This window comes from Streptomyces sp. NPDC045470, assembly GCF_040646595.1.
In the GTDB taxonomy this organism is placed as follows: Bacteria; Actinomycetota; Actinomycetes; order Streptomycetales; family Streptomycetaceae; genus Streptomyces.
The window spans coordinates 1-56048 of sequence record NZ_JBEZAN010000019.1 but is presented as its reverse complement, the minus strand read 5'-3'; the positions used below and the strand labels follow the sequence as shown (position 1 = coordinate 56048).

The following is a 56048-nucleotide window of genomic DNA, read 5'->3' as shown; positions in this document are numbered from 1 at the left end:
ACGGGCCGCGCGCCGCGCGCCGCACCGTGGCCGCGGCCCAGGCCGTTCCCGGCCAGGTCACCGACGCCGCCGCGCAGCTCAAGGGCCGCCTGGAGCAGGCGTACCGCACCTACGAGGGCCCGGTGCGCGACTTCTTCGACGAATTCGAGCGCGGCACCGGCGTCCGCTGGCTCAGCAACCGCCACCGAGCCCGCACCGGACGTCCGCCGATCCCACCGCGTACCCCCAGCCGGCTGCAGAACCTCTTCACCACCCCCACGCCTGCTGCCGCACCGCCGGCCCGTCGTACGGCGCGGCCGACCCCGCCCCCGGCCCCAACGCCGCGCCCCAGCCGACGGGCACAGCACCTCCCGCAGCGCCCCGCGACGCCACCGGCCTCCAGCCGGCAGGCGAGCCTGCAGCAGCGACTGCACCGCATCCGCACGCGCACCCGCGCGGCCAGCCAGCCGGCGACACCACCCGCCCCGCCGCGCCGACAGCCTCCGCCGCCGCGCTCCCCGCGGCCCAGGAGGCGACCGTGAAGGCCGCGCGGCGTACGGCTGTGGCCACCGGCCTCGGCCTGGTCCCGGCCGCGCTGCTCGCCGTGCTGGTGCTGTTCATCGCCGCGGTGGCCAACGGCGCCGCCGGACAGCAGGAGGCAACCGGCACGCCCGGCACCGCGCAAAGCGGCCAAGTCGGCGATATCCCCCCGCAGATGCTGGCTCTCTACCAGCGGGCGGCGCCGACCTGCCCCGGTCTCGACTGGTCGGTGCTCGCCGCGATCGGCAAGGTCGAGACCGACCACGGACGCCACCCCACCATGCGCAGCTCGGCCGGTGCCGTCGGGCCGATGCAGTTCCTGCCCTCCACCTTCCAGCAGTACGCCCGCCCCGTACCGCCCGGCGGGAAGAACCCGCCCACCCCGTGGGATCCCACCGACGCGGTCTACGCCGCGGCCCGGATGCTGTGCGCCAACGGCGCCAAGGCCCGCACCAGCGACGGCCTGTACCGGGCCGTCTACTCCTACAACCACGCCGACTGGTATGTGCGAAAAGTCCTGGCCCAGGCCAAGGCTTACGCCGCGATGCCCTCCAGGGGTCCGGGCACCGGGGCGAGCGGGGCGGACGGCGGCTCCAGCCCGATCGTGCGCGCCGCGATGACCCAGCTCGGAGTGCCCTACGTCTGGGGCGGCGGCGGCATCCACGGACCCTCCGGCGGCGGCCTCGACTGCTCGGGCCTGACCTCCTACGCCGTCTACCAGGGCACCGGCGGACGCGTCACCCTGCCGCGCACCTCCCAGCAACAGCGCTTCGCCGGTGTCGCCGTGCCCCGCGACCAGATGCGCCCCGGCGACCTGATCATTTTCGACAAGGACGGCTGGGGCCACGTCGGCATCTACACCGGCGGATACAAGATGATCAACGCGCCAAGGCCAGGGAAAAGCGTGGAGTACACGTCCCTGGCCGGGTATTGGGAGGGCTACGCGTGGTCCGTGCGACGCATCGGATGAGAAGCTGCGGGACCTGTCCAAGACATCGTCGTCTCGGCAACCCAATACCGAGGCGACGCACCCCGAGAACCGACACGGGGCAAGCGTCGCACCGGCCACCGACCCGCTCCCCGGTACCGTGAATCTTGCCGGCGAGCCCCGGTCATTCTCGGGTAACCCCGTACCCATTGCGCTGAAGCGCGGCTGTCCATTGCGCACGGTCGAGCCACTTGAGAACGTCCGGCTGCATCTGCAGGAGAGCCTTCATGCGGGCATCCCAGTCGTGACCGGACGTGCTGCGGCGGCCCTCGCACCCCGAGCAGCCGTCCTCGCCGTGCAGATGACCGGCCATCCAGGCGTTCACGCACGCGTTGAGAACGGCGGCGTACAAGTCTCCGCCCGTGCTGGCCAAGTTGTCGGGGAAACTGCCGAGAATCAGGGCCAGCTCCGGGTTCTCCAGCGGCGGCATAGGTGCCTTGCCCACACCGTCCTCGGCGCTGCTCGTTTCGAAGTCCCGCGCACTTTGGGCCAGGCCGTCGGCGAGGCGGCCCGCGTCGAAGTACCTCCAGGCGGAGCGCTCTTGAATGCCCAGGTGGGAAGCCACCATCCGGATCTTCTGCTCGATGGTGTCCTCCACCGTGGCCGGCGCGATCGTCACACCCCTGCGGGCCAGCTCGGCAAGGGTCTGCCCGACTGCCTCTTTGAACGCCTTGGATCGCCTCACGCCCGCAGCGTAGTGCCGACGGCTGGTCACCAGACCCTGCATTCAAGAATAAAACCGAAGCAAAGCCTCCTGGTTGATGTCTGGAACGGCCCCGTACCGCGACTTGGTCCGGATGAAGGGCCTTCCCCGCACCGACCGGGAGGTCACCGTGCATGACACCGCACGTCCCGGAGCGCCGCCCGGGGCGTCTCCGGTCACCCGCCGGGGCGCTGGGCATCCGGCCTGGCCCCGTACGCGGCGGTCGTCTGCCCGGTGTCGTGGGACGGACCTCTTCGGGGTGCTGCGGCGCCCTCCTGCTTCCGCGCCACCGCGGCCGGCCACTTCTCACGCGACATCAGGGACCGGCACCGCGACCGCCGCGAAGATCACCCGTCCCCTCCCCGGCCATGCCGACTTGCCGAAAAAGGGTCCTTCTTTCCCGCCACGTGCAATTGTGATGGTTTCGCTCCCGTCCCGTGGTGCTGAACAGGCGAAACACCCTGGGCGATTGGAGCATCCTTGCGTAACGTACGGGAATGGGCCGGTCACTGGTGCGGGTGAGGCATCGGCGGGGTCCTCGCCGCTGGCTGGTAACTGCCAGGTGACAGCACCGTTGATCAGCGCACGGGGAGGCGCAGTGACAATCTCGGCACGAACAGCTCCAGCCGCACACCGCCGCGCGCGGCCGGCCGCGGTGGCCGCGGTGGCCTGCGCCTTGGCGGCCGTCTCCGCCTGCAGCAGCGGCGGGGTGACCAGCCCGGCTCCCAAGCCCGCCGCCTCCACGCAGCCTCCGACGAAGCCGGCCGACCCGGCGGAGACCGCGAAGCAGCAGGCCATCTCCACCTACCGGTCGTACTGGAAGGCGATGGAGCGGGTCTACGCCACCGCCAAGCTCGACGGCACCGACATCACGAAGTACGCCGCCAGCGCGGCGCTGAGCCGGCCGCGCAACGACATCCAGAACATGCAGAGGGACGGCAGCAGCTTCTCCGGGAACGTCACCGTCAACAACCCGACGGTCACCCGCGCGGACCTCGACCGGAAGACCCCCAACGTTGCCATCTCCAGCTGTTTGGACGTCTCGGGGTGGAAGGTCCTCGACAAGGACAAGAAGCCGGTCGCGCTGCCGTCGAAGCGGTTGACGAAGTACGTCTCCTTGGCCGTCGTCGAGCGCTGGCCGGAGGGGTGGAGGGTGATCCGGGACGAGCCGCAGGCAGGTCAGCCATGCTGATGCGCCGGCTCGGCCTGGCCGTCTGCGGCGTGCTGACCGTTCTGGCGCTGCCCGGCCCCGCCCGCGCCGACGGCCCCACCGGCAGCGCCGGCGGCTGCAAGAACGTCTTCGTGTGCGTGGAAGCCGACGCGCCAGGCAGCCCCGGCGGCGCCTCGTCCGGCACGCCCGCCCAGGACAGCAAGGGCGGCGGCAAGAGCGGCAACGGGGGCAAGAGCGGGGGCAGCGCCAGCCGCTGGAGCTGCACCTACAAGCTCGCCGATCCGCCGCCGCCGGCGGACAGTTTGGACTGGGCCGGGCACAAGCCCGGTGACGGCGTGGTCTACGAGCAGCGGTGCATCTTCGACGGCAACGATGCCTTCGGGGTCAACCGGATGGTGTGGGCGGCTGACCCGCCGGAGGGCGGCGGCGCTCCGGCCGTCGACCCGGCGGTCCTGGCGCAGCAGGCCGTCGACAAGATGCTGCTGCGCGGCGCGCAGATCGGCATCACGCCGAAGCCGGGCGGCAAGGGCGTGGTGGGGATGCCGGTCTACCTGTGGACCGCCACGGGGCCGGAGACGTACGGGCCGAACACCGCCAGTGCCTCCGCCGGCGGGATCACGGTGACGGCGACCGCGAAGGTCAGCAAGATCGTGTGGCAGATGGGGGACGGCACCACCGTCACCTGCACCACCCCGGGCACCCCGTACCGGCCGGAGTTCGGCAAGCGGCCCTCCCCGGACTGCGGCCACCGCTACCGCGTGCCGTCGGTGACCACGCCCTCCGGGCGCTTCCATGTGACCGCGACATCGACGTGGGCCATCGACTGGCAGGTCACCGGCGGCGGCCAGTCCGGTCAGCTCACCGAGGTCCGCGACAGCGCCGTGGACATCACCGTCGCCGAGGTCCAGGTCCTCAACTAGCTCTTCGTTCAGCACGTCGAGAGGCACACCCGTATGGAAACCCCTGCCGCTCCGCCGGTGCCACGCCCGGCCCCGGCTGCCCGTTCCGAGGTGCCCATCACCACCGCCGCCCCGGTCAAGCGGGAGCGGCGCTGGTCGGTCGCGGCGCTGTGCACCGTCCTGGCTGTGGTCGCCGGCCTGGGGGCGGCCGCGGCCGTCAGTTCCGCCAGCAACCGCACGAAGGTCCTCGCCGTGGCCCGGGACGTCCCGGCCGGCCAGGCCCTGACCGGCAGCGATCTGACGGTGGCGGAGGTCTCCGCCGACGCCGCCCTGACCCCGGTGCCCGCCTCCGACAAGGCATCCCTGGTCGGACGGCGGCCAGCGGTCGACCTGCGCAAAGGCGGGCTTTTGACCGCCTCCCAGCTGGCTGCGGGCACCGGCCTGGGCGACGACCGCCAGCAGGTCGGCGTCCAGGTCAAGCGCGGCCAGGCGCCGGCCGGCACCCTCGCCCCGGGCGACAAGGTCCTCGCGGTCACCACCCCCGCCCAGGGGGAGCAGACCGGCGGCAAGGCGGAGGCCCCGCCCACCACGCTCAGCGCGACGGTGGTCTCCCTCTCGCGTCCGGACGCCACCGGCACCGTCGTGGTGAACCTGGCGGTGGCCACCACCGACGGGCCGCTGCTGGCCACCCGCGCCGCCCAGGGCCGTATCGCCCTGGTGCGCGAACCGCGGAGCCGCTGATGCCGGTCACCGCCCTCGTCTCCGCGAAGTCCTGCGGCGTCACCACCACCGCGCTGGCGCTGACCCTGGCCTCCCGGCAGCTGAGCCTGCTGGCCGAGTGCGACCCGGCCGGCGGCACCATCCGCGCGGGCCTGCTGCAGGGCGAAGCCGGCGCCGGCTACGGCCTGTACCACCTGGCTGCCGCCGACCGCACCGGCCCCGAAGCCCTCGCGCAGGCCTTCGCCAGCCACCTGTGGCCGCTGGATCCCGGCGGGCACCGCAAGCTGCTGCCCGGCCTGACCGACCCCGCCCAGGCCGGCGCGCTCGGGCGAACCTGGCCGGCCCTGGCGGAAGTTCTGCACGTGCTGGCCGAGGACGCCGGGTACGACGTGGTCGTCGACGCCGGCCGCCTGGCCCTGGAAGCCGGCCGGCCGCACCCGACGCTGACCCCGGCCGCCCTGCTGCACCAGGCGGACCTGGTCCTGCTCGTGGTACGCGGCACCGAGCAGTCCCTGGCCCTGGCCCGGCACGTGATCGACTCGCTGCGCGCCGACCTGGCCGAGCACGAGCGCTCACCCGAGGCCCTGGGGCTGCTGCTCATCGAGGACGGCCCCTACCGCGCCCATCAGGTGGCCGACTCGCTGAAGACGCCGGTCGTGGCGGCCCTGCCGTACGACCGGGCCACCGCCGGCTACCTGTCCGGCGGCGGCCGCCCGGTACGCGGGCTGGGCCGCAGCCCGCTGCTGCGACACGCCCGCACCGCCACCGAGCAGCTGCGGGCCGCCGCCAGCCGCCAGCAGCTCCAGCGGCACTACCCCACGCGGCCCGCCCACGCCCAGCTCGCCGGCGTACTGCAGCGCCTGAACGAACAGGGAGGCGGCCATGGCTGACACCCAGCCCCGCCCCGGCCCCCACGCACAACCCCACGCCAACGGGCAGCCTCCGGCCGGGCCGGCGGACCGCGACTTCATCGCCGGCCTGCTCACCGGGCGGATCGGCCAGCGCCCGGCGGCCGCGCAGCCGCCGCCCGCACCGCCCGGCCCGGCCGGGGGCGACGCCCGGCCGCCCGCGGCAGCGCACACCGCCGCGGACGTGCCGCGCCTGGCCGGGCTGCCCGGCACCCTGCCGGTCGGCTGGGAGGTGATCGAGGAGCTGCAGGCCCTGGTCTCGCAGCGGCTCAGCGCCGCCGACCCGGACAAACTGCTCGAAGAGGCCGACCGGCGGGCCCTGGCCACCTCCCTGGTACGCAACGCGGTGGCCGACTGGGCCGCCAAGTACGCCCAGGGCAACACGGCGCTGAGCGCCGAGCAGGAGGCGGCCATCGGCACGGCCGTCTTCGACTCCATGTACCGCGGCGGACGCCTGCAGGCCCTGCTGGACCAAGACGGCGTGGAAGACGTGATGGTCGACGGGCTGCGCGCCCACGTCGAATTCCACGACCGGCCCCGCCAGACGATCGAGCGGGTCGCCGACAGCCACGAAGAACTGATCGCGTGGGTGAACCGGATGGCGCGCCTGTCCGGCCACGGCGAGCGCGCGCTGACCCAGTCCAGCCCCATGATCGGCTTCCGGATGCCCGACGGCTCCCGGGTCACCGCCTCCCTGCTGACCACCCGGCCGTCCGTGGTCATCCGACGCCACCGCATCCGCCAGCACGGCATGGCCGAACTGGTGGCCTGGGGCACCCTCAACCCCATGCTGGAGCGGTTCTTGACCGCCTGCGTGCACGCCAAGCGCAACATTCTGGTCGTCGGCTCCATGGGCGCGGGCAAGACCTCGCTGCTGCGGGCGCTGGGCCGCGAAATCCCCGCGGGCGAGCGGCTGGCAACCCTGGAGACCGACCGCGAGCTCTACCTGGACGAGCCCGGCCCCAAGCCCGGCCCGGTCACCTTCGCCTTCGAGGCCCGCGAGTCCAACGGCGAGGTCCGCGCCGGCGAGCGGGCCGGCGAGGTCACCATCAGCGACCTGTTCCCCACCACACTGCGCTACAACGTCAGCCGGGTCATCGTCGGCGAAGTCCGCTCGGTGGAGATCCTGCCGATGCTGCGCACGATGACCGCCGCCGGCTCCGGCAGCATGTGCACCCTGCACGTCCGCCAGCCGCACGCCATCATCAGCCGCCTGGTGCAGCTGTGCACCGAGGCCGGGCTGCAGACCGACGCCGCCCACCACCTGATCGCCTCCGCCATCGACGTCGTGGTCTACCTGACCTACCTGGACGAGACCGCCCTGGGCGGCAAGAAGCACCGCTTCGTCTCCCACATCCACGAAGTCCACGACGTGGTGGGGGAGGGCGGCCGGCCCGTGATCACCGAGCTGTTCGTCCCCCAGGGCGGCGAGCAGCGCGCGGTGTTCAAGAACATGCCGTCCTTCGTCGACGACCTGGAGCGCACCGGCCTGCTGCGCCGCGCCTACTTCACCGACCGGCCCTTCGGCGCCTGGCAGGCTCCGCTGCAGACGGCGGGGCGCCCGTGAACACCTCCCAGCTCGCCCTGGCCGCGGCCTGCTGCGCCGTCCTGGCCGTCGTCGCGGCCGCCGCGGCCGTACGCGAGGCGCGCGGCCGCATCCCTGACCCGGCCAGGCCAACGTCCCGCCTGAGCGGCCGCCTGGAGCGCGCCCGCACCGAGCTGCCGGCCAAGTGGCAGCAGCGCTGGCGCCAGCTGCTGACCACCGCCGGCCTGGCGGCGCTGGCGGTGTGGGCCTGGACCGGCTGGCCCGTCCACGGCCTGCTCGCCGGCGCCGCCGTCCTCGCGCTGCCCTACGTCCTCAACCCCGACGCCGGCGCCCGCCAGCGCATCGACCGCCTCGAAGCCCTCGGACAGTGGCTCAACCACCTCGCCGGGGTCCACCAGGCCGGCATCTCCCTGCCCCAGACCATCCGCGCCTCCGCCAAGGCCGCCCCCGCCCCCATCGCACCGCAGGTACGCGACCTGGCCGACCGGCTGGGCTCCGGCATGGAGGCCCAGACGGCCTTCGCCCACTTCGCCGACGCCCTCGCCGACGGCACCTCCGACCACGTGGTGCTGCTCTTTCAGTCCCACGCCGTCTACAAGGGCCCCGGCCTGGCCGATGCGCTGGAGGCGCTGGCCACCACCCTCCACCAGCAGGCCGCCGACGCCCGCGACATCGAAGCCGACCGCGCCAAGGTCCGCAAAAGCGCCCGCATGGTCAGCATCATCATCTGCCTGGTGGTCATCGGCTGCATGCTCAACGACGCCTGGTCCGCCTGGTACAAGACCCCGCCCGGCCAGCTGGTCCTGGCCGGCCTCGGCGCGGCCTTCGCCTGGACACTGACCTGGCTGCGCCGGATCGCCCGCACCACGCCTGACCCCCGGCTGATCGACCCGCTGCAGGCCCGTGCCCAGCCCACCGCCCCACCGGGAGGACCGCGATGATCCCCATGGAAGCGGTGCTGCCCGCGGCCGCCGCCGGCGCCCTGATCGGCCTGGCCGTCCGCGCCGCCCTGCCGGCCCGCCGCGACCTGACCGCCGTACTGGACCGCCTGGACGCCGCCAAGGCCGCGGCCGGGCCCCTCCTGCCGGCCGCCGCCCCCGCCTCCTCCGGCGCCGTGCACGAACGCCTCGGCGCCCGGCTGCTGGGCGAACTCGGCGGCCGCCTGCCGCTGCCGGCCAAGGACCTCAACTTGCTGGGCATCAGCCCCGCCGCGCACCTGGGCAAACGCCTGCTGTTCGCCCTGTACGGCCTGGTACTGCCGCAGCTGCTCCAGGCCCTGCTGGCCCTGGCCGGCGCCGCGCTGCCCTTCGCCCTGCCGGCGCTGGTCTCCCTCGCGCTGGCCGCCCTGTTTTGGCTGTGGCCCCGCAAGGAGGTCGCCCGGCAGGCGGCCGCCGTACGCCGCATCGTGCGGCACGCCGTGGCCTCCTACCTCGAACGCGTCGCCCTGGCCCGCATCGCCAACTCCGGCGCCGCCCAGGCCCTGACCCAGACCGCCGAGGTCGGCGACACGTTCATCTTCGTGCGCATGCGGCAGATCTTCCACCAGGCCGACCTGGCCGGCGTCACCGTCTGGGACGCCCTCAAACAGCTCGGCGACGAACTCGACATCCCCGAACTGACCCGCCCCGCCGACACCCTGGCCCTGGCCGGTGAGGGCGCCGCCGTCTACACCACCTTGCAGGCCCAGGCCCGGCAACTGCGGATCGCCCTGCTGTCGGACGCCAAGGCCGAGGCCAACGCCGCCAGCGCCGCGATGGTCCTGCCGGTGACGGCCGGCGTCATCCTCATGCTCGTCTTCGTGATGATCCCCATCACCATCACCATCCTCGCCAGCTGACCGAAGGAACCCGCCATGGACATCAAGGTGCTGACCGTATGGATCCGCAGCCGCTACGAACTCCTCAAGCAAAACCGGGACGACGGGCAGAGCTCCACCGAAATGGCCGTGATCGTCGGCGCGCTGCTGGTCGCCGCGGGCCTGCTCGTCGTGGCGATCAAAACCAAGCTCATGGAGAAGATCGGCATCATCAACGGCGGCTGAGCGCCCGCCCCGGCAGAAAGAGAAAGGTACGAACACGGTGAGGACATCACGCCTGCGGCGCGCCCTGAGACGCCGCAGGCTGCGCGGCGACCGCGGGTCGGGCAGCGTGGAGTTCGCGGTCCTGGCCACCGTCGTCCTCGCGCTGATCCTCACCGCCCTCCAGGCCGGCCTGTACTTCCACGCCCGCAAGGTCGCCCAGTCCGCCGCCCGCCAGGGCGTCGAAGCCGGCCGGCGCTTCGGCTCCGGCAGCGAGGACGCCGTCGCGCAGGCGCAGGCCTTCCTCACCCGCTACGGCGGCAGCGTCCGTACGCCGAGCGTCTCCGCGGCCGGCAGCACCGACCAGCAGATCCGCATCACCGTGCGCGGCAGCGTCGCCACCCTGGTCCCCGGCCTGTCCCTGGACGTCGTCCAGCACGCCGACGCCCCCGTCGAACGCTGGACCACCCCATGAGCGCACCCCGCCCCCTCGGCCCCCGCCTGCGCCGCATCCTGGCGGCCCTGCGCCAGGACCGCGGCTCCTACTCCCTGGAGACCGCCGTCCTCGCACCGGTGGTCATCGCCCTGCTCCTGCTGATGGTCGCCTTCGGACGGATCACCGACGCCGATGGCGCCGTGGACAGCGCCGCCCGCGCCGCCGCCCGCGCGGCCTCCCTGGAACGTGACGCCGGCAGTGCCCAGAGCGCGGCCCAGGCCGCGGCCGAACGCAGCCTCAGCGGCGAGGGCATCACCTGCCAGGCCACCAGCGTGAGCATCGACACGTCCGGCTACCAGTCGGACATCGGCGTGGACGCCGACGTCACCGCGGCCATCGCCTGCACCGCCCGCCTCTCCGACATCGGACTGCCGGGTCTGCCCGGCGCCAAGACCCTCACCGCGTCGTGGACCAGCCCCCTCGACACCTACCGGGGAAGAAGCCAGTGAAGAGCGCCGCGCACCGATTCCTTCTGCGGCGGCGTGCCGCGCTCACCGGCCACCGCGACCGGGGCTCCATGTCGGTGTTCTTCGCCCTGGCCACCGTGGCGATCTTGATGGTGATGGGGCTGCTCGTCGACGGCGGCGGCGCCCTGAACGCCGCCAACCGGGCCACCTCCCTGGCTCAGGAAGCCGCGCGCACCGCCGGCCAGCAGCTCGATCCGGCCCAGGCCGTCCAGGGCACGGCCATCACCATCGACCCGGACGCTGCGGCCGGCGCCGCCCGCGACTACCTGGCCGCCCAGGGCGTCCAGGGCGGCGCCGCGGTCACCGACGGCGGCAAGAACCTCACCGTCACCGTGACCGACACCTACCACACCTACTTCGCCCAGTTCGTCGGCAAGAGCACCATCACCGTGACCGGCACCGCGACCGCGCACCTGCAGACCCAAGCCGCTGGAGGCTGAGCATGGCCCACCGCATCCCCGCACCCCTGCGCGCCCTGCTGGCCGTGCTGCGGGCCCTGCTCGGCCTGATCATCCTGGCCGCCCTGGTCGGCGGCGTGCCGTACGTGCTGCTGGCACTCGGACACCAGCCCACGGACCTGGCCGACGGGATCGACCTGCTGGCCCAGGACGACGGCTCACTGTTCCTGACCGTGCTCACCTGCATCGGCTGGACCGGCTGGGCCGCCTTCACCTTCTCGGTCCTGCTCGAAGTCGCAGCCCTGCTACGGCGCCGCTCAGCGCCCCGCATCAAGGGCCTGGGCAGCCTGCAGTCCCTGGCCTCCTTCCTCATCGGCGGCATCGTGCTGCTCGCCCCCACCGCCGCGTCCGCGGCCACCCCCGCACCCGTCGCCGCGGCCGCCGCCACCCACACCGCAGGACACGACCCGGCGACACCGGCCGCGGCGCCCGCCGTCTCCCGCACCGCCGGCCCCACGCACACCGTGACCTCGGCCACCGAGCTGCCCTGGGACCTGGCGCAGACCTACCTCGGCGACGGCACACGGTGGAAGGACCTCGCCGCCCTCAACCCCAACATCGCGCAACTGGCCTCCGGGGACCAGTACCTGCCCAAAGGCACCGTTCTCCAGCTGCCCGCCGATGCCCGCCCCCCGGCCCCCGCCGCGCCCTCCCGGCCCCAGACTGCAGCTGCCGCTGCGCCCACCACCACGGCGCAGCAGCCGGACAGCGTCACGGTCCGCGAGGGCGACACCCTCTGGTCGATCGCCGACGACCAAGGCGACCCGCAGCAGTGGAAGGCGATCTACGACACCAACAAGGGCCAGCCGCTGCCCGGCGGCGGCACCTTCGACGACCCCGACCTCATCTACCCCGGCCAGGTCCTGGACCTGCCGCACACCGCTCCGCCCGGCGAACCGCACCGCAAGCCAGGCACACCGGAAACGGCCCGCCCGAAACCGCCCTCCGCCCACCACGACCAGCAGACCCCGGCACCGCCGACGGCCGCGCCGTCCCCGAAGGCCGAAGCCAGCACGCCGGCCGCCCCCTCCCGTACGCCAGCGCCTGCCCCCAGCACCCCCGACGGCCGGTCCGCCCCACCGCAGGCCGCACCCGACGACCAGAGCCACGACACCGCGCTCGCACCGGCCGCCGTGTGGGCCGGCGCCGGCGCCCTGGCAGCCGCCCTCATCGGCACCCTGGCCACCCGCCGCCTGCTGCAACAGCGCCGCCGCCGGCCCGGCCGGCGCATCCCGATGCCCGCCGGCCGCGCGGCCGCCACCGAACAGGGCCTGCGCGCCGCCCAGCACCCCACCGGCCTCGACCTGCTCGGCACCGCACTGCGCTCCCTGGCCCTGCACCTGAGCGCCGCGCACCGCGACCTGCCCGCCCTCCAGGCGGTGGTGCTGCACGAGACCAAGGTCGAACTCCACCTCGCCGAGGACACCCCGCCCGCCAAACCGTTCACCGCAGCCCCCGGCCGGCAGGACCTGTGGGTGTGCCCGGCCTCCAGCCCAGACCTGGCCGACAGCGAGCAACTGGCCGCCGCCGACGCCCCCTACCCGGCGCTGGCCTCCCTCGGCTGGGACGACGACGGCCACCTGGTCCTGATCGACCTGGAACACGCGGGCATCGTGCACCTGGCCGGCGACGCCACCTGCGCCCGCCAGGTACTGCAGGCCATCGCCGTCGAACTCGCCAGCACCCCCCTCTCGGACCACCTGGAAATCACCGCCCTGTCCGACACCGTCCCCGGTCTGGAACACGCCGTACCCGAACGCGTCGCCCGGACCCGCGCCCTCCCCGATGCCACCGCCGAACTGATCGCGCACACCGCCGACCAGCGCCGCACCCTGGCCGCCGTCGGCGCCGACAGCCTGCGCGCCGCCCGCCTCACCGACGACGCCGCCGGCGCCTGGACCCCGCACATCCTGCTCGCGGCCGACCTCCCGGACGGCCCCGACCGCACCGCGCTCATCGAGGCCCTCACCGAAGAGCCCCGCACGGCAGGCGCCGTCATCACCGCCGAGACCACCAGCGACCTGCCGGACACCGCTTGGACCCTCGACTGCCAGGGCCCGGAGCACCCCGTCACACTGCCCGGCTCCCACCTGACCATCCGCCTGCAAGGCCTGAGCGACGACCACTTCACCGACGCCGTCGACCTGCTCACCCTCGCCGCCAGCCACACCGACGTCCCGGCCCCCGCAGACACCACCGGCCCCTACGACCTGGACGACGAGTGGGAGGGCATGGACGAATTCGACGATGCCGTCGACGCGTACGCAGGCAACGTCACCCCGGGCCCCCACCCCCACGAGCATGCCGACGTGCCCGCCGCGGCCGCACCGCCAAGTGCCGCAGGCAGCGCCGAGAACAATCCTCACGAGGACGCCTCGTCTCACGCCCCCACCGCCGGCCTCCCACCCACCATCCAGCCCACCGACCGGGCACACACCACCGGCGTGGCACCGACAGGCGAGGCCCCCCTGCCCACCACCCCGGACAGCGGCACGCCCGGTGCGACCAGCCCCTGCGCCACGCCGGCCCCGCCAGCCGTACACGTCACCATCCCCAGCCCGGCCACCAGCACGATCAGCGAACCGGCGGCGGAGGTACGCCCCGCCGAAGCGGCCACCGACACCGCCACCGGGCCCGCCGTCCTGCTGCTCGGCCCCGTCACCATCGACGGCGCAGGCGGCCGCATCGACTCCAGCCGCCGCAACGCCGGCACCGAACTGACCGCTTTCCTCGCGCTGAACCCCGGAGCCGACCACCACGCCATCGACGACGCCCTGTGGCCCGGCCGCCTGGTCGGCAAGCAGATGCGCAACGCCGTCATCTCCCGCACCCGCTCCTGGCTAGGCAAGGACACCGTCGGCCAGGCCCACCTGCCGCGCGTGCAGGACACCGGCGACAGCCGCTACCGCCTCGGCCCCCACGTCACCTGCGACTGGACCCAGTTCCAGGAACTGGCCCGCACCGGCCTCACCCGCCACGACGAAGACGGCGACCTCGCCCTGCGCCGCGCACTCGCGCTGGTCCGTGGCCGGCCGTTCAGCGGCATCGACCCCCAGCGCTACGCCTGGGCCGAACCCGCCATCCAGGAGATGGTCTCCGCGATCGTGGACGTCGCCTACGAGCTGGCCACCCGCTGCCGCGAGAACGACGACGTCGCCGGAGCCCTGTGGGCAGCGCGCCGCGGCCTGCTCGCAGCCGAGGAGAGCGAATTGCTGCACCGGCAGCTCTTTCTCGCCCATCATGCCGTCGGCGACATCGACGCCCTACGCGAAGCCGCCGCCCGCCTCGCCCGCATCAACGAACAGCTTCTCGGCGGCGCCGACCTCGAGGTCGAAACCGCCGAACTGCTGCGCAACCTGCTCCCGCGCCCCGCGACCCGCGCCCGCTGATCTAGGTTCCGCGATTCCGTGGACACTTCCGCGTGATCATGGGCACCGTTTGGACACTTCCGCATGATCATGGACAGCGGTAACGTCCAGTAGTTGTCAGTTGTCGACTGTTAACGATCTTCCGATTTGGGCGGCCCGTTCCTTCAGCACCGTTCCAGCATGGCCGCACAGCATCCGAGGAAGAGCCGTAGCAAGCACAACACCCCTACAGCGTCGATTCGGTACACCGACGTCGACTCGCGAAGCCTCCTTCAACCGACTGCGCTTGGGGGCTTCGACGAGTCGGGCCCGTGGCGCCGGGTCCGTTCGGTACACGGGTTCGCCCGCCCCGGCGGTGAAACTTTCACTGGCCATGCGGCGCATCAGCGTCCGCCACAACAGCCTGGCCGCCCTGCGCAGCGCGGTGCTGGTGCCGGGATAGCCCACGCGCCGCTCGGCCGCTCTCGACCTCGGCATCCCCGCACGTCGCTCACCGGGCATCTGCGCCTGGTGGTAGACGCCGCCGGGTCCGCCGTATTCAGCCACCGTCAGCGGCCGGTCAGGTTGACGCCCCGCGACCACCCCCTCATCAGGGAGGCGCAGCACCTGATCACCCTCTTGGATGAGGCACACGAACCATGCCAGGAGGCGTGACGACGAGAGACTGCCAGCAGCCGGGGGTGTCATCGGGTCATCGTGCGATGGGGCTGCAATCCAGCGTGCACCTTCGCTATCGTAGGGGAACGGCGCTTGCTCGCGCCTCGCTGCGGTAGGCGTGGCCGTGGCGGCCCGCAGGGTCAGAACTGGAAGCTCTCCCAGTCCGTGAGCGGGCTCGGGCCGTTGTCGAGCCTGTCGGTGTGGTCGCGATCGGCGATGTTGATGCGGATGTATTGGTCTCCGGAGAAGAACCAGTAGTTGTTGTAGGAGTCGGGGGTCTGCATGACCGCATTGATCTTCGTGAGGAACGGTGCCGCTGCGGCCTTCAGCGAGTTCCATTTCTCCAGGGCGGCGGGCTCGTACTCCAACTTGTCTTCCCAGTTCGGTGAGTGTCCCACCGTCATGGTGAGGAATGCGGTGCCGGAGAAGGCCCAGTACCAGTTGTCTTCGTCCGGGGCCCAGGTGACGGTGTCGACCTTCTGTGAGAAGGGGGCGCGGTCTTTGAAGGTGTTAGCCCAAGCGTCCAGGCTGCTGGGGCCGGCCAACCGCCGGTCGATGTAGTCCGGGTCGTCGCCCACCTCCATGCGGATGTACTGGTTGCCGGAGAAGACCCAGTACTGGCCCAGGCTGTCGGGGACGGGCATGACGGCATCGACTTTGGTGGAAAATCCCTGAAGATCTTTCAGGCTGTTCCATTCGGTCAGATTCCGCGGCCCGACCACCCGTTCGTCCTGGTGATCGCCGTCGGCCACTCTGATCCGGATGTACTGGTCCCCTGAGAACACCCAGTACTCATTCCTCACTCGGGGGCTCTGCATCACCGCATCGACCGATGTGAAAGACATTCTCTGCTCCTATCCCTTGAGTTCTTCGAGGCGCATTCCTTCGACACCCTTGCCTTCGGTGTTGAGGCATTGGTATTCCACCCGCGAGGGGGTGCCCTGCGCCTTGCCGTAGAGCAGGTTCAGGCATCTACCCAGGGCTTTTTGGCCCCACGCGTTCGGGTGGAGAGACTCCTCCTCCTGGCCCTGCTGTACACCCTTGACCCCTCTGGTGAGAAAGCGCATCCATTCCGCTTCCTTGCTGGGAACCATCTTGTGCGGCAGTTTGTCGCCCTTGTTTGCCTTACGGGTTTTACTGTGGCACACCTCGTGACCGTCGAAAGCTTTCGCTAGGTCGAGGAAATCAGCATTCTCCTGGCGGGCCAGCTCCCGGAGCTTGGTCGAGATCTGGGTGACTGCCTTTCCGTGAGCCCAGTCGGCATCCTTGTTCCAGAACGAACACCCGCCGATCCTGTGCCGGGCAGACCGAGCTCCCCAGATGTTTTCGGGGTATTTCTCTTTGTCGAAGTCTTCGGCGAGGGGGATCGGTGCGGGATATGATTGGATGGCGAGCCGATAGGGTCTGTTGCCCATAACCGCGCGGATCTGCCGGATCGTTTTTCTTACCTTGGCCGTGAAGCCATCCAAATTGGGGTCGTCCAGCTTGGCCTTGAGCTTAGGGGCCTGCTTCTCCTCGCAGTATCCGCCGGTGAAACCTTTCAGGTATTCGATGACACACGCCTTGATGATGTTGCTGAATTCGAGGTCGTTGCCGCCGATGGACAGCTGAATCCACTTCACGTTCTTCTTTTCGTCCAACAGTGTTTGCAGCTGGTCGGCCTGTGCGGGGAATCCTTTGTACCGTTCCCCGCCGTCCTTCTTCTGCCAGATATGTTTGGACTCGGCGCCGGAGCAGGCCAGGTTGTAGGCGTCAAGTGTGGTGAGGTCAGCGCTGTGTACCTCGGCGACGTCCGAGCGATGGCACCCGGCGTTAGGGTTTTTCCCATCATCCGGGTTTTTGTAGGTGCCGTCTCGGTAGATCTTCTGCGGGGCCTTGTTCCAGCAGTTGCCTTCGCCGTCGGCCTGCATGCAGGCCCGGTCCGTGCCGTACAGGTCGCTCTTGTCGCTCTCGGTCATGGCGATGTTGCTCCACCACCGGCCGGCTTCGCCGGAGATGTAGCTGTCCCCCATCGAGACGATCGCCTCCTTCTCCTGGGCGGCGCCAAAGCTGGGGGTGGCCCTGCCGGATGGGCGCGGGGACTCGGCCCCGGCCGGGGTGGTGACCGCGATGGCGGACGGGGCTATGGCGCTCACCAGCACGATGGCCAGCAGGGCGCGTCGGGGCAGGGGCCGCCCCCAGCGGGGGAACGGGCGGTTGTTCTGTGGCATTTTCTTTCTCCTTGTGTGTCGAGTAGCGCGTCTCAGCCCTGGGTGCGGGTCAGGAGAGCGGCTTCTGGTCGGTGTGCAGGATGCCGACCATGGTGGTGGCGCGGGCAGCGCCGTAGGTGGTGGTGAGCAGGGCCTTCAGGTAGGTCCACTGCCGGGTCGTGTCGGCGGTCGCGACGTTCAGGCTGTTGGCGAAGTTGCTGCCTTCTTCCTCGGCGTCGTCGCGCTTGGCGGGGAGTTCGCCGGTCTTGAACTTGGCGGCGGCCCGGTCCGTGGTCCAGGTCAGCGTGTCCTTGGCCAGCCCTCCGAAGCCCCCGCTCAGCGCCCAGTCGTGCAGGTGCCATTTGTTGTTCTTCCAGAACCACCTGGCGTTGCTGGTGTGCGGGTAGTGGCCGAGTTGCTTGTCCTCGTAGCAGATGCGGTTGCCGATGAGGGTCTGCTCGGTGTAGCAGCCGCTTTGCAGGTCGCGGTACCGCTTCTCGTCCAGGGGAAGGGTGTTGCGGTGCGCGCGCAGGTATTGCCGGGAGAACTGCTCGAAGCGGGCAACGTGGAAGGGCTCGCTCTGGCCCGGGTTGAACAGGGCACTCTTCTCTTTGTGTTCCAGCTTGGGAGGGAAGTACCGCCAGGGTGCGATCCGCTTGGCCGCCCGGGCGCGGGGCGTGGCCCTCTCCTCCAGCTCGGCGTAGTCCACTGGTCGCACGCCGAGGCGGGCGAAGTCGAACAGTGGGAATGGCGTGGTGTGCTTCATTCCCTTCGGGTTGAGCGGTGTGCCGATGTTCTCTTTGTACTTGGCGTCCTGGAGGTTGGTGGTGATCTCGCTGTCCGCCCAGTTACTGTGGGCGTAGAAGTCCTGGATCGCGTGCAGGCTCCGGCCGAACTGCTCGATGACGTTGCACTTCGGGTTCTTCTTGAGCGTGTCTATAAAGTTCGGGTTCCCGGCAGCCGAATTCTGCGGTCGGCCGTCCGGCCGCGGCCGACTGCGCGGGGACCGTCCCCCGCGCAGTTCCACACGGCCGGCTCGGCTCGTGCCGCTCTCCTGGCAGGCGACATCCTGGTAGATCTCTTTCCTGGGCTTGCCCTCACCATCGAGCAGGTCCCGGGCAAGGTAGACAGCCAGATTCACGCGGTCGAAGGCGTACTGCAGGCAGCCGAACAGGTTCCGGTCCGAGGCCGTACGCGCGTTCAGCCGTCCACTCGCGGGAAAGCGGGAATAGTACTTGCCCCAGCGCCGGACTTCTTCCGAGGTGTCTTCCCGCACGTTGTCCGGGGTTTTCAACTCGAAGTCCCGTACCCGGTAGTCGTGCCGGTAGCCGAAGTGGTCGAAGTCGTCGCAGTGGGCATACCCGTCCGACCAGTACGGACGGTGATCAGAGGCCATTACTGCCTTCCGCAGCAGACGGCGGGTCTGCCCGTCGATCTCCTTGCCCAAGGAATCGTTCACGGCCCGGTAGTGCGCATCGGGCCCGAAAGCCGACGCGGTCCCGGACGACAGCGTCATCGCCCCCAGGGCCAGGACCACCGCCACCGAACGGTGCACGGCGCGGCGGCGGCGCGGGGAATTGAGTGCCGGTACCTGGACAGCACCCGATATCGGAGATATCGCACGAATGCGCATGGTGTGTGCTCCTCAGCAGAGAAGACCGGCCACCGCCCGGCGCACGTGGACGCCGCTGGCGGGCACTGGTGATGACGGCCCCTGAGTGCCCAAGTACGGCCACCACCAACGCGCCCTGCCACCTACGGGTGAAGAAAATGGGCTTACCGGCCCAGGCAGATCACCACAACGGCGGACTCACCACCACGCGGAAGGAAGATGACCAGGCCCGGAGCCCATCGCTGTGCAGCATCACCGCACGGCCGAGCGACGCCAGCCCTCCCTGGGAACTCGCCCGCCCTCGCCCAGGAGCTCCACCAGCTCGGCGCCGCAGTCACCATCACCGCGGACTACCTCTTCGCCCGCTTTGCCGGGCACTTCGCGTCGCTGATGTCGCTCATCAACCGCGGCTGCCTGCGCGCGATCCGCAGCGGGCATGAGCGCCTGGAGGAGGAGCTGATGAACCAGGTGAAGAACCACGCCGCGGCCGAGGAGGCCCGCAAGGGAACTGGAAGCCGAGATCAAAGCCGGCCTCAAGACCACACGGCCCCACCAGGATCCACGACGCCGGAGGAAGTCGGCATGACGGGCTGGACCAACGAGCGCATCCCCATCGGGGTCGCGCCGGCCCCGGGAGAGGCACTGGACAGCTGGCTGGAACGGTACGCCCAACGGCTCACGTGGACTATCTCGGTCTGCCCCACTCGTCCGCGCGCACGATGGTCCGGCGCCTGACCGACGAGGAACGCGAGGTGCTCCGGCGCAACCCTGGTGCCGCTCCTGGGCAAGCCTGTCGGGACGGCGATGCCCTTCTCCTGATCGAAATCGCTCAGTGCGTCCGACAGCCCGCGCGTGGACCTGGGCATGGCCGCTGACCGGCCGATTGCCGCAGCCGATCGGCCGCAGAACCAGTCGGCCACGTCGTCCGTCGGATACCCACGGAAGCCGTGACGAGCGAGCGTACGGCCGCTCACTGCAGACGCCCTGGCAGCGGGTTAGGCACCCCAAAGGTAAAGAGTAAGAAAAATAGACGGGATGGTGTCCGAACCGGCCTTCCAGCCGCACTTGGTCCAGGTGAAAGGACCGCAACCGCTGGAGGACCCATGCAGTACACCCGCCCCGGCCGGAGCCGGGCATGAGCGCCGAGCTGCCCGGCGCGGCAGCCGTCCTCGATGCCGCCCACGTCATCGCCACGAGTGCCCCCTACCTAGCCGTCCTCGTCCTGGCCGCAGCCGTCGCCGCGGGGATCATGGGCCTGCGCCGCCGACGGCAGGCCGGGGCAGCCCTGGCTCACCGGACGTGTGTCGAGCTGGTGCCGACGTCCACGTTCAACCCCGGCATGGAAGAGGTCGGCCGGGCAGCCCACCAGTTCGCCCGGATCCATCACGCGGCCGGTGCCCCGGCCCGCGGTTCCGCCGCCCGCCTGCGCTACACCGTCACCGACGGCCAGATGCGCTGCTACCTCGAAGGCCCGGCGGATGCGGCCGCGGTGCTGCGCATGCCCGCCTACGCCGAGGTCGAGGTCCGCACCCCGCAGGCCCGTCCCGACATCCACCCGGTGCACTTCGCGGTGGCCAAGGAGGCCCGGCGATGACCTCCACCGACCTGACCAAGCCCCGCCAGACCGCGCCCGCACCCGCCCCGGCGGCGCCGCAGTACTTCGAGCGCGCCGAGCTGGTCCTGGCGCTCCCCGATGCCAAGCCCCTGGCCTCCTTGGACCTGGCCCCCGACCCGCTGCAGCATCTGGCCGCCGCTCTGGCCGGCGTGCGCAGTGAGGACGGCGAACAGACGGAGCTGTGCCTGGACCTGGTCCCGGTCAGCGAACGCCGCCTCGCCCGCCGCCGCCGCAGCCTGCTCGCCGCCGCCCGCCGCCGCGGCCCCTCCGCTTACGGCGAGAGCCTCACCGAGGGCGGCGCCGCCGGCCTCGGCAGCGGCCTCATGGACGCCGTGGCCTCCGACTGGAAGGGCAACCGCTCCGTACGCGTCACCAAGCGGGTGCCGCGGCAGAGCGACGTCCGCGACAGCGTCGGCAAGTTCACCCCCGGCGGCGCGGTCTTCGCCGTCCAGCTCCTGCTGCGGACCGGCGCCCGCCACCCCCAGGCCGCCCACGCTCGCATGAACCAGCTGCTCGCGGCCCTGGCCTCCACCAGCGGCGAGAACTACTTGCGGCCCCACCGCCCCAAGAGCCGCCGGGCCATCGCCCGCTTCGACCGCCGCATGGCCACCGGCGAGTTCGCGCCCCGTCGCCGGCAGTGGCTGACCGTCCCCGAACTCGCCGGGTTCCTCAAGCCCCCCACCGTCCGCTGCTCGGGCAGCAACCTCGTGCGCTGCGGCGGCATCGTCCCGCCGGCCCCGGCCACCTTGCCCGTCTATACCGGGCAGTCCTACCTTGTCCCGCTCGGCGCCGTCACCTACCCCGACGGCCGCGAACGCATCGGCGCCGCCCGCGCCAAGGACCTCCTGTTCGGCCTGCAGCTGGGCAAGGCCGGTCACGGCAAGACCGAAGCCGGCCTTGTCCAGGCCATCGCCCTGGCCCACACGGGCCACGGCGTGTGGTTCCTCGACCCCCACGGCGAAGCCTGGACGCGCGCCCAGCCCTACCTCGCCCACCCGCATCTGCAGGACCGCATCTGGGAGATCAACCTGGCCACTCCCACCCCCGGCCAGCGCGTGGTGTCGTGGAACCCGTTGTCGATGGAAGGGCGCGACGCCACCCACGTCCAGGACGTCGTCCGCGCGGTCACCGAGGGCATCGCCGCCGCGCAGGACTGGGGCGACAAGGCGCCGCGCGCCCGCACCATCCTGGCGCGCACCGTCCAGGCCCTGGCCCTCCTCGCGCTCCAGGCGGCCGCCGCCGGCCGGCCCGATCTGCAGCCCACCATCTTCCAGATCCGCACCTGGCTGACCGACGAGAACTGGCGCGAGGCCCTGCTGCCGCAGCTGCCGCCCACCGTCCGCAAGTACTGGACCACCACGTTCCCGAAGCTGGCGGAGAACGCGGTACCCACCGTCACCTACGCCATCGACCGCATCGACACCTCCATGTCCCTGCGGGCCTTCTTCGGCTCACCGCGCTCCGGCTACGACGTCCGCACCGCCATGGACACCGGCCGCATCGTCTTCGTCTGCCCCTCCGGCTCCGAATCGGACGCACTGGTCTCCTGCCTGCTCATCCACGACCTGCACCGCGCCGGCCTCTCCCGCCAGGACACCCTCCGCGCCGACCGCAAGACGTTCTGGGCCTGGGGCGATGAACTCACCGCCCTGGACTCCTCCAGCAAAGGCTTCCTCGCGGCCATCGCCGAGCAGCTGCGCAAGTACGAGGTCCGCTTCATCGGCATGACGCAGATGGCGCTGCGCCTGTCCGCGACCACCCGGCAGGCGCTGCTGCAAAACCAGTCGCTGCTGTCGACCTGCGCCGCCGACTACGACGAAGCCGCCTTCGTCGCCCGCCGCTGGAACGGGCACGTCACCGCCGAAACCATCACCGAACTGCCCAAATACCACTACGTGATGTCGATCGCCCTCGACGGCCGCCCCACCAAGCCCTTCCGCGTCCGCGGCCTGCCCGTCGACGAAATCTTCGCCCACCACTACAACCCCGACGGCCTGCCCGCCCTGCACCGGGCCATCGACACCAACACCCGCCGACGCCCGGTCGGCGAGATCCTCGACGCCCTCGAAACCCTCGACGACGACATCCTCGCGCTGTTCACCGCCCGCCCCACCCCGCCCGCCCCCAGCACTCCGAGCCCCGGCGGCCCCGGCGACGAGCAGCACACCCACCTCGGCTAGGAGGCGCCATGCCCTACCCCCACCCCGTCCCCGCCGGAGCGAGCGTCACCGGCCAGCACGCCCTCAACGCCCTCTACCAGCACCGTCTGGTCTCCACCGGACAGCTCCACCGCCTGATCACCCCCCAGCACACCCGCTCCGAATACCTCCGCCGCCAGCTCCAGAGCCTGCGCACCGACGGCCTGGTCGAGTGCGTCAACCGCCGCCGCCACGGACAGAGCGAACTGCTGTGGTGGCTGACCGCAGCCGGCGCCGAAGCCGTGGAAGCCACCGGGCTGCTGGCCAAACGCCCCTACCGCATGAGCCCACAGGCCGCCGCCGGCCCCCTGCAGGAGCACACCCTGGCCACCGTCGAAACCGGCCTCGCCTTCGTCACCCACGCCGCCCGCCTCGGCCACGAATGCGGCCCCCTGGACTGGTCTCCGGAGATCGCCCACTACTACCGCTGCGACGACCGCCCCGGCGAAGAGCTGTCCCTCATCCCCGACGCCGTCCTGCACTACGTCCACACCCAAGCCGACCGGCGCACCCTGCTCACCTTCTTCCTCGAGGTCGACCGCACCCAGATGACCGTGGGACGCCTCGCCCACAAACTCCACGCCTACGCCGCCTACCACGCCTACACCCCGCAGCCGGCCAACCGCGCAGCACGCCACCACTCCAGGCCCCAGCCGACCTGGCGCAGCCGCTACCCCCTCTACCCCCGCATCCTGCTCGTCCTGACCGGCGCCACACCCGCGCGGCTCCAGCGCCGCATCCACGACCTGCGCAGCCTCGCCGCCGCCGACCCCCACCTGGCCACCACCGGCATCAAGGCCGGCGCCACCACCCTCGACCAATTGCGCGACCAGGGCCCCTTCGCCCCCATCGTCACCCCCGTACTCGGCTCCGCCACCCCGACCGACATCTGGCTCACCGCCACCACGCCCGCCGCCACCGCGGCCTGACCGACAAGGACCCCCATGCTCTGGTTCACCTCCCCCCAGCCGGCCCCCGCTTCCACTCCCGCCCAGCTCCACCGGCCGGCGTGCGAGGACCTGGCCACGGCGGACCTGCCGCACACCCCGCTGATCGCCGAAATGCTCGCCCTGTACTGCCACACCCGCCCCCTCGCAACGCTCGCCGGACAGGAGCAGAGCGCGGAGGAGTACCGGATGATCGCCCGCTCCGTCATCCACCACCTCTACGAGGGCTGGCAGCAACAGACCGGCGGCCGCGGACGCATCGACGACCTTCTTCTGATCCCCCGCAGCGACGGGCCGGCCACCGTCACTCCGGCCCCGCCGTACTCGGACAGAGCCCGTACCCCGCACTGAAACGGCAGTGGCCACGGAGACATCACCTCCGCGGCCACCCACGCCTTTCAGCGTCTGCACTCCCCGCTAGGAAAGCGCACTTCTCATCATGCCCGAGCGCCCCACCGGCGACCACCACAGCGCGGAAACCGGCCCGGCACGACCAGAATTCACTCTCGTCCTCGCCCCGGACCACCAGGAATGCCACACCACCGCATCCCGCCGGCTGCGCCGCGCCGAGGACTTCCGCACCGCCGCCCACCACATGATCAACAACGGCTACCACCCGAAGGCCGGCGTCACCACCCTGCGCCTCGCCGAACTCTTCGCCGCCCGCATGCGCACCAGCCGCGACGGACACTTCGTCTTCGCCGCCGACGCCAGCGCCCGGGCCCTCGGCGTCTCCCGCCGCACCGTGATGTACGCCGCCAAGCACCTGCGCGAGCTCGGCCTGATCGCCTACGTCGAACACGGCAGCAAAGCCAACGTGCTCCGTACGAAAGACGCCTGGAAGGCGGGCGACGGCTACCGCGCCACCGCCACCGTCTTCGCCGCCGTCGCCCCGCCCGTGTACGACGCGGTCCGAGGCCGGCGCCTCTCCGGCCACGGCTACCACGCCCGCGTCATCGGCGTCACCTCCCGCGGCCGGCGCCGCGCCATCGCCGACGCCCGTCGCACGGCCGCGGCCACACCTGCCGAACACCGGTCGCGTTGCACCCCTTCTGTGGTGGTCTCCACAGACCACCGACATGTGCAGGTAGACGGGGGAAGAACTACACCTCGCGCACGCGCGCGACGCGCAAAACCCCCACCTCCAGCCGCCACCGCACCACGCCACAGCGCTGCGCCCGCAACATCACCGTCACCGAGCAGCTCCAGAACGAGATCTGGTGGCTCCACCGCACCTGCTCACGCAAACTCGCCTACGCCCTGCGCCCCCTGCTCGACGCCGGCTGGACCGCCCAGAGCCTGGCCGCCGAACTTTGGACCTGGGGTGTCCCCGGACACCTCCGCAATCCCATCGCCTACGTCCACCACGAACTGGCACGCCGCCAGCACACCGGATACCTTCCCCCCACCCACACCCCGGCACCCCAGCCCGCCCCCACCCCTCCCGCGGACGAGACCGCCGAGCGCTACACCGCCTTCCTCCGCTCCCTGAACGGCACCCACACCCCGGCTTGGCAGCACTATGAGACCAACCTCCGCCCCGGCCTGCGCCGGGCTCTCGCCGCCCGCCGCACCCAGCCTGCCGCGCAGGCGCCCCGGCAGGCGTGGCGACTGCGGGAACCGGAAGGCCACTTCTGGCAGTCGCTCGCAGCCCCGCGCAGCGGCTCTCCGCTCGACATGTACCGACGACGCGCTCGTGGTGCGTGCCCGTCTTCTCGGCCTGCCTCGGACGCGCACGAGGGATGGATGGAAGCGCTGCGCGATCAGCAGGCAGCGCAGCGCGCCTTCGCCGCCCTGCGCGCCGAACTGGACGAGCGCGCCGCCGCCCGCTGACCAGTTGGACCGAGGGGCGGTTTCATGGGCGGCTCCACGGTTGCTTTCATCGTGGGATTCATCGTGGGACCCAAGCACGGACCGAGGGTGGGAAGCCGCCTTCGACGCCACGCCGAATTGATGCAGGTCAGGCCCTGTAGGCAAGCCCTGCCGTTGCGCCGACATCTCTTCCTACGCGATAGACGGAGGAAGAGAATTCCTATCAGCGTGCCGCGCGCCCTGCCGCGCCCGATCAGTCAGGCGGCACTTCAGCCCAAGACCTGCGCAGTCTTCGGTGCACCCGCCGGCCTGGGACGGACCGCGATCGAAACCCAGAACCCTTCCAACAGCACGGTGGGGCTCAGCCACGCCGTGTGAGACTACGCCGATGACCGAGATCGAGACCCCGCGCCTGGTCCTGCGCCGCTTCCGGGTCCAGGACGCGGCTCCCATGGCGGCTTACCGCAACGTCCCGCACATAGCCCACTACCAGGCATGGCCCTCGCCCCTCACACCCGAAGCCGCCATCCACCAGGCTCGCGTCTACAGCGGACAGGACCCCGAGCAGCCCGGCTGGTTCCAGTACGCCATCGAACTCAAGGCCGACCGGAGCCTGGCGGGCGACCTCGGCGTGAACCTTCACGACAACTGCCTGCAGGCCGACCTCGGCTTCACGCTCGCCCCGGCCCTGCACGGCCAGGGATACGCCACCGAAGCCGTACGCGCCGCGCTCGGCCACCTCTTCCGCCGGGGACTGCACCGGGTGTCCGCCGAATGCGACGCCCGCAACACCCCCTCGGGCCGCCTGCTGGAACGCGTCGGCTTCGGCCTCGAAGGCCGGCGCCCCGAGTACACCTTGAACATCAACACCGGAGAATGGACCGACACCCTCCTGTACGGCCTGCTGGCCAGCCGCTGGCAGACACTGGCTGGATAAACCGGGCCGGCGGCACTCGGGGTCCGACGTCGAGAAAGGGCGTCTATGAGATCGAATACGTCGATGCTGGCGAGCGCTGCGCGGTAGACGATGGGCTTCGGGGACTCGGAGCTGCTCTCCTTCAGCGCACCGGCGTGGGTAGCACGGCCGGCCTTGAGGGGCGCGCACTGAGTCGTCTTTCGTCGGTCAGCTCAGGTGCAGGGGACGGGCCATGGCGGCGAAGACGGGGGAGTCGGGGAAGGGCTGCTGGCGGCCGACTTCTTCGTATCCCCAGGTGCGGTACAGGTCCATGACCTTGGGGTGGTCGGGGTCGACGAGGAGGGTGACGCGTTGTTCGTCGCGGTGGGCGAGCAGTTCGTCGTGCAGGCGCTGGGACAGGCCCTGGCCGCGCCAGGGCTTGCGGATCATCAGTTCGTTGAAAGCAAGGGTGCGGTGGCCGTCCTCGGCGGCGTACCCCTCGGGCAGCGGGGTGATCATGTGCTTCCACCAGGCGGTGTCGGGGCCCAGGGGCACGGCGTAGGCGAAGCCGGCAGGCTCGCCGCCGGCGTAGGCGATGACGGTCTCCCAGCCGGGGCGGGCGGCGTGGCTGCTCAGGCGCTCATCGAACCGGTCGGTGGAGTGGAACGCGTCGTCCTGGTCGGCGTAGACGTCGGCGTAGACCGTCAGGAGGGCCGGCCGGACCGCGTCGACATCGTGGTGGTGGCGCAACTGGACCGTGGTCATGTGGCTATGCCTTCTCTCGGAGGTGGTCGGCCCAGGCGCGGGCCTCGGGGGTGTCGGGAGCAAGGGCCTGCAGACGGGCGGTGAAGGCGGTCAGGAGGCGTTCGGTACGCCCGTGCCACGCGTCGCGGGGGATGGCTCGCGCGGTGGCCAGAGCCGGAGTGAGGGCATCTTGTTCGAGCTGGGCACGGGCCAGGTGCACCAGGGCCAAGGCGCGGTTGCGCAGCAGGTCGGGGCGGAGCTGGGCGAGGTGGCGGTGGGCGTGGGCTTCGGTGTCGGCCCATCGGCCGAGGCTGTGGTGGGCGATGAGCGCCAGCAGTTCGAGCTCGGCCTGGTCGTAGAAGTCCATCCAGGGGGGCCGCGGGCGGTCGGAAGCGGTCAAGGCTGCGCGGCCCAGTGCGTCCTGGGCGTGGCCGAGGCTGCGCAGTACGGCCTGCGGGTCGTGGAGGTCGGCGAGGTGGACGGCGGTGCGGGCGTGGGCGAGCGAGGCGTACAGCGGATCGCGGCGCACGATGCTGGTGGCGCGCGCGGCGTCGTCGGCGGCCAGCGCATCGGTGTAGCGGCCCAGCTGCCGGTACAGCGCACCGGCGTGGCCCCAGACGCGGAACTGCACGGGCGCATCGGCGCTCAGGCCCGCCAGCGTGACGGCCTGGTGCATGTGCTGCTGCGCCGCCTCCAGACGGCGCCCGTCGATCGCGGCCCACATGGCTGAGGAGGTGAACGCGGCCGCCAGGGAATACAGGTGGCCGCGGACCCGGGCGGAGGCGGTGCCGCGCTGGAGCAGGTCGAGTGCCTGCCGGGCCAGCGCGCCGGCGCGGGCCTCGATGCCCACCGTGCCGCCGTGCCGGTTGTCACTGGCCACGACGTCGGCCAGTTTCGCGGTCAGGCGCTCGACATCGCTCATGCCCACCCGCCGTCGCCGCTCATCGGCAACGGCGCCTGCCGTACTGCCGGCGACACCGAGAGCTGATCCTGCGGTAGCGGTGACGAAGCGGCGACGGTGCACGGTTTCTCCCTTCTGCGCGCCGGCGGCGGCCCGCCGGGCGGGCACGACGAAACCCAGCTCGGTCATGTCCCGGCCGGTGACGATATGCAACGCGACGCTCTGCAGGGACTGGGGCCAGCGGGCCGTGCCGCTGCGCCAGTTGTGGATGGTGCGCTCGCTGACCTGGCCCTGGCGTCCGCTCAGGCGGCCGATGGCCGTGTTCACCTCGTCGGCCAGCTCCCGGACCGTCATGCCGTGAGCATCCATCCACCGGACCAGCGCCTCATTGCGCCTGCGTTCCATGAACCCACGGTAGGACCGCAGCACCACCCGAACCCGGTAAAGGAACGGTCAATTGGGCAGGGCGCATGCACGCGGGATTCGGCCCGCTGGGCATGACGGAGAACCGCGGGCGCCGGTTTTCTGTACGTACGGCGCCTGTGGCGCGCATCACACAGGCCCCCTCGCCGGAAGGACCTGCCATGCCGCCCCCTGCCGACCCGAGCACCATGTCATCGCTGCACAAGGGAGCCCGGGTCACCGACACCGTCAGCGGCACCCCCGCCGTCGTCGAAGCTCTGGGCGACGCCACCGGCGCGCCCCGCCCCGCGGGGCAGGCCACCCACATCTGGCTGCGCCCTCCGGGCCGGCAGGGCCCGGTCTGGTCGCGTCCCGTCGACCGCGTCCGCCCCGCCGACACCCAGGGCGAGGCGTGAGATGAAGCGGCACTGTCCCGGCTGCCGCAGGCTGCGCGCCGAAGCCGAGCAGCCCGGCGCCGACCTGGACGACATCCTGGCGCGTGTCGCGCTGCACGAAACCGCGGCGCACCCCCGGCGGCCGCCCCCGCCCAGGAGCACGAAGCCGCTGGCGGTACGGCGGTGAGCGCGCACGCCGCACCGTCCCGGTGGCGGCCGCGCGAACTGGGCGCGGTCTGCGCCGGGGTGCTGTGGGCCACCGCTCATGCCACCGCGCTCGGACTGCTCGCCGACATCGTCACGCGTGACCTCGACCAGCAGCACGGCCAGGAGCCGGTCGCCGCGGCCGCCGACACCATGCCCGACAGCCCGTAGACGGCCGTGCGCCGGGCCGGCGACCGCCCCCGGCGCGCGGCGCAGCCACCTCACCACCCGGAAGGACAGCCACGATGGATGACCAGATGAACACCCTGCCCGACCCCACACAGGTCGGAGCCCGCGCCCGCGAGATCCTCCTGACGTTGCAGTCGTGGCCGGAGTTCGCGCGGCTGGAGGCCAGCACCCTCGCGTACCCGGACTGCTGGGGGACCTACACCGGCTACACCACCATCGCCCGCTTCGACCTGGCCACGGACGCGCGGCCGCTGTGGCTGGAGGCCCAGCGCGTGATGGCCATGAAGACCGCGGTGCACGAGATCACCGGGCAGGACGAGCGGGCCGCCGAACTCGTGGTGCCGGCCCCGGTCGACGAGATGGTCCACGCCCTGCTCGCCCAGCACAACCTGGCCCGCAAGTTCGAGACCGAGACCGGCCTCGCCCTGGTGCACATGACCGACCAGGAGACCTTCGGGTGGGAACCGGGCGACTACACGCACCAGGTCTACGTCGCGGCCTGGGACGCCGAGCCGCCCGAGCGGTACTGGATCCCCAAGACCGAGGCAGCTCGCCGGCACCGCATCCTCGACATGCTCCTGTCGTCCATCGGCATCGCGGACCTGGGGCGCCGGCACCACATCGGCTTCACGCCGGAGCAGGAGGCCGTGGCCGCCGCCGCAGCCTAGGACAGCCGGCCTGACCCCAGCACCCGCCGCAGCGCGGTGACCACCAGGTCCGCCGGGAACCGGGCGGCCGCCACGTCATGGACGCGCTGCAGCGCCGCCTCGAACACCAGCGGTTCGACGCCGCCGAGGTAGGCCAGCAGCCACTGGTCGAGCCCGTCAGCCCCCTCCGGAAGCGGAGGCGGGTCGGCGGGCCCGCCCGCCCCCGGCAGCGGGGCCCCGGCCGACGCGTAGGCGCCGGCCGGCAGCCCGACCCGGTCCGGATGCACGCACACCGGCGTCCCGCCGTCCCGCAGCACCCGGTAGCCGTGGGCACGCTCGTACGCCGACTCCTTCGACGGCTTCGGCACCACGTCGAAGCCGCCCAGCGGCAGACACAGGGACGGGCAGACCCCGCACACCAGGTGCTCACGGCCGGGCGCCAGACGCGGCGCGGCATCAGTCACAGTCCGCACATTAGCCATCCCAGGAGCAAGCCGTGACCGACTTCATCACCCAGTCCCGCGAAAACCACCCCGAGGTGGAGAACGCGTTCCGCCTCGCCGTCGCATGGTGCGACGGACACCGGATCGACGGCGCACCCGCCATCGCACACGCTCTCAAAGTCACCCGCACCCTCGGAGCCCACTGCCCGGACGCCCCCGCGCACGTCATCGCCGCGACGTTGCTGCACGACGCCCCCGACCTCGCCCCCGAAGACGGCATGGAAGCCCGTGTCACCACGGCCGCCGGAACCCTGACGCTGGATTTCATCCGCGACCTCTACGCCGAGCACGCCGTCCTCGCGGAACCGACCGAGGCGACCGGCAGCGCGCACCTGCGCACGCTCACAACGGTGCCGTGGCTGATGGCGGCCGCAGTCGCCGACAAAATCGTGGCGTTCGAGTACGCCGTCGACCTCGCCGAGCACGCCACTGACGCGGCCGCCTTCTGGGCCGGACGCCCCGCCTTCACGCGACTGCTGCCGTATTTCCACCGCGTCCAGCGCGCGGCCGACCGTGTGGTGCCGCAGTCCATGAGCCTCGCGTACGGACGTCTGCTGGCCCGATGCCCGAAGGCGACCGCGGCCACCTGACCTACGTCAGGGCGGCCCCCATGACACGAGGGTCTGCTACCGGCAGCCGAAAGGCCGCCGGGGACCGAGCCTCGGGGCGTGTTACTCGGGCACCGGCAACAGGACGCGCTCGTCCTTCTCCAGTGCATCGCTCACAGAGGTGTGCCGCGCGGAACGATAGGCCGTACGGCGCTTGCCGCGACGGTCCCGAAGCCGCTGCGGGACCGTCGCGGCTGCGGCTGCTGCCGGGTGCCGGAAGACGGCAGGTAGCGTCGGGCACATGAACGATTCACCATCCGGCCCCGACGGCAGGACACTGCGCTACCTGGCAGACCAGGTGAACGGCCAGGTACCGATGAGGCTCGTCACGGAGCTGGACCCGCTGCAGCAGGCGGTGCTCGCCACCGGCCGCGCGCTGGAACACCTCGGCGTGCTGGCCGAGCCCGACCCGCGCTTTCCGCAAGACACCGACAATCCAGGCCCGCGGATAGCGGACCTGGCCTACCAGGCCAATGCGGTGCGCCAGCATTCCCACGAACTGTGGGCCCAGCGGCAAAGCGAAGCAGACCTGCTGGCCGCCCAGGCCCAGGAACGCGCGGACGCGGTCGGCGAAGTGCCGTACATCGAGACCGCGGAACTGACGCTGAACCGCCCGGGCGGCGAACCGGTGACGGTACGCGTGTCCTGCGGCGCACAAGGGACCCGCTGGTCGTGCGACGATCCGGCGCTGTCGGGCGCCACCGGCATCGTCGACCATCTGGAAATCGACAACGCGCTGCAGACGCTCGCGCGCGTGCTGGAGCCCTGCTTGCGCCAGGCCGAGTCCGGCGCGTAGCACCGCAGGACACGAACCTTCGCCCGGTGGCCGCGCGGCCCTCCTGCCCAGGCGATCCGCGGCGCCGGCCGCGACAGGGTGTGGTGGTCAGCTGCGTCCTGCACGCTCGCCGCAGAAGCCCGATGGCGGTGGCGGTGTCCGGGCGCGCTCGGCGGAGCCGTCGATCCGGTCAGTGGCCCCTTGCTTCACCGCGGCCAGGCTGCTGGCATCGGGCTGTTCGCCGCCCGTACGGGTGATCTCCGGGGCGTGGGCGAACCACTGGGCCGCCCGGACGGTCTTGTGATGCGTGAAGCCGATCAGTGAGGTGCAGATCGCCGGGCCGGGGCTGGCCGCGGTGGACGTGGTGGCCGGTGATGAGGAGACCGCGGCTGCGGCCGTCCAGGCGTTGTGCGCGCTGTGGTGGTCCAGCGGCCCGTCGCGGCCGTGGCGGGTACCCGGCCAGGCCGGTGTCCGGATGCGGGCCTATGTGGACATCCGGCGGGAGCCGGACGGGACCTGCGTCTGACGCGGGGGAGTGGACTCACCGATGGGGGCGGGCCGTCGGGGCGCGGCGGGGTAGGGCTGATGCGTGCCACCACCGTTCTCCCTTCCCACCGGCCTCGCATTGGCGCGCCCCGTCGACAAGATCCGCACCGGACCGGGGTGGACGATGGAGGCCAAGCTCGACGGGTGGCGCTGCAGCGTGCACACCGGCTCCGGCCGTATCTGGAGCCGTCACGGCAAGGAGCTGACCCGGGCCTTCAGCGACGTGGCGGAGGTGGCGCGCCAGCTGCCGGACTGCGTCCTGGACGGTGAGCTCTTGGCGGTGACGGAGGCGGGTGGGATCTCCTTCGGGCGGCTGCAGACCCGGGCCGGACGCGGCCCGAAGCAGGGTGCCGACTTCACCGTGCACCTGGCCGCGTTTGACGTCCTGGCCGTCGGGGACCGTACGGACTGCCGCCCCAGCTCGTACGGGGAGCGCCGCGCCACCTTGCTCGACCTCTTGGAGGGCGGGCCGCCGCAGATCCGCCCGGTGCCGGCCACGCGCGACATCAAGGAGGCGATGAGCTGGGTCGGCGCACTCGGAGGCGTCGAAGGGGTGGTGTCCAAGCCGGACAAGCCCTACGCGGCCGGCCGTACGGCCTCGGGCTGGCTCAAGTGGCGCCAGCGCCACACCCTGGACGTCGCGGTCCTCGGCGTCACCGGCACCACCCCCGCCACCCAGGCCCTCGTGCTCGGGCTGCCCTGAACCCGGGGCGGGCTGCGGGCCGTGGGTGTGAGCCTGCCGCTGTCGGCCGCGCTGCGCCACCAGCTCGCCGGCCTGCTGCGCCCGCAGGGCGAGGGACGCAGCGAGCTGCCGGGCACCGTCGGCGGGCTGCCCGGTGCGCCGCCGGTCTCCTACCTGCCCGTATGGCCGGAGGTGGTGGTGGAGATCGAGGCGGACCAGCCGGCCGCCTCGGAGTTCGGGCGTTTCCGCCACCGGCCCCGTGCAGTGCGCGTGCGCGACGACCTGGCTGTCGACGAGCTCCCCGCCGTTCCGTAACCGCACGCCGCTGGCAGCGGGAATACCGGGGCGGGGAATCGGTTCTTCAAGGTTGAACGAGAGGACGACCACTATGACCACGCCCGCCGCCCGCCCGAGCATCGCGCTGACCTGCCCGTCCGACCAGGTCGGCCGGTGCGCCCGGTGCCAGCAGCCGTGCCACCGCTACGGCTACGGCGGGAATCCGCTTTCTCTGGGGGCGGATCGAGTGTGGTGTGACGTGGGATGAGGTGGGTTCGTTGACTTCCTGGGACTCGTTCTCGGGGGCTGTGGCTCTGTGGCGGGTTGTTGTACGACTCGTGGCAGGAGATGCGGATGCGGGCGTTCCCCGTGGTGATGCCGTCCGGGCAGAAGTACTGGACGGTCCTTGGTGACGACTTGGAGGTCGTCCCTGTTGCTGATCGCTGGCTCCGGAACCTGAGGTTCGGCCGGGACCGTGCCGAGCTGACAGTGAAGGCATACGCCGGCGGTGTCGCCCTTTACCTGCGCTGGTGCCGGTCGACGGGCCGGGAGTGGACGACGGCAGGCCGGGACCTCGGCTTGTTCATGGTGTGGCTGAAGTACACCCCGGCGTCCCGCGACGGTGGCGTGCCGGTGGTGCAGCGGGGGCCGGGCGCAGAGCCGGTGCGCGGTGAGCGGCGGATCAACCGGGTCCTGGTCGCGGTGCGGGGGCTGCTGTCGTACGCGGTGTCGGTGAGCGAGGCGCCGCGGTCGGTCCTCGGGCAGATCTACGAGCTCGCCGACAGCCGGGACCTGCCCGCGGAGGCGCAGGGTGAGGACGGCGGCTTGTTCTACCGGCTGCGGCCGGTGCACCGGCTGCGCGAGCCGGAAAAAGCGGAGGTGGACCGGGCCGAGGATGCCGAACTGGCGGCGATGTTCGCCGCATGCCGCAACGCGCGCGACCGCCTGATCGTCCTGTTGGTGGGCCGGGTGGGGCTGCGCCGGGGCCAGGTGGCGGGCTTGCGGCGCAGCGATGTGCATCTGCTGCCGGACTCCCGCACACTGGGCTGCGACTTTCCGGGTGCCCACGTGCATGTGCGGCGGCGGGAGAACGCGAACGGGGCTTGGTCGAAGTCGCGGCACGCCTGGGTGGCGCCGCTGGATTTTCTCGTAGTGAGCGCGTTCGACCTCTACTGCGAAGAACGCCACCGGCTGCTGGGCACGGGCGGAAGCGACTTCGTTTTGGTGAACCTGTTCCGGGCGCCGCTGGGCGAGCCGGTGTCGCCGGAGGCTGTCGGGGAGCTGCTGGAGCGGTTGAGTGAGCGCGCCGGATTGGACCGGCGGGTCGGGGCGCACATGGCGCGACGGGCCTTCGCCTCGAACGTCGCCGATGCCGGCGGTACTCCGGACGAGGTGCAGGCGGTGCTCGGTCACAAGAGCCTCGATTCGCAGGCGCCGTACCTGTCGCCCGATCCGCAGCGGGTGCGGGCCGCTGTCGACAGGGTGCCGTCGCCGCGCGGGCTGCCCGGGCTGGGAGGCGGCCGGTGACAACCGCGAGCGTCGCAGCGCTGCCGGAGGGCGTGGCGTCGGAGAGGGATAGGCGGCTGAAGGAAATCCTTCGCGCTCTGGACGAGGACTTCCTTGTTCTGTTGGGCTGGGACTGGCAGCGGCGAGTGCTCACGTGGCCGCGGCAGCATCCGGTGATCGGTCTGCCGGACTGCCCCGTGCAGGGCTGCCCCTCGGCGATCACCATCCTGACGCGGCCGATGTGCGGGGGCTGCACAGAGCGCTGGCGCAGCTCCGGCCTTCCGCTGGAGGAATTCCTGCTCCTATCGAAGGAGACGAGCCGCGGGGTCGGCCAGGGCCCCTGTGCTGTGAAGGGCTGCGAGCGACCTCGTGACACCGTCGTCGTTCCGCTGTGCCAGGCCCATCGTGCTCAGCACGACAACACCAGCCTGAGCCGTCTGTCCTTGGAGCAGTTTCTTGTCCACCCGCGGGTGGACGGCTACGCCTTATTCGGGCAGTGTGAGGTGGCCGCGTGCTACCTCGATCGCGTCGGCCGCCAGGACCCGTACTGCAAGGCACATCTCCACCGCCTGTACCGGGCCCGTACCGATCCCGGCTTCGACGAGGCGTACTGGCGCCGGACGGACAAGGCAATCTGCACCACCCGCGAGGCCAGCTTGCGCGGCCTGCCGGACCGGCTGGTTGGCGAGCTGCTCTACGGCCTGTGGTTTCGCACGCAGGAGGGGCTCAGGTCCCGACCCGAGTGCCTGCGCCCGCTCTATGACCGGCTGCGTGCTCACCAGGTCCAGAAACTGGAGGAGGTCACGGACCCGGCCGCTCACGGCCACCGCCGCGAGCAGGCCACGATGATCCGGGCCTGGCAGCGGGCACTGCGCCTGCTGAACGCGACGCCGGAGACCGAGCGCGTCAAGGACGTGTGGGACATGGCAGTCTTCGGTTACACCGGCCACCTCCCGTTCACACCGCTGCTGCAGAAGCCCTTGCGGGAAGCCATGAAGATCTGGGTCTACGACGACCTGCCCCGACGCCGGAACAAGAACGCTGTCCACCACGCCCGCGCCGTCATCACGGCCGTGGGCATGCTCTCCGAGAGCCTGCGCACGCAGCGGCCGGACGACGGCACGGTGCCCGCGGCGTGGGGACGCAGCGACATCGTCGCGTTCACCAGCCGCATGGGCTACCTCACCGCTACCGGAAAGATCAGCCCGGCCCGGCGGCTGGCCTTCACCCGGTTCGTACGCCGGGTCCTGCTGCGCTTTCGCACCCTCGGGCTGACCGCACCCGGGCAGATCCTGGAGGGAATGCCGGCCGATTTCACGATCTGGCCCGAAGACATGCCCGACGAGCCGGAGGACACCGAAGCCGGCCGGGACCTGCCCGACGAGGTGATGCACGCACTGTGTGCTCACCTGGACGAGCTGGAGGCCATGAGCAGCATCGAGGTCCGCGTGGCGACCGAGCTGCTCATCGACACCGGACGGCGCCCCGACGAGATCAACACCCTCGCCCTCGACTGCCTGCAGCAGGACCCGGACGGCTCGGACGTCCTGGCCTACGACAACCACAAGGGCTACCGGCTCGGCCGGCGTCTGCCGGTCGGCAAGGAGACCGCCGCGACGATCCGCCGCCAGCAGCAGCGCGTCCGCGACCGCTTTCCCCACACCGACCCGGCCCGGCTCAGGCTCCTGCCCCGGCCCAAGACCAACCCCGAGGGCACCAAGCCGCACACGGACATCTCCCACCACCACCGGGCCTGGGTGGACGCTCTGCCCGACCTCCTCGTGCCGGTCGTCCTCACCGAAGCAGACACGCAACTCAGCCGGCTGGTGCCGTTCGACAAGAAGCTGATCTTCCCCTACGCCTACCGGCACTGCTACGCCCAGCGCCACGCGGACGCCGGCATCCCGGTCGACGTCCTCAAGGAGCTGATGGACCACCGGCTGATCACCACCACCCAGGGCTACTACCGCGTCGGCTCCGAACGCCGCCGCGAAGCCGTCGACCGCGTCACCGCCCTGCAGTTCGACCGCCACGGTAACCGGGTCTGGCGCACCGCGAAGAGTCTGCTCGACTCCGAGCACGTCCGCCGCGCCATCGGGGAGGTCGCCACCGCCTACGGCGTGTGTCGCGAACCGACCAATGTCGCCGCCGGCGGTCACGCCTGCCCGCTGCGCTTCCGCTGCCTGGGCTGCGAACACTTCTCCACCGACGTCTCCTACCTCCCCGACCTCCAGGCCCACCTCGCCGACCTGCTGCGCAGCCGCGAACGCCTCATGTCCGCCTTCGAAGCCGACGACTGGGCCCGCACCCAGGCCATGTCCTCAGAGGAAGAGATCCGCCGGGTGCGCCGCCTCATCGAACGCGTCCAGATTGACCTCGACGACCTCACACCCGAAGACCGTGCCCAGATCGAACAGGCCGTCACCCTCGTACGCCGCAGCCGCACCGTCATGCTCGGCATGCCCCGCGTCCGCCAGCCCCTGCCCGACGTCCGCCCCTCAAGGAGACCCATGTGATCAGCTCGATGCACCACGGCCGCCACGCCGGCACCGCCAGCGAGTCCAGGCCGCGATCACCACCGCCGTTCTCGCTGGCACCCCGCTCACTGTCTCGGCCATCGCCCGAACAGCACGGGTGGATCGCACCTTTCTCTATCGCCACCGCGATCTACTGGAATGCCTGCACACCGCCGGCAGCCGGGCGGCGAGCACGTCGCCGGGGGCCGGGCCGGCCGTTACCATCACGTCGCTGCAGGCAGACCTCGCTAATGCCAACGCCCGTGCCACCCGCCTCTCCGTCCGGGTGCGGCAACTGGAAGGCCATCTGTCCCGGCATCTCGGCGACCAGGCATGGCGTGAGTCCGACTTCGGCGGCTCAGGCGACACCACCGAGCTGCAGGCTGCGATCACCCGCCTGGAGCAGCACAATGTCGAGCTCGCTCGGGCTCTGGAGGAACATCAGGCTGAACTGGAAGCAGCCCGTGCCGCAAACCGTGACCTGACTCGTGCACTTAACCAGCGGAGCTGACGCGAAGCGGTGGCTGTACGGCTCGCCGCGCATCGCCCACTACGGACCACCACCCGGGGATCCGCAGCAGCCAGCACCAGGCCGATGAGACGTGTCAGCCGCAGCCGAACGCCTTCGCCTTCTCCTCGCCCCGGTCCTCATGAGGAATGCCTGCACCACTCTTTCAGCACCGATGCCCGGTCGGCAGTGGCTACTGGGTGAGGTCACCCGGATGGCCGGTTGTGTGGTGCTCTGGGGCCGGGCTGCTGTTGTTGTGGTGGAAGCGGTTCGCTCAGACCGGGTGCCGGGCCCCTGCCGCATCTGACGGTAGGGGCGGTGGGAAGCGCCGTTCGTGACTCAGGGCTGCGACGCCCAGCGTGTGCTGGCCGGCTGAACGCCGTACGCGACGGGCCGCGCGCCTGCTGCCTGCCCGCTCGGAGGATCACATGAACGCCCAGATACCCCGCACTCCTCGTGTTGTCGAGGATGCTCAAGCGCAGGTCCAGGCGGGACACATTCCCGCCTACTACACGCGCAAGACCCATGAGATCCTTCACAAGTACGGTCCGGGACCGCGTGTGCACTTCCACGTGGGGCTGTTCGACCGGCCGCACGAGAGCACCGCCGAGCAGGAGGCCGTACAGCGGCGGATCGTGGCGTCGCAGGAAGCGGTTTTGGAGCGCGCTGCTCGACTGTGGCAGACCGACGGCCGGCCGCCGGCAGCGCTCTTGGACGTGGGCTGCGGGCTGGGCGGCGGCTGCCTGTACTGGGCCCAGCGGCTGGGATGCCCGGTGACAGGCCTGACGATCACCGCTGAGCACATCCCGGTGATCGAGGACCTTGTACGGCAAGCCGGTGCGCAGCATCAGGTCCAGGCGGTACTCGGCGATGTCCACGATCTGCAGGATGCGGCCCGCTACGACGCGGCGGTGGCCGTCGAAAGCTCTGGCTACATGGACCGCGCGCGGCTGTTCGCCGTTGTGGCCCGGGCCCTGCGCCCGGGAGGCTGGTTCGGGATCCAGGAGCACTTCGTACGCCGCCCGGAGTGGACGGCCTTCATCGACGCCTACTACCGCACCCGGCTCGGCACACTGGACGACTACATCACCGCTGCGCAGGCAGCCGGGTTCACGCTGGAACGCGACGAGGACATCACCGACGGGGTCGCGGAGTTCTGGATCCAGTCACAGGCTTGGACCGCCGCCGAACTCGACCGGACCCGGGCAGGTGATCCGTCACCGATCAGCCCGCAGCGGCTGACGGAATCGGCTCTGATGCACGCCAAGTTGTTCCGGCTCTGGCGCGAACACGCCCTGGAGACTCGGCTGCTGCTTTTCCGCCTCTGAGGCTCAGGTGCCGTCCCGCCTGGGGCGCAGATCGTTGTCCTCGTGGGGGCATAGCGCCCTCTGGCTGTCGTGCCCGCCGCTGATGTGCACGGCATGGCCGGGGCAGCGGGCTCCGATCTGCCAAAAGAGGCGGTTGTCCAGGCACCGGTACAGGTAATCGACTCCGTCGGTGTGTCCGGTGCCCGCCGCCTTGCCGATCATCTTGCGGGCCAGGGCGTGGTGGGTGCGCTTCCATTTCTGGTGGGCGCGCTCCAGGCGGGCGAGCTCGGCATCGACGGCTCGGCGTTGCTGCGGCTTCATCTGGTGCACTGTGTCGAGATACCAAGCTGCCAGGGTGTCGGGGCCGTCCAGTGCCTGCTGGCGCAGGTCGGGGACGGCGCGGAAGGCGTCGCCGTTCAGCCGGTGCCGTGGGGGCAGCGCGCACAGCAGTTCCAGTGCCTTGTAGGCCCGAGACTGGATGGCGCTGGAGCCGAGGGTCTTCTCGCGAAAGCCGTGGAACGACGGGGGCGGCATCGTCGCCAGCAGGCTGAACAGGCCGCCGACGTCGGCCAGCATGGTGGCTGCCTGGCGGATGCCCGCCGCGGCACGGACGGCATCGTGCTGGCGGCCCGCCCGCAGAGCGCGGTCCAGGCACTGGTTCATGGCCAGGAAGACGGTCTCGTACGCCTGCAGGACGCGGATGAAGAGGTACTCGTCGTGCTGGGCCGAGACCGGCAGCACGCTGTACGCCAGGGCGGCCGAGCTGAGGGCGTCCGGCGGCGTCGGCAGCGGCCGGCCAGCGGCTGTGCCGACGGCTAGGTGCCGGGCCTTGCGTATACGGCACCGGACCGTCTCGGGCCCGGGCCGCCCGGCGGGCAGCAACTCGTCGGCCCACCCGCTGGCCGCGCGTCCTTCGAACCGGACGACGTCGGCCATCAGCAGCCGGACCAGGTGCCCGCTGGTGAGCGGGCCATCGTTGCTGGGCAGCAGGAGCTCCAGGACACCGAGGGCAAGATAGCTGCGGTAGTCATACCGGTGCTCGCTCTTGTCCACCACACAGTCCAGCACTGCGGCCAGCAGCCTCTCGTGCCTCTTTGTGTCACGGATGATCCGCAGCCGGTGCAGCAGCAGAGGATCGAGCTGGTCCTTGCCCCGCCGGTGCACCTGCCCAACGACAAGATCCAGCAGATGCGCGTCATCCGGTCGGCCGGCTTCGGCGGCAACCAGACTGTTCTCGCCATGTGCGGTGAACGGACGCATCCCTGCCAGTTTTCGCAGTGGACCGGGCCCCCTCCACGCGGGTGCGGCATTCAGGTGGTCTCTGCACATGGTGCTTTGCCGCCCGCAGCCCCCGTATGCAGGCCATGGCCGCCTTTTAGGCCGTTGGACGTGGAGGCGTCGCGGCATACGCCTGAGAAGCGAGGTAGGCCGTGATACGGGGAGGCTGGGCGTGCTCGAAGCTCAGCGCCAGATAGGCCACCAGGCCCCGCCCCGACTCCAGCCGCCTCGGCGTCAGCGCGGCCAGGGCACCATCCAGCACACCGGCGTCCATGCCGTAACGCTGCAGCGCCGCCACGGCACGACGGTAGGCCTCCAGATCGTCGCGCACGTAGTCGCGAACGGGCACCTGCAGGGTGTACCCGCTGGGCCGGTCCGTCGCGGTGTCGGTGTAGGAGAAGTAGGACACCACCGGGCTCCGGTCGCAGTGCTCGCTGCCCGCGGCGAGCCGGAAGAAGTCTGCCACCTGCTCACACTGCTGCGGTGCCAGCACCAGACCAGCGACGGCAGCGACGGCATCGGCGGTGATCTCGCGGTGTGCGACGTAGGTCTTGACCCGCGGGGTGTCCCACAAGCCCAGGTCGAGAGAGAAAAAGGGGAAGGTGTCGAACTTCGGGTGCCGAGCAGCGGCACGGCGCAGCAGGGCACCGGCCGCCGCCCGGTAGCCGAGCCGGCCGAGAGCCTCCTCCACAGTGGGCGCGGCCTGCTCGGCGCCGCGGGCACCAGGGTTGAGATACACCTTGAACCCGACCTGCCCGCGACGGACCACGGCGGCACACCCCACTGCCGCCGGACCGCACGGCGCGGCCGGGAAGAAGAGATCCTCGATGCGCCGCAACCGGTCCAGGGAAAAAGACCAGCGCGCGGCCAGGTCCGCGAGGATGCGGCGGCCGGTGCGCCCGTCTGCGGCCAGATCTCCCGTGCTGCCGCCAGGCTCCACGCTCAACCCCACCACCGGAGCCGAGCCAGCCTGGAACAGCAGGGCGAATTCCACCGGAGTACCGTCGTCCGAGGTGATCGTCGGCACGGCAGGGGCCGCCAGCCTGCGAGCTGCGGCGGGCCCCAGCAGGGCGAGCAGCAACTCCTGGTAGATGCTCGCATCGCTGTCCCGGCCCGCAGCCGCGCACAGGCGCCAGCACTGCCCCGCGACGAACGTCCCCAAACGCTCCGGTCGGCCGCCGAGCCCGTCCATCACCACCTCCCGGTGCCCGCCTGCGCCCCGGTTTGTCACCGTAGGCTTGCGCATACCAGCCCGCCACCGCGTGCCCGGCCACCAGACGGGAAGAACCCCTGACCGGTGGCCGGCCCCGACGCTGATGTGGATGTCGCGGCCGGGCTCACCAGGTCACCGGCAGTTCAAGCAGCCCCTGGATCGTGCCACCGGGTTTGCAGGGCACGTCGCGGGCCGGTACAGCCAAACGCAGGCCCGGAAGCCGCGCGAACAAGGTGCCCAGAGCGATCTCCATCTCCGCCCGGGCCAGGTTCTGTCCCGGACACTGGTGCATACCGAAACCGAACACGACGTTGCGGTGCGGCGGCCGGGACCAGTCCAAGACATCCGGCCGCTGGTGGACCGTGGAGTCCCGGTTGATCAGAGCGGTGGTGAAGACCACCCCCTCACCCGCACGGATAGTGGTTCCCGCCACCTCGATGTCGTCCACCGCCACCCGCAGGACGGCTTCGACGACGGACAAGAACCGCAGAAGTTCTTCGACGACTGCGGGCATCAGGCTCTCCTGGGCCCGTACCTCGGCCAGCCGCTCCGGATGCTGAAGCAGCGTGAACACACCGAGTGCAATCATGTTGGCGGTGGTCTCATGCCCGGCAACGAGCAAGGTCGTGGCGAGCCGGACCAGTTCCTCGTGGTCCAGGGACTCTTCGCGCCTTTGGAGCCGCACGATGTCGTCCAGGAGACCGTCTCCGGGACTCCTTTCCTTGTGGGCAATCAGCGTGCGAAAAAACTCGTCCATCCGATCAACGGCATCTTGGGAATCGCGCGCAGTCGGCCCCCGCATCAAGCGCCGGGACTGCTCCTCGAAAAAATCGCGGTCCTCATAGGAGACGCCCAGCAAAGAGCAGATCGCCACGGACGGGACCGGCAACGCAAAGGCCTCCACCAGTTCCGCCGACGGGCCCCGCGCCACCATGGCATCCAGCAGTTCATCCACCGTCTGCTGAATCTGCGGTCGCAGAGCCGCAACGCCCCTGCGCGTGAACGCAGGAAGTACCAACCGCCGCTGCGCGCTGTGCTCGGCAGCGTCATCGAGCCACAACAGAGCCGGAGGCCGGTCGGACAGCCCGGCGAAACACGGCACAGGGACAGGGAAACCAGGGTTTTGCTGATTGCTGGAAAGACGCGGGTCCATGAGCAAATCGCGCGCAACTTCATAACCGGTTACCACCCACACGGAGCGCCCGTCATACAGGCTTGCCCGCGACAAGGGCCCTGCCTCACGCAACGGCTGGTACCCGGCCGGAGGGTGAAAAGGGCAAGTACGGTCTTGGGGAATGGAAACAGGAAGGGTCAACGACGCCTCACATATCAGCCCAGCCCTGATGTTCTTCCCTACTGCTTGCCCGGCAGGTACCTACTGGAAGCCCGCTGTCACCCGCGTGCGGACACGCCTGGCAGAACCACTGAATGGTGGCTGGGAAGAGGGCCTCCGCCTGGCGCTGCCCCGGACCGTTGCCCGAGGGCCGCCGCAGTCAGCCACCTGCCGGAGTGATGACGGAGCCGCTCGCCTAACGACAGCATCGCTCGATCCAGCGATAGCGCCACACCTGTTGCGCTGGGTAGCCTCCACGACATCGGCACTGAGCTGCACCGAGTCGCCGGAGCCCGCCTGCCACCACACATTCAGCCCCAGAGAATCCGCTGTGCCTGCGGTGTCTGGAGTCGGTCCGTGCCGCCCAGGGCAGGCCCATGCCGCAGGCGGCGGCCTGACCGACGACGGCACGGCGGCCGTCAGGTGCCGGGTGCAGGCCCTGGCGCACCTGGGTGACGGTGGCGGCCGCGGCTGCCACCGCGGTGTCGTCCGCACCGTGTGCTGGAGGGCGTGCCTGGCCCGCCTCGGCCGTTCGAGTCGTATCGACGGGTTGGGGTGTCGGGAGTGTGGTGGCGCGGAAGGTCTTGCGGTGCCGCGGTGTGCCGCCGGGACCCGACAGGGTGATGGTGATGCGACGGGCGGCCGGCCGGAGGGCCGACGCCGCCGGTAGCCGGTCTGGTCGGGCACGTCCGGCACCTGCTTGCCGCCAAGAACCCCGCCGGCCTCCTGCCTTCTCGTACGACCGGAGGCGGTGGCCAAGAACCAAGCCGACCAGGCCGCGCCCACTGAGGGGCATCGGTTCCGGCACCGGCCGCGTGCGGTTCGGGTGCGCGAGGACCTGGCCGCCGACGAGCTCCCCTTCGTCTTGTCCCCGCCGTTCCATAGCCCCATCGCCGTGGCCGGGGAATACCGGGGCGGGGCGTCGCCCGTGTCCTGGGGAAGCTGCCGCCGTTATACCGCGGAGATGCGACCAGCCGGCGCGTCTTCGCATGCGGCGCCGCGAGGGCCTGCCGCGCCGCCGAACGAGAGGGCGCCAATGACCGGGATGACCGGGCACTCCGCCGCCGATGCCGGGCACCCCGCTGCCGATGACAGTCGCCTGTCCCTGGTGGCGGCACAGCTGGTGACCGTTTTCGAGCAGCTCGGCGCCGAGCACAAGGCTCTGGTCGCCGAGGCTGAGAAGACCAGTGTGAAGGAGCGCCGCGGCACCGTACACCGCATGGTCGAGTGCATCGTCCAGGCCGGCCGCACCCTGAACGTCACCGTGACCGCGCTGGCCACCGTCCACGGGCTGAGGGACCTGGGTATCGACCGGCAGTTCTCCAAGGATGCCGATGGCTGCGACTACAGCCCGCTGGGCACCTTGGGGTATCCCGGCGAGACGCTCTATGAGGCCGCGGACCTCCTCGAGGCGGTCGCCCGCGCTTTGGGCCAGGCGTATACGCCTACCCGGAAGTACCCCGGACTGGCAGCCAGGGCCCGCTGCCCTCAGCAGATGGGGGCGGCCCTGGCCGGCCTGAGGGCCGCTCTGGATTTGCTGTGTGCCGACCTCGCCGCCGGTCACGACGAGGACGCGGTCACCGAGTACGCCGCCACCCTGAAGTTCCTGAGCGAACTGGAAGAGCGGGTGTGCCGCACCGTGCCCGCGCAGGGTACCAGCCTGACCGCCGACGAGGTGGCTGCGGCGATCCGGGCCGACCCCGACATCGCCCGTGCGGCAGCCGCCGCACTGAAGACGGCGACCGCCTGACCGACGGCGGCCTGAAAGCCGTCAGGTGTCGGGGTGCAGGGCCTGGCGCAGCAGGGTGACGGTGGCGGCCGCGGCTGCCACCGTGGCGTCGTCCGCGCCGCGTGCCGGATCCTGCAGTTCTTCCAGGAGGGCGACGGCCGCTTCCAGGACGCCGGCGTGCACGGGGACGGTGCGCAGTGCGGCGAGGGAGGCGGCGGCGCGGCCGGCCGCGGAGGCGTCGCCGGGCTGGGGGATGAGCTGGGCGACGCCCCGGCCCAGCGCGCGGGGTGCAGAAGTATGGGTCACCGCACCAGTCTCCCGTCCCTGTGCCGAGGCCGGGATGACAGGAAGGCAGCGGCGCGGGGCAGGCGGGCCGGGCCGGGTCGTCACCGGCATCTGGCCGCCGCCGGCCCGGCCCGCCTGGGCCCCGTTCGCCTTCCTCAGAAGCGAGGGCGAGCCGATCCTGCCCCTGCGGCCGAGCCGGTATGCCCCGTGTGCAGTGGGCCCCGGCACGTGCATGACGAAGGCGTGGCCCACCAGCATCAGGCGGCCGGTCGGTAATCCGGGCGGGCATCTGCGGGCGGCCCGGGCAGGCGGGTCCGGCGCTGTTCCTGTGCTCTGGTTCCGTGGTGGTGTGGCCGGGTTAGTCGAGGGCGCCGCCGAGCGCCGTCAGCAGTCGGTGCTCACACACTCCCGGCCCGTTGACGTGGTCGACGAAGTCGGCGGTCAGCGCGAGCGCGCACGTCATCGCGATGCGCTCGCTGTCGGGGGCCGGACCGGTCTGCTCCCGCCAGGCGACTGCGTCGCGTCCTGCGAAGGCGACGGCCACCACGTGGCGGACCATCGGCAGGTCGGACGGTTCCACGTATCCGGACCACTGCCTGACGATCTTGTTCATCAGGGTGTCGATGAACCGCTGGGCGAACTGTTCACCGCCGGGGCGGCCGGCGCCGATCTGGTCCAGCGCGCCGCAGAGCAGCACAATCGTCCCGCGCAGCAGTTCGCCGGTGCCGTGGGTGGCCGTGGCCGCCGCGATGCGCTCGCCCAGAGCCGGGATCCTGCCCGGATCGTCGCCCGAGCGCAGCACGCTCGCCTGGTCCCATGCCGCTTGTACCGCGCCCACCGCGACCCTTGTCATACCGGCCGAGCGTAGCGATGGGCAGCATCCCGGCGGCGGCGTTCGCGCGGACCGGTCCGAAAGGGGCCCAGCGGCCACCGGCTTGCTGTGCGGGCGCCGGTCACTCAGCCCGCGGGCCGGGGACGGGTTTCGCGGTCGGTGGGCTCGGCGTGGCTGCCGTGGGCTCGGCGCAGGCCGGGCTGGGGCCACCAGTACGCCCGGTGCACGGTGCCCCGGTCGGGGTCGCTCTGGAGGGTGACCTGGTACTCGGTGCGGCCGTCGGCGTGGTCCAGGCGCGCCATCACCGGGGCGTACTTCCACCTGCCGCCGTCGTAGACGTACAGGGCCGGCTGGTCACCGGGCGGCCAGCACCACACCCGCGGCGCGGGCCCGTCCTCGGGCCGCCACGGCGGGACCTGCTCGGGGGCGTCGATCTGCTCACTCACGCCTTCCATGATGCGAGCGGCCACTGACAGACCGGGCGGCGTGGCGGGCGCTGCTCTTCGTACGGGGCTTCGGCGGTCTCAGCGGCCGCCTTCTTGACGAGATCCGCTGCCTTTGGCCGCGGCTGACTGCGCCCGGGGTGCGAACCCGCTCTCTGCGGTACGGCTGCCGGGGTTCTTCGCGCCGGCGGACTGCGTCCGTGACGCTGCGGCCGGACTCATGCGCTGGGCCGCGCTGCTCTTCGACTCGCCGCCTTTTCCGCTGCTGTGCTTGCCCACGATCCTCATGGCTTTGTTGGTGAGGCGGGGAGGCGTTTGTCGCTGGGGGCGGGAGGCGGCTTCGTTCCGTGAGGGGCGATCTTTCCCAGACTCACCGACATTCAGCGCCTCGCACCCCGCCAGCCGCCTCCCGAAGCCGGTAATAAACGCCTCCCACGGATCCCTCCATAGCCACCCGCTCGGTGTTCGTCTCTCGTGGGCATCGTTGGCGGGTTGTGCAGGCCCGGTCGCGTTGCCGGAACTGAAAGCCCCGGCGGCGCGGCCGGGCCGGAGCCGGGGTCAGCTGTCGGAGCGGAAGGCGCCGTGGACGCGGAGGCCGCCCTTGACGGAGACCTGTCCGTCGTCGGTGTGGACGATCCAGCCGTCGTCGGAGCGGACGGCCAGATGTCCGTTGGCGTTGGTCTTGCCCGTGACGGTGGCGTCCCCTTGGACGGCGAGGTCGCCGCCGACCTCGACGCCCTGGTCGGTGTGGACTTCGTCCTCGGCGTCGAGGCGGCCGTGGACGATCAGCCGAGGCGGGCCGTCCTGGGTCTCCAATACATCCTCCACGCTCAGCCCGCCCTGGAGGGTGAGTCGCTCCTTGACCTGGGCCCGGTCGGTGAACAGATCGGTGAGGTCGGCCGTGCCGGCCGCGACGGTGCCCCACTGCCGGCTTCCGCCGCCCTGGAACACGTTGAGTCCGGCGGCCGGGAACTCGATCCAGCCGTCGTCGGCCGTGGGGCCCTGCACCCACTTGGTGTTGACGCCGTTCAGGTCGGCCTTGTCGGCGGCGAGGTCACCCCAGCTCTGCGTGCCGTCCTTGTGGACGTTCACGCCGGACTGGGGGAAGTCGATCCAGCCCTTGCCGCCGTCGACGTCCCCGACCCAGGCGGTGTTGACGCCGTTGACCCTGATCCGGTCCGCGGTGACGGCCCCGAGGTCGGCGCCCGCTCCGTGGCCGACGGTGATCCCGTCCGACGGGAACCGGATCCACCCGGCATCACCGTCACGTCCGCGCACCACCGAAGCGATCACGCTGTCCACGTCTGCCGTCACGGCGGACACGGTGCCCTGCACCTGGGTGTTGCCGAGGATCTCGGTGCCCTGGGCGGTGAAGCTGATCCGGCCCTGGTGGGTGGTGCCCTCGATCTGGGGGGTGCGCAGTCCGTTCGTCGCGGTGACGCTGTCGAACTCGGGGGTGCGCAGGTGCACGGTTGTGGTCAGGAAGTACCCCGGTTGCTGCCCGGCCCGGGTGGCGATCAGGATGTAGGTGGCGTCCCGTTTGGGTTCGTCGCCCGGGTTCGGTGTCCACTGCCAGTGCGGTCCCGACCCCTGGACGGGCTGAGGGTTCTTGTCGGGGCCCTGGATCTGGTAGTCGAGGTCGGCGGGGCCGTCCCAGCGCAGCACTACCTTTTCCGTCGCGGCCAACAGGGTCTGCTCGGCGCGGAAGTTGCGCGGCTCCTTGGGAGCCCTCTTCAACACGCTCAGGGTGATGTAGTGGCGCTTCCAGAGGCCTGCCTTGGAGTACTCAGCCAGGGACAGCTGCACCAGCCCTTCTTTCGGGGAGACGGGGAAGTCCTTCAGCTCCAGGACCAGGCTGTCGCCCTTTTCCACGATGACCCTGGCGGGTGCGCGCTCGCGCAGGGTGTACATCCCCGTCGTCGGGTCCCAGTCGGATTCGAGATGGTTCTGGTCCCGCCAGTTGTTCCGGATGATCTGAGGGGGGGTGATCCTGCTGGGATCTTCGGTCAGGTCCCCCTCGCCGGTGCCATGGGGAACCTTCAACTGGAGGTAACGGAATTCCACCGGGTCCGGACCCGGATGCGAGACGACGATGTAGATCGTCCCAGGGGACTCTTCACCTTTTCCCGTCCCGGACACCTGAAGCTGTCCGGGATCGGTCAGTATCTCGTAGTGCAGATTGGACATCGCCACACCCCCTGTCGCTGCGGCGGGCGCTCCCCCATGGGCACCGTCCCCGCCACCCCAGCACTATCCCGCCATACGCACCAAAAGCCCCGTTGTGTGTCGTGAACGGCGAGATTCCATGAGGGCGTGGCCGATTCACATGCACAGCCTTCGGGCTGGACGCCGGTGCGGTCGGTGACCGGGCGACGTGGTGTCGCAACCACGAGGAGCGCGGGGCGCTGCCGACATCCCGGCAGCACGGATGCGAGGAAGGGGGCCGCGACGTCGGTGGGTGCTGGGAGCCTGGTCGTTATGGACTGGGACAGGGATGAAGAGCTGCTGCGCGGCCGGGGCTACGGCACCGACTTCGACGCCCCGCACCCGGGCCCGCGGCCGGGCCGTACGTACGCCGAACTGGTCGGCGGCCCGCTGGACGGCCTGCTGCTCGACATCACCGGCTGGACACCGGACGAGATCGCCACGGGCGCCGCGCTGATCACGGAGATCGGACGGTTCGGTGCCGGCGGCCGGGCGCTGTACGACCCTCGGCCGATAGATGCGGGCCGGTGGGACTGGGGCGGCGACGTTCCCTGAGAACAGGGTTGTCCCCGGGATGGACGCAGCGGCTGCGTGCGGCGCGCCGTCGTCTCCGCAGGCGTGCGGGCCGCTGCGGACGCGCTGGCCGTCTGTGCCTCCGCCCGCCTGGCCCGGGTTGGTTGCCACCGAAGCGGACCTTCAGATCCGGGCCGCGACGCCTCAGGCGGAGCTGGAGGCGTATGACCGGCCTGGATATCGGCCGGGTCCGGGCCATGCCGCGGGCTAGGGGCAGATCACCGGCAGGCATGCGCGTGCCGTTCGGCTGTTCGAGTCGATTCGGGGGCGGGTGGGCGTCGGGGGCAGCGGGGCGCGGGATTCTTCCTGCGGTGCCGCGGCGTGTGGCCGGGCGAAGGAGTGAGGACGATGCGCATCAGGACCGGCCTGGAGCACCGGCTCGGACGGCGGGGGAGATGGCTGACCGCTGTGCTGGCGGCGGGGGCGGTGCTGGCCCCGGCCGTCATGGTGCCCGCCGCGGCGGCTGCCGGGGAGCAGTCGGTGGCGCGGCCGAAGCCGCCGGTGCATCCGCCGCAGTCGGCCTGGGGCCGCGCCTACAGCTTCACGCCGCTGCTGCAGGCCGGCGGCATCACCTCCGGGCTGGCCCTCACCCCGACGACCACGGTGGTCATCTACAACAACACCGGCCACACGCTGCATCTGTCCAAGAGCCACATCGTTGGGGACACTCCGTCGTGGTCGGAGGGCAACGGCGTCGACGGCCAGTTCCCCTACGGTGTGCCGCCCAAGTCGATCGCCGCGGGCGCCAGCGGCCGCGTCCAGCTGGTCAATAAGAGCGGCGGCGGAATCGGCGGCGGCGTCAATTACTACGCCAAGGACGGCAGCCTGACGTACTTCGCCAGCCTGGACTTCGACAACTGGATGTACCAGAAGAACAAGTACACCGTCGAGCTGATCACCTGGAAGTACAAGGGCGGTCACGGCACTCCGGACGGCCCCAAACTGCGCGTTGGACTGATCGACGACGACGGCAGGAAGGTCTCCACCAACGACCGCAAGAAGCTCTGGAACTCCGACACCATCGGCAAGGGCATGGACCCCGTGATCGGCATGGTCGTCAACGAGCCCCACGACAGCGTCACCTACCCCCAGCTCGGCTCCCGCCCGGACAAGAAGGAAAAGGCCTGCGAGAACTACCGTCAGCTCGCCCGCAGCTACGGCGCCAAGCGCCAGACGCTGGAGCAGATGTGGAAGGGCGGAAACATCGGAGCCATCGCCGGCGCCTGGATCGGCATGGCCTTCAAATGCGTCGACTGGTAACCCACGACCACGGCCGCCAGGCCCAGCCCTCCTGCCCCGGTGCACCACCCCGCAACGACCCTTCGGGATACGCCATGCCGCTTCGCCGTGCCCTGCTGCCCACCGCCCTCGCCACCGCCTTGTCCACCGTCCTCATCGCCCCGACCGCGGCCCAGCCCCGCCCCGCCCGTCTCGCACCGGACGCCACGCCGCGGGCGGAGACCTGGCCGCCGCTGCGCAACGTGCCGACGAAGAAGACTGCCGACGCCTTGCTGGCCGGCATCACCACTGACAACAACGCGCCCAACGTCCCCGACTACGACCGCAAGAAGTTCCAGGAGACCGACACCGCAGCCTGGAAGACCTGGCCGCCGGAGAACTGCACCACCCGCGACAAGACGCTCGTCTACTACGGCAAGAACATCAAACACACCAACAAGAAGAATCCGTGCGAGGTGACCTCCGGCCGCTGGGGCAACCCCTACGGCGGCCCGGACGCCAAGATCAGCTACACCAAGGACGCCGATGTGGACCACATCGTGCCGCTGAAGAACGCCTGGCAGTCCGGCGCCAAGGAATGGACGAAGCAAAAGCGCGTCACCTTCGCCAACGACATGACCGAACCGCAGCTGCTGGTCGTGCACAAGAAGGACAACACCGCCAAGGGCGCCAAAGGCCCCGAAGCCTGGAAACCGCACATCTCCTACCAGTGCACCTACGCCAAGGCCTGGGTGCGGGTCAAGAGCCACTACACCCTGACCGTCACCACCGCCGAGCGCACCGCGCTGGAAGGCATGCTCAACGCCAAAAACTGCACGTGACCGTACCGGTCAGGGACGACTGAAGCCTGGGCGTGGAGCATGCGCCGGCGAGGGCCTGAGCGTGGGGCATCAGCAGGCCGGGCGCCGCTGACGGCAGGCGGCCGCTGCGGGCGGCGCGCCGGGCGCGGCCTGGGCGGGCAGTGGACCCGGACCCGGCGGATACCGGTACGGGCTACCGCAGCGGGCGGGGTAGCACCGCTCACGGTCCACTGGGAAGGGCGAGCGCGTGTCCCGAGGGGCCGGGGCCCATGCGACGTTCCTGGATCGCCCGCTCCGGTCTCGGTGGTGCACCGGCCACGGGCCGGCGCCCCGCGCCCTCGGCCGGGCCTGAGCCCGCCGGAGCACCGGCACGTTCGATACGAGAGGAAACAGGCCATGACGCGTGAGGGCACCGAGCAGGAGACCGGCCGCGGCTCCGGGCCGCCCGAGGCTGGGGCGCGGGACGGCAAGGTCGACATGGTCGCGAAGCTGACCGCCTGGAAGAAGTGGGATGACCTGGCTCCGCACGAAAAGAGCGGTGACCACAACGAGGGCGCCGAAGAGCCGGTCGAGCACGAGGACGTCAAGGGCAAGAAGCAGAAGGTCACCTCCACCCGGACCCCCAGTGAGATCATCACGTTCGACCCGGACGCGGACATCCTGTGGCCGGGGGAGATCGTCTCGGCGAAGGCGCTGATCGACCACGGCGGTCTGGAGATGGTGGGGGTACGTGCCGAATACCGCGCTCCTTTGAAACTCGCCATCGACGCCCTCTCGGCCGGGGACATCAAGACGGTGGAGGAGCCGGACGGGGCGACGGTGCTCGCGGCCATCCGTGCGGCCGTGAACGGCAAGCCGAACCAGTCACCCGACATCGTCTTCCGGCAGACCAGCGCCTACTCGAGTGCGGAACTGTGCCTCGAGCTGGGGCTGTCCGCGAAGTACGGAAACTTCTCGGCGAACCTCGAGTCGACGTTCAGCAGGAAGGAGGGCATGAACAGCCTCGCGCTGTACCTGCGCGAGCGCGCCTTCACCGTGACGGCGGTGTGGGACGACGCCAACTCCCTCTTCAACGACTCCTTCACCGAGGAAGCGCTCACCGAGCTGCAGGACTACGGCCTCCTGGGACCGGAGAAGCCGCCGCTGCTCATCTCCTCGGTCATCTACGGGCGCGTTCTGATGGCGTTCCTGACCAGCAGGACGAGCGAGACCGAGCTGAACGCCGCCGTCGAGGCCAGTTACAAGGGCTTCGCAGGCCTGGACACAACAGTCAAGGAGCGCTACAAGAGCGTACTCAGCGAGTCGGAGATCTCCGTGGAGAGCCACGGCGGCGATCCGAGCACAGTGGGCCAACTGCTCACCGACGGAAAAATCGCGGAGTACTTCACCAAAGAAAAGCAGCTGCAGGAGTACTCCATCATCGGCTACACCCTCAAGCAGCTGCATCCGCACAAGCTCGCCACGATGAGCGAGAAGACCACCTACGACCGGGTGCGGTGGCACTTCCCGATGCCCGGCTCGTACGACGCCAGACTCATGGTCAAGCGTCTGTCGTACCAGGACCAGATCTTCATCTGGCACAACGTGGACAACTTCGACTGCACCCTCGACGGCGAGCACTTCAGCGTCGAGTACGGGGAAGACATGACGAAATGGGCCAGCTCCGAGCGCACATTCAGTGCCCAGGGACAGGGGGAGCCCTTCCTTCTGACCATCACGACGCCCGGATGGGAAGGCTCGTCGACGGAGCTGACCCCCTCCAAAGAGGGCTGGTTCCCAGGCGGCGATACGTCCTACAGCGGCTGGGTGAAGAATCGCAGGAACACGAACAACCACTGGCTGCCCTACTACTGGTCTGTCGAAGTTTACGCCGACAAACACGAATCCTCGCAGGAGCCACACACTTCGCGGCGGCACCCCCCTGCCGGGAACGGTGAGGAAAGTCAGTAGCCCCGGGCCCAGGCGGGCCGGGCCGGGTCGTCACCGGCGTCTGGCCGCCGCCGGTCCGGCCCGCCCGGGGCCCGTTCGCCTTCCTCAGAAGCGATCGCCAGCGGGGCCGCGCTGATGACGGAGATCGGGCAGTTCGGCGCCGGCAGACGGGCACTGTACGGGCCCGGCCGGGAGACGCGAGCCGGGGGACTGGCACGGCGACGTTCCCCGAACCGGATTGCCACCGGGAGGGAGGCAGCGGCTGCGGCGCGGCTCTGCCCGACGCGCTGTGGCGCTGAGCGGTGTCGCGCGGTACATGTTCTCCTCACGATGGCCGCCGCGCGACTCACGGCGTCGTCCCCGCATGCTCGGTTGGCTGGCCTGTGGACAGAGACCGAAGGAATCTCCCTCGCCATCACCGCGGTCCGTCGGCAGGCTGAGGGCGAGTGCCAAGAAGTGGAGGTGCCGGCCCTGCCGGAGCAGAAGGCTGGCGGCTGGCTCTCGCGTTTTCGGCCCACCGGCACGCCCTGAACCAATGGCGCGGCAGGCCAAAGACAAGCCCGGACCGTCCCCCGCATGACCGATGGGCCAGTGGTACGGCGACGGGGCTCCGTGCCGGGCGGGATGGCGAGCGCGCGTCTTCCCGGAATCAGACGTGCCGGGGACGGTGGGGGGATGGCCAAGGACTCGAGGGAGCTGTACTGCGCGACTTGCCGGTCGCGCGAGCAGCACGTTGCGCTGGACAGCCGGGACCAGCGGCAGATTCTGCGGGACAAGACGGGGCGGGCACCGGACGGCTACTGGATGTGTATCCGGCCCGGCTGCCGCAACGTCCGTACCTACTGGGAGGACGAGCCGTTCGACCAGCCGTTCAGGATGCCGCCGCACGTCTGACCCGTCTCCGCCGTGGGGCGGGGACCGCTGTCCGGAGTCTTCAGTAGGCTGCCGGGGCGGGCGCAGCTGGTGGTGCTCCGCCCGTCCCGGCAGCAGCACTCACGCCGGGGCGCCCGCCTTCGCTGTGGCCAGGGCGGCGAGCGGTGAGCGCCGGCCTTTGCCGACGGTGCGCAGTTGTTCCCAGTCGGCCTCGGGGTGGGCGGCGACGAGGGCGTCGACGGCGGCGGTGGTGTAGAGCGGGACGTTGGCGGCTCCGGCCCGGGAGGTGCCGAAGCGGACCTCGATCGTCTCCGCGTGCCGGATCCAGCCGAGCCTGACCATCCATGCGAAATCGCACCTGCGTACCCCGAGCCGGGATGCAGCCTGCTCGGGACCGAGTGGGGTGTTGGCGGCGACGAGTTCGGCCAGGTCCTCGCGGGCGCAGACCTCGGCGACCTGGCCGGGGTGGTGCAGCGTCCCTTCCGGGTTTCCGCTCAGGTCGGCCAGGAGGCCGCGGGCGACGAGCCGGCGGACCACGAATGAGGTGACCTTCGCCTTCTCGCCCTGCGTGTTCGGTGTGCCGAGCGCGTCGGCGATCCGGTCCGCCGCCATGCCGCCGGACAGCGGCTCCTGGGGGAGCGCGCGCCGGATGGCCGGTGCGTCCATCGCCTCCACGGCGGCTCGCGACCACGTCACCGGCGAAGCGTCGGGGGCCGGGACGAGGCCGGTGTGCCGCGCCCAGCGGAAGGCCGTGATCGGCACCCGTAGGCGTCCGGCGGCCTGACTCTCGCTGTACTCGGTCCGTCGTGCCATGGGGATCTCCTCTTCTCGCGGTCTGCCCGGAGCAGGCAGACACGAACGTGACATAACGCCTAAAAGGTTTCAATAGTCATTGAAACGAGGTGAGTTGGGGTCTGTCGCTTAGATCTGCGCCTGCGTACGCGAGGTAGAAATTCACCCGTGCGGGCCGTCGGCGCACGGCCCGTCAGGCCCCTGCGGACCGGTCTCGGCGAACCTGCCGTACGGGCACCGCTCTGCCGATTACTGGCCCTTCACATCCATGAGAGGAGCCGTGTGTGACCTACAGCAGGGGCTACACGGTGGAGGGGCGGGGCGCCTGGTCCCGCTGGACCTGCGAACGCGAGGGCTGCGGGCAGACCGGTACGACACGCGGCGACCAGCACGACGACCTCGCCGCCGCCCACGGCGCCCGCCACCAGCAAGAAGCCCACCACGAAGCTCTCGTCACCGACGCGGGCCGCGCTCACCGACGCCCGTGAGGTGCTGCACCTGCTGCCGACCGTGGTCACCGACATCGACACGCACACCTACCGCGGCGAGGCCTGCGTGACACCCGAGGCCGTAACGGATGCCCTGAGCGCCTGGGGGTACCGCTCCCGGAGCCGGCCGACCGCGACGAACGCGCGCGCTGGCAGTTCGCCCGCGACCACGGCCGCAGCGCCGCCTGCCAGCACGACCAGCGCCAGCCCGTACCGACCCTGGACCTGGAGACGGGCCGGTCCACCGTCGTTCGCTGACCGGGGTGTGCGGTTGCGTGCGACGCGCCGCGGCGATGAGCGGTGGGGCGCGGTAGAGGTGCCGCATGGTGGCAGTGGATGCGGTGGTCGGCTGTAGCGTCATGCCGGCTGCCGGCCCGTTGCGGCCCGGCTACCACGGCAGGAGCAAGAGATGACCTATATGGAGCGGTTGCGGCAGCAGCTGTTGGCGCAAGCGCAGCCCCGGGATCACTGGGACCGTCCCGGAGGAGACTGGGAAGGACATCCGCGCCAGCCCCCCCTGCTGGTGTGTCCCCGGCGTTCGGACGCCAACAGCGCCTACCGGATCGGGTCCAGGGCACTGCACCGCGGCGAGAACGAGACGGCCGAGTCCATGCTTCACTGCGCCCTGGAGGCCCGGCATCCGGGGGCGGCGTTTCGTCTGCTTGCCGCTGTCGCTCGCCGCAGCACAGCAGCCCACCGGCAGGGGCGCGGACATCTGCTGGGGATGCGCGCCGCCGTCCGGTATCTGCGGCGTGCGGCCGTATGGGGACACGGCGATGCCCGGCAGCTGCTGGACTGGCTCGACTCTGCGTCCGCCGGCCCGGACCGGCCGGAAGACGGGGAAGCACAGGACGCCGTCACCGGCTACACCCCCCAGGACCCGGACTTCTACTCCGAGATCCGTCTGTTCCTGTGCCACCTGATGGCCGCCCGCCCTGCCGCGCCAGACCGGTGCACGACGAACAGCGCGCCCTCGTCCTCCCCGGTGTTGTCGGGCGGCGCCTCTGACGGAAGCACCGGCTGATCGTCTTGGCCGTCCTTGCCGTTCTGTGACGGAGCGGTGATGTTTAGGGGGCGGGAGTGCTGTGGTCTGGTGTCCCGTATTTGATGTGGGACTTGGGGCGGCTGAAGCGGTTGCGTTC

At 70.9% G+C, this 56048-nt stretch carries 58 protein-coding genes (1 of these 58 running past the window's edge); 42 read left to right on the top strand and 16 right to left on the bottom strand.

Annotation, left to right across the window (positions count from 1 at the left end; all coding sequences use genetic code 11):
• Both AB0A97_RS34490 and AB0A97_RS34485 read left to right on the top strand, forming a co-directional pair.
• On the top strand, positions 1-521 hold the end of the coding sequence (locus tag AB0A97_RS34490) for a hypothetical protein (RefSeq protein ID WP_361157642.1). The gene continues 1933 nt to the left of window position 1, outside the view; the window shows 521 of its 2454 coding nt (coding positions 1934-2454); its start codon lies beyond the left edge, outside the window; its stop codon occupies positions 519-521.
• On the top strand, positions 518-1489 hold the full coding sequence (locus AB0A97_RS34485) for an NlpC/P60 family protein (protein WP_361157640.1): 972 nt from the start codon (positions 518-520) through the stop codon (positions 1487-1489). The genes AB0A97_RS34490 and AB0A97_RS34485 overlap by 4 nt, the downstream gene beginning before the upstream one ends.
• A 142-nt stretch (positions 1490-1631) precedes the next feature.
• On the opposite strand, the gene AB0A97_RS34480 is transcribed toward AB0A97_RS34485, so the two are convergent.
• Positions 1632-2192: a hypothetical protein gene (locus tag AB0A97_RS34480; RefSeq protein ID WP_361157637.1), complete on the bottom strand. Its 561-nt coding sequence runs from the start codon at positions 2190-2192 to the stop codon at positions 1632-1634.
• A gap of 616 nt (positions 2193-2808) precedes the next feature.
• Here AB0A97_RS34480 and AB0A97_RS34475 point away from each other — a divergent pair.
• From AB0A97_RS34475 to AB0A97_RS34420, 12 genes are all read left to right on the top strand, one after another.
• A complete protein-coding gene (locus AB0A97_RS34475) occupies positions 2809-3402 on the top strand; it encodes a hypothetical protein (protein WP_361157634.1) in 594 nt (197 codons plus the stop codon).
• Positions 3396-4301, top strand: coding sequence for an ATP/GTP-binding protein (locus tag AB0A97_RS34470; protein ID WP_361157631.1), 906 nt, complete (start codon positions 3396-3398; stop codon positions 4299-4301). The genes AB0A97_RS34475 and AB0A97_RS34470 overlap by 7 nt, the downstream gene beginning before the upstream one ends.
• 90 nt (positions 4302-4391) lie before the next feature.
• On the top strand, positions 4392-5021 hold the full coding sequence (locus AB0A97_RS34465) for an SAF domain-containing protein (RefSeq protein ID WP_361157629.1): 630 nt from the start codon (positions 4392-4394) through the stop codon (positions 5019-5021).
• Positions 5021-5890, top strand: coding sequence for a hypothetical protein (locus tag AB0A97_RS34460; protein ID WP_361157626.1), 870 nt, complete (start codon positions 5021-5023; stop codon positions 5888-5890). Before AB0A97_RS34465 ends, AB0A97_RS34460 begins: the two co-directional genes overlap by 1 nt.
• Entirely contained in the window at positions 5883-7475 is a 1593-nt protein-coding gene (locus AB0A97_RS34455) for a CpaF/VirB11 family protein (protein ID WP_361157624.1), read from the top strand. Before AB0A97_RS34460 ends, AB0A97_RS34455 begins: the two co-directional genes overlap by 8 nt.
• Positions 7472-8395 carry a type II secretion system F family protein gene (locus AB0A97_RS34450; RefSeq protein ID WP_361157621.1) on the top strand — a complete coding sequence of 308 codons (924 nt, stop codon included), beginning with the start codon at positions 7472-7474 and terminating at the stop codon, positions 8393-8395. Before AB0A97_RS34455 ends, AB0A97_RS34450 begins: the two co-directional genes overlap by 4 nt.
• A complete protein-coding gene (locus tag AB0A97_RS34445) occupies positions 8392-9291 on the top strand; it encodes a type II secretion system F family protein (protein WP_361157618.1) in 900 nt (299 codons plus the stop codon). The genes AB0A97_RS34450 and AB0A97_RS34445 overlap by 4 nt, the downstream gene beginning before the upstream one ends.
• A 15-nt stretch (positions 9292-9306) precedes the next feature.
• Positions 9307-9495, top strand: coding sequence for a hypothetical protein (locus tag AB0A97_RS34440; RefSeq protein WP_361157616.1), 189 nt, complete (start codon positions 9307-9309; stop codon positions 9493-9495).
• Positions 9496-9532: 37 nt separating this feature from the next.
• On the top strand, positions 9533-9946 hold the full coding sequence (locus AB0A97_RS34435) for a TadE/TadG family type IV pilus assembly protein (protein WP_361157614.1): 414 nt from the start codon (positions 9533-9535) through the stop codon (positions 9944-9946).
• On the top strand, positions 9943-10416 hold the full coding sequence (locus AB0A97_RS34430) for a TadE/TadG family type IV pilus assembly protein (RefSeq protein ID WP_361157612.1): 474 nt from the start codon (positions 9943-9945) through the stop codon (positions 10414-10416). The genes AB0A97_RS34435 and AB0A97_RS34430 overlap by 4 nt, the downstream gene beginning before the upstream one ends.
• Entirely contained in the window at positions 10413-10874 is a 462-nt protein-coding gene (locus AB0A97_RS34425) for a pilus assembly protein TadG-related protein (protein WP_361157609.1), read from the top strand. The genes AB0A97_RS34430 and AB0A97_RS34425 overlap by 4 nt, the downstream gene beginning before the upstream one ends.
• Positions 10875-10876: 2 nt before the next feature.
• Positions 10877-14281, top strand: coding sequence for a LysM peptidoglycan-binding domain-containing protein (locus AB0A97_RS34420; RefSeq protein ID WP_361157606.1), 3405 nt, complete (start codon positions 10877-10879; stop codon positions 14279-14281).
• A 776-nt stretch (positions 14282-15057) separates the two neighbouring features.
• Here AB0A97_RS34420 and AB0A97_RS34415 read toward each other — a convergent pair.
• The 3 genes from AB0A97_RS34415 to AB0A97_RS34405 are packed head-to-tail and all read right to left on the bottom strand — an operon-like array spanning position 15058 to position 18739.
• Entirely contained in the window at positions 15058-15762 is a 705-nt protein-coding gene (locus tag AB0A97_RS34415) for a hypothetical protein (RefSeq protein ID WP_361157603.1), read from the bottom strand.
• Positions 15763-15771: 9 nt separating this feature from the next.
• Positions 15772-17127, bottom strand: a complete 1356-nt coding sequence (locus AB0A97_RS34410) for a hypothetical protein (RefSeq protein WP_361157601.1) — start codon at positions 17125-17127, stop codon at positions 15772-15774.
• A gap of 49 nt (positions 17128-17176) precedes the next feature.
• Positions 17177-18739: a hypothetical protein gene (locus AB0A97_RS34405; protein WP_361157598.1), complete on the bottom strand. Its 1563-nt coding sequence runs from the start codon at positions 18737-18739 to the stop codon at positions 17177-17179.
• A 198-nt stretch (positions 18740-18937) separates the two neighbouring features.
• Between AB0A97_RS34405 and AB0A97_RS34400 the strand changes: the two genes are divergently transcribed.
• From AB0A97_RS34400 to AB0A97_RS34380, 5 genes are all read left to right on the top strand, one after another.
• Positions 18938-19453, top strand: a complete 516-nt coding sequence (locus tag AB0A97_RS34400) for a hypothetical protein (RefSeq protein WP_361157596.1) — start codon at positions 18938-18940, stop codon at positions 19451-19453.
• A 400-nt stretch (positions 19454-19853) separates the two neighbouring features.
• The gene (locus AB0A97_RS34395) at positions 19854-20312 is read left to right on the top strand and encodes a hypothetical protein (protein WP_361157593.1); all 459 of its coding nucleotides are present in this window, start codon (positions 19854-19856) and stop codon (positions 20310-20312) included.
• Positions 20309-22513: an ATP/GTP-binding protein gene (locus AB0A97_RS34390; protein ID WP_361157591.1), complete on the top strand. Its 2205-nt coding sequence runs from the start codon at positions 20309-20311 to the stop codon at positions 22511-22513. The genes AB0A97_RS34395 and AB0A97_RS34390 overlap by 4 nt, the downstream gene beginning before the upstream one ends.
• 8 nt (positions 22514-22521) lie before the next feature.
• Positions 22522-23460, top strand: a complete 939-nt coding sequence (locus tag AB0A97_RS34385) for a replication-relaxation family protein (protein WP_361157588.1) — start codon at positions 22522-22524, stop codon at positions 23458-23460.
• 15 nt (positions 23461-23475) lie between these two features.
• The gene (locus AB0A97_RS34380; protein ID WP_361157585.1) at positions 23476-23829 is read left to right on the top strand and encodes a hypothetical protein; all 354 of its coding nucleotides are present in this window, start codon (positions 23476-23478) and stop codon (positions 23827-23829) included.
• Positions 23830-23851: 22 nt separating this feature from the next.
• Here the strand turns inward: AB0A97_RS34380 and AB0A97_RS34375 are convergent, their stop codons facing one another.
• Positions 23852-24280, bottom strand: a complete 429-nt coding sequence (locus AB0A97_RS34375) for a hypothetical protein (RefSeq protein WP_361157583.1) — start codon at positions 24278-24280, stop codon at positions 23852-23854.
• 239 nt (positions 24281-24519) lie between these two features.
• Here AB0A97_RS34375 and AB0A97_RS34370 point away from each other — a divergent pair, with 239 nt between their 5' ends.
• Positions 24520-25311 carry a hypothetical protein gene (locus AB0A97_RS34370; protein ID WP_361157580.1) on the top strand — a complete coding sequence of 264 codons (792 nt, stop codon included), beginning with the start codon at positions 24520-24522 and terminating at the stop codon, positions 25309-25311.
• A 367-nt stretch (positions 25312-25678) separates the two neighbouring features.
• A complete protein-coding gene (locus tag AB0A97_RS34365) occupies positions 25679-26227 on the top strand; it encodes a GNAT family protein (RefSeq protein ID WP_361157578.1) in 549 nt (182 codons plus the stop codon).
• A gap of 186 nt (positions 26228-26413) precedes the next feature.
• Here the strand turns inward: AB0A97_RS34365 and AB0A97_RS34360 are convergent, their stop codons facing one another.
• Together AB0A97_RS34360 and AB0A97_RS34355 are read right to left on the bottom strand one after the other, a co-directional pair.
• Positions 26414-26950 carry a GNAT family N-acetyltransferase gene (locus AB0A97_RS34360; protein ID WP_361157574.1) on the bottom strand — a complete coding sequence of 179 codons (537 nt, stop codon included), beginning with the start codon at positions 26948-26950 and terminating at the stop codon, positions 26414-26416.
• Positions 26951-26954: 4 nt separating this feature from the next.
• Positions 26955-28235 carry a Tat pathway signal protein gene (locus tag AB0A97_RS34355; protein ID WP_361157571.1) on the bottom strand — a complete coding sequence of 427 codons (1281 nt, stop codon included), beginning with the start codon at positions 28233-28235 and terminating at the stop codon, positions 26955-26957.
• A gap of 179 nt (positions 28236-28414) precedes the next feature.
• Between AB0A97_RS34355 and AB0A97_RS34350 the strand changes: the two genes are divergently transcribed.
• From AB0A97_RS34350 to AB0A97_RS34335, 4 genes are all read left to right on the top strand, one after another.
• Positions 28415-28648, top strand: a complete 234-nt coding sequence (locus AB0A97_RS34350; protein WP_361157569.1) for a hypothetical protein — start codon at positions 28415-28417, stop codon at positions 28646-28648.
• Position 28649: 1 nt separating this feature from the next.
• Positions 28650-28814, top strand: coding sequence for a hypothetical protein (locus AB0A97_RS34345; protein WP_361157566.1), 165 nt, complete (start codon positions 28650-28652; stop codon positions 28812-28814).
• Positions 28811-29002 carry a hypothetical protein gene (locus AB0A97_RS34340; protein ID WP_361157563.1) on the top strand — a complete coding sequence of 64 codons (192 nt, stop codon included), beginning with the start codon at positions 28811-28813 and terminating at the stop codon, positions 29000-29002. Before AB0A97_RS34345 ends, AB0A97_RS34340 begins: the two co-directional genes overlap by 4 nt.
• A 74-nt stretch (positions 29003-29076) precedes the next feature.
• The gene (locus tag AB0A97_RS34335) at positions 29077-29688 is read left to right on the top strand and encodes a hypothetical protein (protein ID WP_361157560.1); all 612 of its coding nucleotides are present in this window, start codon (positions 29077-29079) and stop codon (positions 29686-29688) included.
• On the opposite strand, the gene AB0A97_RS34330 is transcribed toward AB0A97_RS34335, so the two are convergent.
• Positions 29685-30131: a hypothetical protein gene (locus tag AB0A97_RS34330; protein ID WP_361157558.1), complete on the bottom strand. Its 447-nt coding sequence runs from the start codon at positions 30129-30131 to the stop codon at positions 29685-29687. The genes AB0A97_RS34335 and AB0A97_RS34330 overlap by 4 nt on opposite strands.
• Before the next feature lie 32 nt (positions 30132-30163).
• Here AB0A97_RS34330 and AB0A97_RS34325 point away from each other — a divergent pair, with 32 nt between their 5' ends.
• The 9 genes from AB0A97_RS34325 to AB0A97_RS34285 all read left to right on the top strand — a co-directional run bounded on the left by AB0A97_RS34325 (position 30164) and on the right by AB0A97_RS34285 (position 38915).
• The gene (locus AB0A97_RS34325) at positions 30164-30760 is read left to right on the top strand and encodes a hypothetical protein (RefSeq protein WP_361157555.1); all 597 of its coding nucleotides are present in this window, start codon (positions 30164-30166) and stop codon (positions 30758-30760) included.
• A gap of 259 nt (positions 30761-31019) precedes the next feature.
• Entirely contained in the window at positions 31020-31574 is a 555-nt protein-coding gene (locus tag AB0A97_RS34320; protein WP_361157552.1) for a hypothetical protein, read from the top strand.
• Positions 31575-31860: 286 nt separating this feature from the next.
• Positions 31861-32079 carry a DUF6207 family protein gene (locus tag AB0A97_RS34315; RefSeq protein ID WP_361157550.1) on the top strand — a complete coding sequence of 73 codons (219 nt, stop codon included), beginning with the start codon at positions 31861-31863 and terminating at the stop codon, positions 32077-32079.
• Positions 32080-32142: 63 nt separating this feature from the next.
• The gene (locus AB0A97_RS34310; RefSeq protein WP_361157547.1) at positions 32143-32802 is read left to right on the top strand and encodes an ATP-dependent DNA ligase; all 660 of its coding nucleotides are present in this window, start codon (positions 32143-32145) and stop codon (positions 32800-32802) included.
• Between the two features lie 21 nt (positions 32803-32823).
• Positions 32824-33096: a hypothetical protein gene (locus tag AB0A97_RS34305; protein WP_361157545.1), complete on the top strand. Its 273-nt coding sequence runs from the start codon at positions 32824-32826 to the stop codon at positions 33094-33096.
• 315 nt (positions 33097-33411) lie between these two features.
• Positions 33412-34584: a site-specific integrase gene (locus AB0A97_RS34300; RefSeq protein WP_361157543.1), complete on the top strand. Its 1173-nt coding sequence runs from the start codon at positions 33412-33414 to the stop codon at positions 34582-34584.
• Positions 34581-37079: a hypothetical protein gene (locus AB0A97_RS34295; RefSeq protein WP_361157540.1), complete on the top strand. Its 2499-nt coding sequence runs from the start codon at positions 34581-34583 to the stop codon at positions 37077-37079. Before AB0A97_RS34300 ends, AB0A97_RS34295 begins: the two co-directional genes overlap by 4 nt.
• Before the next feature lie 118 nt (positions 37080-37197).
• On the top strand, positions 37198-37590 hold the full coding sequence (locus AB0A97_RS34290) for a hypothetical protein (protein WP_361157537.1): 393 nt from the start codon (positions 37198-37200) through the stop codon (positions 37588-37590).
• 425 nt (positions 37591-38015) lie between these two features.
• The gene (locus AB0A97_RS34285; RefSeq protein WP_361157535.1) at positions 38016-38915 is read left to right on the top strand and encodes a class I SAM-dependent methyltransferase; all 900 of its coding nucleotides are present in this window, start codon (positions 38016-38018) and stop codon (positions 38913-38915) included.
• 3 nt (positions 38916-38918) lie between these two features.
• Here AB0A97_RS34285 and AB0A97_RS34280 read toward each other — a convergent pair whose 3' ends face one another.
• The 3 genes from AB0A97_RS34280 to AB0A97_RS34270 all read right to left on the bottom strand — a co-directional run bounded on the left by AB0A97_RS34280 (position 38919) and on the right by AB0A97_RS34270 (position 42538).
• A complete protein-coding gene (locus tag AB0A97_RS34280) occupies positions 38919-40154 on the bottom strand; it encodes a hypothetical protein (protein ID WP_361157532.1) in 1236 nt (411 codons plus the stop codon).
• 115 nt (positions 40155-40269) lie between these two features.
• Complete coding sequence (locus AB0A97_RS34275; protein WP_361157529.1) at positions 40270-41364, bottom strand: tryptophan dimethylallyltransferase family protein; 1095 nt, start codon at positions 41362-41364, stop codon at positions 40270-40272.
• 145 nt (positions 41365-41509) lie between these two features.
• Positions 41510-42538 carry a cytochrome P450 gene (locus AB0A97_RS34270; protein WP_361157527.1) on the bottom strand — a complete coding sequence of 343 codons (1029 nt, stop codon included), beginning with the start codon at positions 42536-42538 and terminating at the stop codon, positions 41510-41512.
• 1216 nt (positions 42539-43754) lie between these two features.
• Between AB0A97_RS34270 and AB0A97_RS34265 the strand changes: the two genes are divergently transcribed.
• Entirely contained in the window at positions 43755-44468 is a 714-nt protein-coding gene (locus AB0A97_RS34265; RefSeq protein ID WP_361157524.1) for a hypothetical protein, read from the top strand.
• Between the two features lie 21 nt (positions 44469-44489).
• Here the strand turns inward: AB0A97_RS34265 and AB0A97_RS34260 are convergent, their stop codons facing one another.
• The 4 genes from AB0A97_RS34260 to AB0A97_RS34245 form a co-directional block, all read right to left on the bottom strand.
• Positions 44490-44753: a hypothetical protein gene (locus AB0A97_RS34260; protein WP_361157521.1), complete on the bottom strand. Its 264-nt coding sequence runs from the start codon at positions 44751-44753 to the stop codon at positions 44490-44492.
• 337 nt (positions 44754-45090) lie between these two features.
• The gene (locus tag AB0A97_RS34255) at positions 45091-45585 is read right to left on the bottom strand and encodes a hypothetical protein (protein ID WP_361157518.1); all 495 of its coding nucleotides are present in this window, start codon (positions 45583-45585) and stop codon (positions 45091-45093) included.
• Between the two features lie 104 nt (positions 45586-45689).
• Positions 45690-46010 carry a hypothetical protein gene (locus tag AB0A97_RS34250; protein ID WP_361157515.1) on the bottom strand — a complete coding sequence of 107 codons (321 nt, stop codon included), beginning with the start codon at positions 46008-46010 and terminating at the stop codon, positions 45690-45692.
• Positions 46011-46565: 555 nt separating this feature from the next.
• The gene (locus AB0A97_RS34245; RefSeq protein ID WP_361157513.1) at positions 46566-48194 is read right to left on the bottom strand and encodes a hypothetical protein; all 1629 of its coding nucleotides are present in this window, start codon (positions 48192-48194) and stop codon (positions 46566-46568) included.
• Positions 48195-48485: 291 nt separating this feature from the next.
• On the opposite strand from AB0A97_RS34245, the gene AB0A97_RS34240 reads away from it, so the two are divergent.
• The 5 genes from AB0A97_RS34240 to AB0A97_RS34220 all read left to right on the top strand — a co-directional run bounded on the left by AB0A97_RS34240 (position 48486) and on the right by AB0A97_RS34220 (position 53647).
• Positions 48486-48767, top strand: coding sequence for a hypothetical protein (locus tag AB0A97_RS34240; protein ID WP_361157510.1), 282 nt, complete (start codon positions 48486-48488; stop codon positions 48765-48767).
• A 366-nt stretch (positions 48768-49133) separates the two neighbouring features.
• The gene (locus AB0A97_RS34235) at positions 49134-50045 is read left to right on the top strand and encodes a hypothetical protein (RefSeq protein WP_361157506.1); all 912 of its coding nucleotides are present in this window, start codon (positions 49134-49136) and stop codon (positions 50043-50045) included.
• Between the two features lie 74 nt (positions 50046-50119).
• Positions 50120-50845, top strand: coding sequence for an HNH endonuclease family protein (locus tag AB0A97_RS34230; RefSeq protein ID WP_361157503.1), 726 nt, complete (start codon positions 50120-50122; stop codon positions 50843-50845).
• A gap of 375 nt (positions 50846-51220) precedes the next feature.
• A complete protein-coding gene (locus AB0A97_RS34225) occupies positions 51221-52774 on the top strand; it encodes a thiol-activated cytolysin family protein (protein WP_361157501.1) in 1554 nt (517 codons plus the stop codon).
• A 654-nt stretch (positions 52775-53428) separates the two neighbouring features.
• On the top strand, positions 53429-53647 hold the full coding sequence (locus tag AB0A97_RS34220; RefSeq protein ID WP_361157498.1) for a hypothetical protein: 219 nt from the start codon (positions 53429-53431) through the stop codon (positions 53645-53647).
• Positions 53648-53746: 99 nt separating this feature from the next.
• Here the strand turns inward: AB0A97_RS34220 and AB0A97_RS34215 are convergent, their stop codons facing one another.
• The gene (locus AB0A97_RS34215) at positions 53747-54439 is read right to left on the bottom strand and encodes a hypothetical protein (RefSeq protein ID WP_361157496.1); all 693 of its coding nucleotides are present in this window, start codon (positions 54437-54439) and stop codon (positions 53747-53749) included.
• Between the two features lie 263 nt (positions 54440-54702).
• On the opposite strand from AB0A97_RS34215, the gene AB0A97_RS34210 reads away from it, so the two are divergent.
• On the top strand, positions 54703-54906 hold the full coding sequence (locus AB0A97_RS34210; protein WP_361157493.1) for a hypothetical protein: 204 nt from the start codon (positions 54703-54705) through the stop codon (positions 54904-54906).
• A gap of 409 nt (positions 54907-55315) precedes the next feature.
• Positions 55316-55930, top strand: coding sequence for a hypothetical protein (locus tag AB0A97_RS34205; protein ID WP_361157490.1), 615 nt, complete (start codon positions 55316-55318; stop codon positions 55928-55930).
• Positions 55931-56048 lie beyond the last annotated feature (118 nt).

Excerpts from the sequence above, each read along its gene's own strand:
- AB0A97_RS34230 (WP_361157503.1), top strand. The coding sequence starts at position 50,120 with ATGCCGCTTCGCCGTGCCCTGCTGCCCACCGCCCTCGCCACCGCCTTG.
- AB0A97_RS34415 (WP_361157603.1), bottom strand. The coding sequence starts at position 15,762 with ATGTCTTTCACATCGGTCGATGCGGTGATGCAGAGCCCCCGAGTGAGG.
- AB0A97_RS34460 (WP_361157626.1), top strand. The coding sequence starts at position 5,021 with ATGCCGGTCACCGCCCTCGTCTCCGCGAAGTCCTGCGGCGTCACCACC.
- AB0A97_RS34280 (WP_361157532.1), bottom strand. The coding sequence starts at position 40,154 with ATGCGTCCGTTCACCGCACATGGCGAGAACAGTCTGGTTGCCGCCGAA.
- AB0A97_RS34455 (WP_361157624.1), top strand. The coding sequence starts at position 5,883 with ATGGCTGACACCCAGCCCCGCCCCGGCCCCCACGCACAACCCCACGCC.
- AB0A97_RS34410 (WP_361157601.1), bottom strand. The coding sequence starts at position 17,127 with ATGCCACAGAACAACCGCCCGTTCCCCCGCTGGGGGCGGCCCCTGCCC.
- AB0A97_RS34300 (WP_361157543.1), top strand. The coding sequence starts at position 33,412 with ATGCGGGCGTTCCCCGTGGTGATGCCGTCCGGGCAGAAGTACTGGACG.
- AB0A97_RS34255 (WP_361157518.1), bottom strand. The coding sequence starts at position 45,585 with ATGACAAGGGTCGCGGTGGGCGCGGTACAAGCGGCATGGGACCAGGCG.
- AB0A97_RS34235 (WP_361157506.1), top strand. The coding sequence starts at position 49,134 with ATGCGCATCAGGACCGGCCTGGAGCACCGGCTCGGACGGCGGGGGAGA.
- AB0A97_RS34240 (WP_361157510.1), top strand. The coding sequence starts at position 48,486 with ATGGACTGGGACAGGGATGAAGAGCTGCTGCGCGGCCGGGGCTACGGC.
- AB0A97_RS34345 (WP_361157566.1), top strand. The coding sequence starts at position 28,650 with ATGAAGCGGCACTGTCCCGGCTGCCGCAGGCTGCGCGCCGAAGCCGAG.
- AB0A97_RS34270 (WP_361157527.1), bottom strand. The coding sequence starts at position 42,538 with ATGGACCCGCGTCTTTCCAGCAATCAGCAAAACCCTGGTTTCCCTGTC.
- AB0A97_RS34350 (WP_361157569.1), top strand. The coding sequence starts at position 28,415 with ATGCCGCCCCCTGCCGACCCGAGCACCATGTCATCGCTGCACAAGGGA.
- AB0A97_RS34245 (WP_361157513.1), bottom strand. The coding sequence starts at position 48,194 with ATGTCCAATCTGCACTACGAGATACTGACCGATCCCGGACAGCTTCAG.
- AB0A97_RS34440 (WP_361157616.1), top strand. The coding sequence starts at position 9,307 with ATGGACATCAAGGTGCTGACCGTATGGATCCGCAGCCGCTACGAACTC.
- AB0A97_RS34385 (WP_361157588.1), top strand. The coding sequence starts at position 22,522 with ATGCCCTACCCCCACCCCGTCCCCGCCGGAGCGAGCGTCACCGGCCAG.
- AB0A97_RS34355 (WP_361157571.1), bottom strand. The coding sequence starts at position 28,235 with ATGGAACGCAGGCGCAATGAGGCGCTGGTCCGGTGGATGGATGCTCAC.
- AB0A97_RS34205 (WP_361157490.1), top strand. The coding sequence starts at position 55,316 with ATGACCTATATGGAGCGGTTGCGGCAGCAGCTGTTGGCGCAAGCGCAG.
- AB0A97_RS34400 (WP_361157596.1), top strand. The coding sequence starts at position 18,938 with ATGACCAGGCCCGGAGCCCATCGCTGTGCAGCATCACCGCACGGCCGA.
- AB0A97_RS34395 (WP_361157593.1), top strand. The coding sequence starts at position 19,854 with ATGAGCGCCGAGCTGCCCGGCGCGGCAGCCGTCCTCGATGCCGCCCAC.
- AB0A97_RS34445 (WP_361157618.1), top strand. The coding sequence starts at position 8,392 with ATGATCCCCATGGAAGCGGTGCTGCCCGCGGCCGCCGCCGGCGCCCTG.
- AB0A97_RS34265 (WP_361157524.1), top strand. The coding sequence starts at position 43,755 with ATGACCGGGATGACCGGGCACTCCGCCGCCGATGCCGGGCACCCCGCT.
- AB0A97_RS34285 (WP_361157535.1), top strand. The coding sequence starts at position 38,016 with ATGAACGCCCAGATACCCCGCACTCCTCGTGTTGTCGAGGATGCTCAA.
- AB0A97_RS34275 (WP_361157529.1), bottom strand. The coding sequence starts at position 41,364 with ATGGACGGGCTCGGCGGCCGACCGGAGCGTTTGGGGACGTTCGTCGCG.
- AB0A97_RS34430 (WP_361157612.1), top strand. The coding sequence starts at position 9,943 with ATGAGCGCACCCCGCCCCCTCGGCCCCCGCCTGCGCCGCATCCTGGCG.
- AB0A97_RS34470 (WP_361157631.1), top strand. The coding sequence starts at position 3,396 with ATGCTGATGCGCCGGCTCGGCCTGGCCGTCTGCGGCGTGCTGACCGTT.
- AB0A97_RS34215 (WP_361157496.1), bottom strand. The coding sequence starts at position 54,439 with ATGGCACGACGGACCGAGTACAGCGAGAGTCAGGCCGCCGGACGCCTA.
- AB0A97_RS34335 (WP_361157560.1), top strand. The coding sequence starts at position 29,077 with ATGGATGACCAGATGAACACCCTGCCCGACCCCACACAGGTCGGAGCC.
- AB0A97_RS34320 (WP_361157552.1), top strand. The coding sequence starts at position 31,020 with ATGAACGATTCACCATCCGGCCCCGACGGCAGGACACTGCGCTACCTG.
- AB0A97_RS34390 (WP_361157591.1), top strand. The coding sequence starts at position 20,309 with ATGACCTCCACCGACCTGACCAAGCCCCGCCAGACCGCGCCCGCACCC.
- AB0A97_RS34405 (WP_361157598.1), bottom strand. The coding sequence starts at position 18,739 with ATGCGCATTCGTGCGATATCTCCGATATCGGGTGCTGTCCAGGTACCG.
- AB0A97_RS34420 (WP_361157606.1), top strand. The coding sequence starts at position 10,877 with ATGGCCCACCGCATCCCCGCACCCCTGCGCGCCCTGCTGGCCGTGCTG.
- AB0A97_RS34365 (WP_361157578.1), top strand. The coding sequence starts at position 25,679 with ATGACCGAGATCGAGACCCCGCGCCTGGTCCTGCGCCGCTTCCGGGTC.
- AB0A97_RS34225 (WP_361157501.1), top strand. The coding sequence starts at position 51,221 with ATGACGCGTGAGGGCACCGAGCAGGAGACCGGCCGCGGCTCCGGGCCG.
- AB0A97_RS34220 (WP_361157498.1), top strand. The coding sequence starts at position 53,429 with ATGGCCAAGGACTCGAGGGAGCTGTACTGCGCGACTTGCCGGTCGCGC.
- AB0A97_RS34360 (WP_361157574.1), bottom strand. The coding sequence starts at position 26,950 with ATGACCACGGTCCAGTTGCGCCACCACCACGATGTCGACGCGGTCCGG.
- AB0A97_RS34380 (WP_361157585.1), top strand. The coding sequence starts at position 23,476 with ATGCTCTGGTTCACCTCCCCCCAGCCGGCCCCCGCTTCCACTCCCGCC.